A 56198-nucleotide genomic window follows, 5' to 3' on the forward strand; every position below is an offset into this window, starting at 1 on the left:
CTGGTTGCGGCCGCCGTTATAACCAGGAGCAACCAGGTTGAGCGAACGCACATTTTCAACACCCGCAGTCGTCAGTGTCTGGCTGGACACCGCGGTCACTGCGACAGGAACCTTTTGCAGGCTTTCTTCCCGGCGTGTCGCGGTAACAATAATCTCGCCGTCAGAAGGGTCAGCCTGCTGACCGGTTTCTTGTGCCGGGTTGGTTGTGGTTCCCTGCGCGTAGGCCGCAGCAGGAAGAAGCATTATCGGCATTAATGCCGCGCTAGCAAAAAACTTCATTTTCATTCTTATTGCCTCCCGTAGAGCGTCTAATTAATCGACATGTCTATAAAATTATAAATCACAGAATTATTGCAATAATTCTTGCGCCATTTCCTTGAGTCGTTTCTTGTCCGGTTTGCGTGCAGGAGTTTTCGGAATCTCATCGAGCACGACAACGGTTCGCGGAATTTTGTATTTTGCCAGGTTTTCGGCGCAGTGTTTCAGAAGAAACGTCTCGTCCACCCCGGATTGCTGGCTGGCGGCCACGAAAGCAAACGGAACCTCGCCCTTGCGAACGTCAGCGACGGAGACCACCGCCGCGTCGGAAATTGCCGGAACCAGGGATAGAACTTCCTCAATCTCGCTTGGGTAGACATTGAACCCGCCGACAATCAGCATGTCCTTCTTGCGGTCTACTACCGTTAGAAAGCCGTCTGGCGTGAGGAAACCGATGTCACCCGTCGGCAGCCAGCCATCCTCGGTCACCGGCGGAAGTCCCATGTACCGGTCAATCACCCTTTCGCCGCGGATAAGGATCTCGCCATTCTCGTTGGCGGGAAGCTGCTTGCCGCTACCGTCAAGATCCGCAATGGCAACTTCTATGCCCGGTAGGGGAAGGCCGGCCGTGCCGTATTGATGGGTGCCGTCGAGCGGCTGCGCCGTCAGCGGCCCACCTTCGGTCATGCCGAAGGCTTCAAGGATAGGCAGGCCGGTTTTGGCCTCCCATCGTGATAGGGCTTGCTGCGAGAAGACCGATCCACCACCGGGGCAAAGCCAAAGGGCCGACAGATCTGCATCAGGGGCAGCGAGCAGGCCTTGATAGATTGCGGCGGGGCCGCCGCTGAAGACGCTAGCGCGATACTTCTCCATCAAGCTTGCGACCAGGTCAGGCTGAAAGCGGGGAACGACTATGAGGCTCGAGCGGCCATAGACCGGATTGAAGCAGCCCATGTGTATCCCCCACACATGGCTTACCGGGGCGACATTGAGCCACACCTCTTCCAGCAGGCGCGTTGGCCACGCCGTATGCATCGCCTTGATGAGGCTCATTTCGGAACGATGGGTGCGCTGCACGCCCTTGGGCGTCCCGGTCGATCCGCCAGTAAACATGATAATGCAGGGACTGTCGCCCGTGATCTCCACGTCAGGCCTTGTCGGCGTGGTATCGAGCAGTTCGTCGATGGAAACGCCGCCCTCGCCGACGATAATCAGGGGCGCATCGGCATTCTTGGCGGAAGCCTCGACAACCTCGGAACTGCTCTGGTCAGCCAAGACCAGCCCGGGCGGGGCTATATCGAACAGGGTACCGATCTCGCGCGGGGTATAATCCGCGTTGATAATCGAAATTTCTGCACCGGCGCTCAACGCGGCAAAAATAGCAACATTGGCCTCGATAGAATTGGACATGCAGATCGCGACGCGCCCTGACGGCATGACTATCTTGCCAATCCGCCCGGCAAGGCCGGCCACCGCTGCGCCAAACTGGGCGTAGGAAAGCCTCTTGTCGTCATCGATAAGCGCAACCTGATCCGGACGCGCCTCCACGGTGTCCCAGAACATCGTTACGACGTCTGAATATTCCTTCCGGGAAAACACCGGATCTCCATCCGCGATGCGACGGAGTATCTCGGCCCTGGCTTTCGATTTTTGCATTTTTGCACCATCTTCGACGGGAACTGAGTAAAGAAAAGGTAGGACGCGTCTGCCGGTTTGGCAGACGTTCAGTTGTTCCGGAGAAAGCCCCGAACCTGGTCAAGGAACTGATCTTCGCGCTCCAGTTGCACCCAGTGGCCGCATTGACCAAACACGTGCATTTCCGACCTCTTGAGGTGTTCATGCATTCGGACGGCAACCGACAGCGGAATCATCTTGTCCTCCCGACCGTGTAGGATGAGGGCGGGCACGTCGATAGCGTCCAGTTGCTGGAGGGGGATGCCCTTGACGATCCGCGGCCCCTTGGCTTCGTGCTCGTCGCCGGGTTGCAGCTTCTTGATGGTTTCTTTCCCGCTGGCGATCTTGGCGACCCGCAGCCGCGCCTCGACAGCCTCGTCGGTGACGATCGAAGGGTCGTAGGGAAAGGCGCGCATCATCGCACGCATCGCATCCGTGCTGGGTTCAAAACTTCTGCTGTTTGCCAAGCCCTGGGTCTGCTCGAACTCGCCCGCTGGCGTTCCCATCAGGACGAGCGAGCGCACCTTGTGGGCGTGATAAGCCATCATTCCGAGAGCAAGCGCGCCGCCAAAACTGTTGCCGATCAAGGTCACGCGATCCAGCCCCATAGCGTCGATGAAGCCAGCCAGATGCTTGGTCCACAGCTTGATTCCCGGCTTTTCACCTTCGGGAAGCGGACTGAAGCCAAACCCCACGACATCCAGGGCCAAAACGCGATGCGTTTCGCCCAGGCGAGGCAGTATCCTGTGCCAGTTCTGCCAGGCCGTGACTCCCGGACCCGAACCGTGAAGAAGGATCACCGGATCGCCGGCACCGCTTTCATGATAATTCGTATGGATGCCATCGACATCCATCGAAACCCCGATATCGGGGATCACCGCACCATCGAGCATCTCTCTCTCCCAGACCCGGAATTTTCTCATATTCTTGTGCTTATGTGTTGCGAGGCACCTCCGTTAATGTCAATACGCCAGAGTATGGATTGCCGATTTGGCATCAGCTAAAAGTCAGAGGGTGAGAAATGACGGGGAATCTTGCAGGCCAAACCGCACTGATTACAGGTGCGGCGTCAGGCATTGGGGAGGCCGTGGCCCTGCGCTTCGTGGAAGAAGGGACAAATGTTGTTGCGCTGGATCGCAATGCGGATGCACTCGCCGATCTAGCAGATCGCCTGGGCGATCGGTGTGCAACCGTGGCGGGCGATTGCAGCGATACGGCCGTTTGCGATAGCGGTGTCGCACTGGCGCTTGAAAAATTCGGCAAACTCGATTGCGTGGTCGCAAATGCGGGCGTTTATGACTGGTACAAGCGCATCGACAGAATGTCCGCAGCCGATCTGCAGGCCGCGTTTGAAGAGCTGTTCCGCATTAACGTTCTATCGACCTTGCTGATCGCACGCTCTTCTGCCGCGGCACTGAAGGAATCGGGCGGCTCTTTGATCGTGAGCTGTTCCAATGCCAGCTTCAGGGCCGGCGGCGGCGGCACATTGTACACCGCAAGCAAGTTTGCGCTGCGTGGCGTGGTCTACCAGCTGGCTTATGAATGGGCGCCCCATGTTCGGGTGAATGGTGTCGCTCCCGGAGGCACGGTGACCGGTCTTTCGGGGCTTAATGCGCTGGACAGTTCGGCGCGACGGCTGGATGCAGAGGGCAGGACCGTCGAGATGGTCGCGAAGGCATCTCCCCTCGGACGAGCCGCAGCTGCCGAAGATCAAGCTGGATGCTATGTGCTGCTTGCATCGAGACGAGATGGCAAGAACCTCAACGGAACGATCCTGGTAAGTGACGCAGGACTCAGCACGAGAATGGGATAAGGAGGTCGGTGCAACTGCAGATCTGCTTGGTAGAAAGGTCGGCTCTAGGGAACCCGGAGTAAAGCGGAAATTTCCTCTGTCGCTGCATTGATGCGTGGCAGGAGCTTGAGCAATTCCTCTTCCACCTCGTCCAGTTTGTCATGTTTACAAGTGTCGGTGACGGATATTGCCGCAATGATCCGACCGGTCCGGTCATGTATCGGTGCAGCGAGGCAGCGCAGTTCGGGAAACATTTCGCCCCGGTCGATCGCCCAACCCTGATTGCGAACCGCCTCTAACTCCGTTCTCAGGGAATCTGGCTGCGAGATGGTAGTCTTCGTGAGGGAAACGAAATCCCCGGGGGCCAGGTATTCGTCAAGCTGCTCGGGAGAAAGCTGAGCGAGCAGGACCTTCCCGATGGCAGTGCAATAGGCCTCAAGCTCGGTCATCTCTCGCGATGGCGGGCGCGAATACCCGGCTTCGATCCTGACCAGATACCGGACAAGATTATTTCGGAAAACACCCAGATGTACAGTGCGTCTGCAATTCCTGGCCAGAATCGCGATGATCGGTCTGGTTGCGCTGGCGATGATGGCATCGAGATCCGCGCGCGACGAGAGTGCCACACTGGCCAGGCCAAGGCCATAACGACCACGGCCCTGCCGCAGCAAATATTTCCGCGACAAAAGTGGCCGAATGAGGCGGTGAACCGTCGATATTGGAATTCCCGACTTTTCGGATATTTCCCTCACTGTCAAAGGTGCAGACGAAAGACATTCCAGCAAATCGAGCAATCGCTCGGCAACCGATGTACCGGCCTCTTCGTTCATTTCGGCTCAACCTCTCAATAGGTGAGATTCTATGCCGAAAAGCTTGCCTGTCAAGGGTGGCAAAAAAGGCAGAGCTGGGCAATGTCGGAAAGGCAGATAAATGCCATCGTCAGCCGGCAGCGAAAAGCTCGTCAACCCAATCAAATATTGATTGATGGTTCGCTTGATGTGGATTCCGTCGATCGTGACGGAAAAGAATGAATGCATAGAAAAAATGTTCTGGAATACAGAATTGTTTGAGGAAGGGATTGGAAATGGCAATCGAAATTTCGGAGATCACGTCGCTTGGCGATGAGCTCTATGAGGCTCTTGTTGCGGGTGCGACGATCCCGAATCTTCGGGACCGAAATCCGCTGATGGATGTCGTCGACGCCTATCGGATTCAGGAGCGCATGATTGCTCGGCGTATAAATGCGGGCGAAAGGATCATCGGCAAGAAAATCGGGGTCACTTCGAAGGCGGTGCAGGAAATGATCGGGGTCTACGAGCCCGATTTTGGTCAATTAACCGATGCGATGCTGGTCCCCGATGGCTCAACTATCGACATAGCGACTCTCATTCAGCCCAAGGCTGAAGGCGAGATCGCCTTCAGCCTGAAGCGAGATCTGGTCGGGCCTGGGGTGACGGCAGCCGATGTTCTGGAAGCGACCGACTATGTCGCTGCATGCTTCGAGATCGTCGACAGCCGCATCCGTGACTGGGACATCAGGATCGAGGATACGGTTGCCGACAATGCGTCCTGCGGCATCTTCGCAATGGGCACAGAGCGGGTCGATCCGAGGGACATCGATCTTGCTGGCGTGAGCATGAGGATCGAGCGCAACGGGATTGAAGTCGCCAACGGCGTAGGGGCAGCCGTCCAGGGTTCGCCACTCAACTCGGTTGCATGGCTTGCCAATACCCTGGGTCGTCTCGGCATGCCTTTCAAGGCAGGCGAGATAATCCTTTCCGGGGCGCTCGGTCCGATGATCGAAATAGCCGCCGGCGACGCCTTATTGCTCAGTCTGAGCGACGGGCTGGGAACGTGCCGTCTTACCTTCGAGTAATCCTTGGTCCGCTGAAGGGCGGATGCCCAAACCCCCGAAATGGGCGCGACCATTAGACCATGATGCGATCACAGCCACGATCCAGTTACAAGAAAGAAATTCAGATGGAAAAAATCAAATGCGCAATAATCGGGCCGGGAAATATCGGCACCGATCTGCTCTACAAATTGCTGCGCTCTGAGGTTCTCGAACCGGTCTGGATGGTCGGTATTGAGCCCGGTTCCGAAGGCCTCGCCCGTGCGGACAAGCTCGGCCTAAAGACAACCTCTGAAGGTGTCGACGGGCTGGTTCCCCACGTGATCGCGGATGGTGTGCAGATCGCCTTCGATGCAACTTCGGCCTATGTTCATCCCGAGAACAGTCGCAAGCTCAATGAGCTGGGCGTTCTGGTCATCGATCTTACGCCCGCTGCCATCGGCCCGCTGTGCGTCCCCCCGGTCAACCTGAAGGACCTTGCCGGTCGTCAGGCCATGAACGTCAACATGGTCACTTGCGCCGGACAGGCGACAATCCCCATGGTTGCCGCCGTCAGCAGGGTGCAGGAAGTAGCCTATGCCGAAATCATTGCCACTGTCGCGTCGATGTCGATCGGCGTAGGTACGCGCAAGAATATCGACGAGTTCACCCGCACGACCTCGGCCGCAGTGGCGAAAGTCGGCGGAGCTGCGCAAGGCAAGGCGATCGTGATCGTGAACCCGGCGGAACCGCCGCTGATGATGCGCGATACCGTCTATTGCGAAACTGTCGATGAACCCGACCAGGCAGCCATTACTGCTTCGGTGCAAGAGATGATCGCCGCAGTTCAGGAATATGTTCCCGGCTATAAATTGAAGAACGGCCCCATTTTCGAAGGCCGAATAGTATCGATTTTCCTGGAGGTCGAGGGATTGGGCGATTTTCTTCCGAAATATGCCGGAAATCTCGACATCATGACTGCGGCCGGCGCGCGCACCGCCGAGATGTTCGCGCGGGACATATTGGCGGGACGGCTCAAGTTGGAACCAGTGAAGGAGAACGCATGATGAGCCTTGAGGATAAGGTCAGAGGCCGCAAGGTCAAGTTACACGATATGTGCCTGCGCGATGGCATGCATTCGATGCGCCATCAGATAACTCTGGAACAGATGATTGATATCGCTTCAGGACTTGACGATGCCGGAGTGCCGTTGATCCAGGTCACCCACGGCGACGGGCTGGGAGGATCGTCTCTCAGCTATGGCCGCGGCCTGCATTCCGATCGCGAGTACATCACGGCGGTGGCCAAAAATGTTAAGAATGCGGCAATCTCGGTCCTTCACGTTCCCGGCATCGGCACGCTTGATGAATTGCGCATGGCTGCCGACTGCGGGGCGAGTTGCGTTCACGTTGCCTCCCATTGCACCGAAGCGGATGTGACCGAACAGCATATCGGTTTGGGACGGGAACTGGGCTTGGATACTGTCGGCTTCCTGATGATGGCGCACATGACGCCGCCCGACCACATGATCGGACAGGCGCTGCTGATGGAAAGCTATGGGGCACAGACGATCTATTGCGTGGATTCGGCCGGCTACATGCTACCCGATGAAGTCACCACGCGCATCGCTGGCCTGCGCACGGCCTTGCAGGATGAGACCGAGATCGGCTTTCATGCCCACCATAACCTTGGTATGGGAGTTGCGAATTCGCTGGCAGCTGTCGCTGCCGGCGCAAACCGAATTGACGGCTCGGCTGCCGGGCTTGGTGCAGGGGCTGGCAATACGCCGCTGGAACTGATGGCTGCCGTAAGCGAACGACTGGGCATCGAGACTGGTATCGACTTGTTCAAACTGATGGATGTTGCGGAAGACCGAGTCTTGCCGATCATGCCGCAGCCGCCGAGGGCGGATCGGGATTCCATCACGCTGGGCTTTGCCGGCGTTTATTCGACGTTCCTGTATAAAGCCAAGGAAGCGGAACGCAAATACGGCCTCTCTGCTCGAGACATCCTGATAGAACTGGGGCGCAAAAAGATGATCGGCGGTCAGGAAGACATGATCGAGGACACGGCTCTTTCGATGGCCAAGGCCCGCGCACTAATCTAGCCTAAAACCTGACACCCGGCAGACCGGGCGGCGCTGCAGTTCGCCGCCCGGTCCACCCTCACCCCTGTAGATGCCGTGCCTGCGGAACTGCCGACCCATGCGGCGTATCGCATTGAGGCGGGCGAAGCCGTTCACGCACGCTAGCGTGGCGCAAGACGTTCGAGCTCGCGCAGGTCCAGCCGCGAAATCTTCATGTTCTCATTGCGCGGTATTTCGTCGACGATGGACAGGATCGTGGGAATTTCCATTGGCGAAAGGCGACCAGAGAGAAACTCCCTGAGCTCATCGAGATCAAGCTGCTCGCCCCCACGAAGGCTCACAATCGCCTTTGCGGTTTCGCCCCGGTATTCGTCAGGTACACCGATGACCGCCGCTTCGCGAACAGCGGGATGGCCAAGTATCGCGCTTTCCACGTCGGCAGGGTAAATATTGTACCCACCGGCAATTATCATGTCCTTGAGCCTGTCGCTGACGGTGACCAGTCCATCTTTGCTCATCGAACCCAGATCGCCGCTGCGGAAGAAGCCATCGATAAAACCTTCGCTGGTAGCGTCCTGATTGCGCCAGTATCCCTTCATCACTTGCGGGCCGCGAAGGCAGATTTCCCCTACCTCACCGACTGCTGCACGTTGATGCGGGTCATCGACCTTGCGGATCTCGACCTCCGTGAACGGCAGCGGAACACCCGTATATTCTGCCAGCGCTCGGTCAGACGGTGAATAGACGACGGCCGGCGCGGTTTCGCTCATCCCGTAAAGGGTGGTGATCCAGTGCCCGGTGGCCTGCAGGAACCGGGCCTTCAGCTCCGCCGGGACGGGCCCGGCGCCGCATTGGACGCACTTCACGCCGGACCAGTCGATCGGTCGCTCCCGAGCCGCTTCAAGCAAAGCGGTGGCCATCGTTGGTGCCATCAGCAGAATGGTGATCTTCCGCTCCTCGATCAGGTCGAGCGTCTTCATCGGATCAAAGCGCGGCAGCGATACGAGCTCGCCCGCCAGCTGTACGGTGAAATTCTGGACCGGGCCGATGCCGCCCGCATGAGTCACCGGTGCAGCAGAAAGCATGACTTCCCTGCCGGGCTCGAGCTGGGGATACCAGCTGACCATCTGGGCAGCATTGGTCAGCAGGTTAAAATGAGTGAGCACCGCTGCTTTGGGTGTGCCGGTGGTGCCGCCTGTGAACTGCAGCACTGCCGGCTGGGTCACGGGATCGAAGGTCGCCCGCTCTACCGACGCATCAGCAGCCAGCAAGTCGGAAATGGCCCATACATTACTTGGCCCGAACGGTTGGTTCGGGTCGATCACCTCACGCGGGTCCTTCTTGAAGGAACCTACCAGGAAAGTGACTGGCTGCCCGGTCAGTTCGCGGATCTGATGTGCCTTTGCCAGCAATCTGGGCTCATCAAGCGTGATGATCGCCTTGAGACCGCTGTCGATACATTGTCCAGCCAGCCGGTCGACACTGTATAATGGATTGAGCCCGACATATACTGCCCCGATATGCCACATCGCGAAACAGCCAAGCGTGAACGCGGGGTGAGGCGGCCCCATATACCCGATCCGATCCCCAGACATGACCCCCATCTGCGCCAGGCCCGCGCCAAGGCGAGACGCAAGCAGAGCAACCTCACCGTAACTCAGCGTCCAATCCTCCAGCGTGAGGCAGGGCCTGTTGGGAAAGGAATAGGCGGCATCGTCAAGCAGCGCGGTCAGCGCACGCGGTTCGGGCGGCGCGAGATCGCGCGCGGTGGCGGGATAATGCCCTTCCCAGGCAGGTCTATTCTTGTCGGCTGTCATCAAGTCATCCTTTGCACGATGCCACTTGTCAGGACCCCCCTTTGTCCATACTCGGGCGAATGGAAACTTTGCAAGGGAACGGTTGAAGCGATGACAATGCGGGCATGGGTACTCAAGAAATTCGGCAAGCCGGAGGATCTCGTTCTCGACCGGATCCCGGTTCCATCCTTGTGTGAAGGGGGTCCGGAGCCGCTTGACACGCTGGTAAAAGTCGAGGCTGCCGGGCTGAATTTTGCAGACGAGATAGCGATTGCAGGCCGCTATCAGGACCGGATCGAGCCCCCGTTCGTGCCTGGCAATGAATTTGCCGGAACCGTGGTTCAAACGAGTGGAAACTCCCGGTTTCAAATCGGCGACAGGGTCGCATGCCAGGTTCGCAGCGGAGCATTCGCGGAATATTGCGCGGTTCCCTCGCGCCGATTGATGGCCATCGGCGATTTGCCCGCCGCGGCTGCGGCCGCGCTCCCTGTTTCCTACACGACAGCCCATGTCGCATTGTTCCAGAAAGCGAATTTGACTGCCGGAAAGACGGTTCTGATTCATGCCGCCGCTGGTGGGCTTGGCGTCGCTGCAACGCAACTGGCCCATTCCGTCGGGGCCCGTATCATTGCAACGGCAGGGTCGGAGGAAAAGCGCCGCATCGCACGCGAAAATGGCGCTGAACACGTGATCGATTACCGCCAGCCGAATTGGCAAGACGAAGTTAAGGCTTTGGCCCCGCAAGGCGTCGATATCGTGCTCGATCCGGTAGGTGGAGAAACCTCGGAACGAAGCTTGCGTCTCTTGGGATGGCAGGGGCAGTTACTCGTGTGTGGCTTTGCCAGTGGCGAGATACCTGCCCTGAAGGCAAATTACATGCTGGTGAAATCGGCCAGTGTGCATGGCGTTTACTGGAGCTTTGATCGCAACCCCGAGGAAATCGCTGCGATACAGCAGGACCTAGTTGGCCTGTGTGGCCAAGGCAGGATCAGCCCGCTGATCCAACATGTCCGCCCAATCGGCGAATTGATAGAGGCAATCACGGCCTTGGGAACGCGAAACACAGTCGGCAAGGTTGTGTTGTCATGGCAGAGCGATGATTAGAGCACTTTCCGGCCATTCTGGATCACCCTGACGGAGCCGCTTGGTCCGCCAGCGAAGCGAGGCGATCGGCAGTTGCCAGCATTGGCAAATGGTCTGCCGGGATCGAAAAGTGATCGGACAACGCCAAGGGCGTCGAGGTGCCACCCCGCCGCTGGGTCGTCGAACGAACATTCGCGTGGCTCGGACGATGCGGTCGGCGCGCCAAGTGCCTCGTCCTTGGCGTTGGCGCTCATCGCCGCAATCCGCATGCCCAGCCGCCGGACCAAAAGATATTGCTTGGATTAATAAAATTGCAAACTGGCTGTTGGGTGGCCCGGCGTTCGGAGCGGCCTCCGCAGGGTTTCCAGGCCAGATACCATACGCGGGCGTATTGACATTTGAAGATTCGCTTTTTATACGGCTGCCATCAGTCTTCGTTGAGACAGAAGACATACGGAGAGCGAGCGGGATGAGCTACGGATCTGTCGAGCAAATACTCTATGACGTGAGTACGTCGCGTAGCCATCGGGAGGCGTTTCGCCAGAATCCTGAAGAAGCGTCAGGCAAATACGCGCTCACTGACGCGGAACGGGAGATGGTCGTTGCCGTGCAGGTGGAAGACCTGTTCAAATACGGAATCAATCCGATGCTCTTGATGGGTTTCTGGACCAGTGTGCGCGGGCCACAGTCGATACCCGAATATCTCGATCGAGTTCCCAAGCTAGAATCCCGACTGGAAGCCTTGCCGGGCTAAACGGGCATTCCAACGGCTTTTCCAAGCTTGGACGAATCAACCCACGAAAGAGAGTTGTCAGATGGCGAAAATCGTTAGTGGCTATATCATGCCGCATGATCCCTCGTTGTTCGTAAATCCGCAGAATATAGAGCGCGACCACCTGCTCGGGGCCTACACCCTCATACGGGAAAAGGTGGAAGCGCTGGGGGCGACCAAAGCGATAATCTTCGGTGCGGACCATTACATTCTTTTCAGCCCTCGCTGCCTTCCGCAATTCCTCATCGCCACAGGCGAACTGCATGGCCCGATTGATCGGTTGCCAGGAGTTGCGAACTCACCGATCGCCAGCGATCCCGCTTTCGCGCGCAGCCTTGTGGATTACGCCCATGGTAACGGGTTCGATGTTGCGGTTGCGCGCGATCTTGGTGTGGATCATGCCATCGGCGTACCCGCCCAACTCGCCTTGCCGACAGACGGATCGGTCAAGACCATTCCCGTCTACATGGCAAGCGGCGTGGAGCCATATGTCCGCCTTCAGCGCGCATATGAATTCGGACAGATGGTTCGCGAAGCGGTCGCCGCCATGCCAACCGACGACCGGATCGTGTTGATGGGCAGCGGAGGCATAAGCCATTGGGTCGGTACTGGCGAGATGGGGCGGATCAATCCCGAATTCGACGAAAAGGTTCTCGATGCGATTGTGTCCGGTGATCCAGCCCCGCTTTTGGCGATGACCGACCAGGAGATCATGCGCGACGGGGGCAACGGCGGGATGGAAATCCGCCATTTTCTCGCCGTGATGGGCGCGCTTCCCGGAGGATCAGGCGAGGTGCTCGCCTATGAAGCCTGGCCGGGCGGTGTAACTGGCCTGGGCTTTGCGGAAATCCTGCCATCGGCCTGAGATTGGCAGGCGCCATCAAATTGAATGGGAGAATGGGGTGTCAAACCTAGTAGTGGAAACGACCAGCCGGGAAGTACCAATTGTCAGGACAGGCGAATGGGTCGATGTGGAAAACGGTTGGTTAGATCGCCGGATTTTCTGGCAGGACGATATCTATGCACTGGAATTGGAACGAATTTTCGCCAGATGCTGGATCTTCGTTGCCCATGATTCCCAATTGCCCGAAGTCGGGGATTTTCTGACCAGCACGATAGGTCAGGACGCGGTCATTGTGTCCCGCGGCGAAGACGGCAAAATTCATACCTTCCTCAATTCCTGTTCTCACCGGGGCAATCGTGTCTGCTTTGCCGAGGTCGGCAAGGCCCGCCGGTTCACCTGCAATTTCCATGGGTGGTCCTACGGCCTCGATGGCGGTCTGAAGAGCGTAAGCCGTCCGCAATCCTATGATGGCAAGTCCAATTTTGACAAGGCAAAGCTCGGCCTCCACCCGGCCCGGGTGGAAAGCTACAAGGGCATGCATTTCGCCTGCTTCGATCCCGCAGCGCCGTCCCTTGAAGAATACCTCGGCGACTTCCGCTGGTATCTTGACGTCATTCTCGACAACGATGAAGGTGGCATCGAATTCATCGACGGCAACATCAAATCCCATCTCAAATGCAACTGGAAGTTCCCCGCGGAAAACTTTGTGGGTGATTCCTACCACGCGCCCTGGACCCACGGTTCAGCTCTTATCGCCATGTTCGGCAAGGCGCCGACCATGCGGGCAGAACGGTCCTATCACGCCAACGTGAATGGTCACGGCTGGGAGTTTGGACTGGATTTCATCGGCAACGCTGCCACCCTCAATTCGCCGCAGATCATCGAGTATCTTCGTGGGCAGGAAACCAAGTTTGCCGAACGGCTGGGGAAGGTCCGCAGCAGGATGGTTGGATCGCTCAGCTCGGCCAACGTTTTCCCCAACCTGTCTTTTCTGGCTGGGCACAACACCTTCCGCACCTGGAACCCGAAAGGGCCCAGCGAAACGGAGCTTAACACATGGGTGTTTCTGAACGCCAATGCCCCGCAGGAGTTGAAGGATGAGTACCGGCGCGGAGTGATGCTGACCTTTTCGCCCGCAGGCGTCTTCGAGATGGACGACGGGGAGAACTTTGAGAATTGCACGTCGGTCAACGCTGGCGTTGTGACCCGACGCCAAATGCTCCACGTGGGAATGGGTCTCGATTCACAGATCGACCATGATGAGCTCAAAGGGAATGTTTACCAGAGCCAGATCAACGAGGCAAACCAGCGGGCGTTCTACCAGCGTTGGGCAGACCTGATGGGCGCAGAAACCTGGGCCGATGTCCCTGTCCGCTGAATATCAATTAGAGGTGACCGTGAACCAATCCGGCCAAGTCGCATCTTGCGATAATCCCGCAGTCCCCATCGTTTTGCTGCTCGAGATTCAGCAGTTTCTGTATCGCGAAGCCCGTCTTCTCGATGGTGAACAGTATGATGAGTGGCTGGAGTTGCTGGCAGACGATATCCATTACTGGGTTCCCGGCGTGCAGGCTCGCTACAGGAAGGACGTCGAGAAATTCAGCGCTGGCCGCATGGCATATTTCGACGACAATCTCGAGTATCTCAAGATTCGTGTTGCCCGTGCCAAGCAGCCCAATGCCTGGGCCGAAGACCCGCCGACGAGGCATTTTCACCTGGTTGGAAACATCGAAGTTGAAATAACCGAAAATCCCGCCGAGTGGACTGTACATTCTCTCATTCTGAACAATCGGCACCGGACTGAGAATGATGAGATGGAGATCAAGGCTCGCCGACTAGATCTTGTCAGGCGGGATCAGGATGGTTCCTTGAAACTGGCTCGCCGGAAGGTGATTTTGCAACAAACAGTATTGCAGTCAAAAAATATCAATACGTTCCTGTGATTGGACGCCGCGGGCCAGCCGTGTGCACGGCGGTGACAAAACCAGCCACTGGAACGCCGGTTGAACTGATGGGGTCGTCTTGTCTTATGACTTTTCCGCTGGTTTTAGGCATTAAGGGATGCCCGATCCGGGGTGGCCACCCCGGATCGGGCGGAAGGGGATGGATCGAATCCGTCTCGGTCGTGGAGGACCGTCGATTAGTGTGATCACCCCTTTCTTTTCCACCAGACCTGAACGGAAACCAGGGCTTCGGGCCCGGATGACAAGAGTAGGACAGCGGAAAAGATGGACAATCCCATACCCCAAACCATCGGCATCGACATCTCAAAAGCGACGCTTGATGTATATGCTCATCCTGCAGGCTGCGAGCGGCAGTTCACCAATACCGCCAAGGGCCACAAGGAGCTGATAGCGTGGCTCGGGCAATGGTTGATCGATCGGATCGCCTATGAGGCTACTGGCGCATACCACCGACAGCTCGAGCAGGCTTTGTCGGATCTGCCATGCGTCAAGCTCAACCCGGCTCGCGCGCGGCGGTTCGCACAAGCGATTGGCACTCTCGCCAAAACGGATAAAATTGATGCGGTAATCCTGGCCCGCATGGCGACGACACTCCAGCCTCCCGTGCGCCCAGCCAATACGCCCCAGCAGGCCAAGCTCGCCGAATTAATCAGCGCTCGTGATGGCTTGGTCCGCGATAAAATTGCGCTTCAAAATCAAGCGAAGAACCTGACGCTGCCTCTCCTCAAGCGTCAGCACAAAAAGCGTTTGGATCAGATCGAACGGCATATCGAACAGGTTGATGCCGAGCTTGCGACGATCATTGCGGCTGACTCAGAGTTGGCGCGACGGCACGAAATCATCTCCAGTATTGCCGGGATAGGCACACGCACCGCCGACCAGCTGGTCGCGACCATGCCAGAGTTAGGAGCACTCGATCCCAAACAAGCCGCTTCCCTTGCAGGCCTGGCTCCCGTCACCCGACAATCAGGGCAATGGAAAGGGCGCAGCTTCATTCAAGGGGGACGGGCCAACGTAAGACGAGCGCTTTACATGCCGGCCCTCGTTGCCGCCCGCTACAATCCAGACCTCAAGGCAAAATATCAAAGCCTCGTCGCGGCCGGAAAACCGGCAAAGGTCGCTCTAGTCGCCCTTATGCGAAAGCTCATCATAATCGCCAACGCGCTCATCAAAGAAAACCGCCTTTGGGTCGAAAAGCGGGCTTGATCACAACGGAAACTAATCGCCGGACTTTTTGCTTTTGGCATCCTCATCTTGGGCGCGATACTCGTGCTGATTTACGCTAGGGACGATGAGGATTGAGCGCCGTCAACTGTGACGCAGCAAAAAGTCGCGCCAGTGGAACGCGGCTTTTACGGCATATCCAATGCACCCCCGCGAAGGTTCTGAGTCGTTTTTCTCCCTGCGCCAGATGCCTGCGCTACGGAACCGCGGCGGCCGGATCAGCGTTGCGTTCCGATAAGGTAGGAGCCAGTGCCATGATTGCCGATCCCAAGAACACCGACGCGCCCGAAGCCGTGAACCGCGAGCAGGATGACGAGGAAACGCAGGCGCAGTCGGTCGCCAATGCTGCCCGCACCGAGCGCCCATTGGCCGACAGCGACAAGCCAAAGACGGGTGACGAGACCGACGACGTGCAAGACGTTGTTGATCACATGCATCACATGGAACGCTCGGGCCGGATCGACATGGACGCGTACCGCGGCGAACGCAGCGACGACGACGAGCCCGGTCAGCTGGGACGGGGCGGCGACGAAGACGACGGGCCACGCGGCGCCGAATAATTTTTCCGAACCGTTCATCGCATTGGCCCATGAAGTGCGCGGCCCCGATCCCGACGGCGATTGGTTCGCCGTGCTGGTCGATGGGAAGAATGAAACTCCTATAGATCAAGTTTTCGCAACAGCGGGGGCAACGCAGGCTGAAGCCGACCGACGCCCCTGATTGCGCAGTTGTTGCCCTGAGCGTTACCTAGCGCGCTCACCGCGTCACCATATTCTCGCTAACTACTTGATTATGGTGAGCCCTGCTGGGTTCGAACCAGCGACCTACTGATTAAAAGTCAGTTGCTCTACCGACTGAGCTAAGGGCCCATCGCGCCGCCGCAAAGGCGGCGTGCGAAGTGAGCCGTCGCCCTAGTGCGCCGCTGCGCCCCGGTCAACCGGCTTTGGACGTGCAAGCCTTGCGGCGAGCTGGCGGACGCTGCGGCGGTGGAGTGGGTGCTGCCATTCGGGGACGATCGCGCGGAGCGGTCCGAGGACGAAGGCGCGCTGTGCGATCGCAGGGTGGGGGATGGTGAGCACACTGTCGGACCAGATGCCGCCCGACCAGAGGAGAATGTCGAGGTCAAGCGTTCGCGCGCTCCAGCGCTGTCCGGTGCGGCGGCCAAAGCTGGCTTCGATCGCGTGCAGCCTCGCAAGCATTTCGGGCGGGCTCAGCGTCGACGCAACAAGTGCGACCGCATTGGCATAGCGGCGGCGCGAGTGGCCGAGCGGGGCGCTGGCGATGATCGGGCTGGCGTCGACGGCCTCGATGTCGTCGCTTTCGAGCGCGGCGAGTGCGGCGAGCAGCACGGCGCGCGGATCGCCGAAACGGGCGTGGCGCCGGTTCGACCCGAGCCCGATGGCATAAAGTGGAAGCGGCATTGCGTTGCTCATGGCGCCGCGCCTATCGCAGATGGGTGGAGATTGACAGCCCGTTGCCCGGAACCGAACCGCCGCGCGATTGCCCGCGCTGCCCGCGGCTTGTCGCCTTTCGGCGAGAATGTCAGGCCGAACATCCCGATTGGTGGAACGCGCCGGTATATACCTTCGGCGATCCCGACGCCTGGCTCGCCTTTGCGGGGCTGGCCCCGGGCAAGCATGGCGCCAACCGGACGGGGCGGCCGTTCACCGGCGACTATGCGGGCGACCTACTGTTCGCGACGCTCGCCGCGTTCGGACTGAGCAAAGGCCGATATGATGCGCGGGTCGACGACGGGCTGACACTGGACGGCGCCATTATCGTCAACAGCGTCAAATGCCTGCCGCCGCAGAATAAGCCGGCGCCGGCGGAGATCGCGAATTGCCGACCATTTTTCGAGAAGCAACTGGCCGCGTTGCCCGGCGTCCGCGTGATTATCGCGCTGGGACGGATCGCGCATGACGCGGTGCTGCGAGCGGCTGGCGTTCGGCTAGCGGCGCATCCTTTCGGTCATGGCGCCGTTCATGGGCTGGCTGATGGGCGCCACCTGGTCGATAGCTATCATTGCTCGCGTTACAATACCAACACCGGCCGTCTGACCCCCGAGATGTTCGCCGACGTCTTTCGTACTGCGCTGGCGCTGCGCGATCAGACGAGCCGGCCGAATTCCTCGATCAATCCGCGGTAAAGCACGCGCTTGAACGGCACGATCAGCTTCTCGATCTCGTTCAGATCGGCCCATTTCCAGGCGCGGAATTCCTGATGCTTGGTTGCGATATTGACGTCGGCGTCCTCGCCCATGAAGCGCATCAGAAACCAGTACTGGCGCTGGCCGCGATATTTGCCGCCCCACATCTTGCCGATCAGATTGTCGGGCAGGTCATAGAAATATTCCTCGCGGCTGCGCGCGATGATTTCGACCAGTCCGCCGTGGACCCCGGTTTCTTCGCCGAGCTCGCGAATCGCGGCTTCCTCGGCATCTTCGCCGGGGTCGATCCCGCCTTGCGGCATCTGCCACGCCTCGCTCGACGTATCGAGCCGCTGGCCGACGAAGACCAGGCCGTCGCGGTTGGCGAGCATGACGCCGGCGCAGGGCCGGTAGGGAAGTGTGCTGGGATCGATCATGCGGTCCCGCTAGCGTCGGCGACGATCGCTTTCAAGACCGTCAGCGCACCGCGGATGTCGTCCTTGGCGCTCGGGATCCCTTGCGCCAGATTGATGTAACCGTGAATGCTTCCCGCCGCTTCGCGATAGGTCGTCGGCACACCCGCTTCGATCAGCTTGGCGGCGTACGCGCGGCCCTGATCACGCAGCGGGTCGAGCCCAGCGGTGGTGAGCAATGTTGGCGGCAGGCCCGCAGCGGGGAAATCGAGCGGCGACGCGCGGTAGTCGGCGGGATCGGCGGCATATTGATTGCCGAACCACGTCATGCTGCCGGTGGTCAGCAGATGGCCTTCGCCGAAATCGCGATAGCTTTGCCAGTCGTCGTGCGTAGTGACCGCCGGATAGATGGGGTGCATTGCGATCACCGGCTTCGACGCGGGTTTGTCGCGAAGGGTGAGCGCGGTCGCGATGGTCAGGTTCCCGCCGGCGCTTTCGCCCGACAGGACGAGCCCGGTGCAGGGGATATTATCGGCAACCCAGCGCGTCGCCGCTTCGCAATCGTCGGGCGCGGCGGGGAAAGGGTGTTCGGGCGCGAGGCGATAGTCGATCGCGATGACGGGCATGTCGAGCAGGCGTGCGGCTTCGGCGCAATAGGCATCATGGGTGTCGAGGTCGCCGATGACCCAGCCCCCGCCATGATAAAAGACCATCACCGGGCCAGGTTCGCGGTCAGGACGATTGTCATAGCTGCGGATCGAAATCTCGCCCGCGGGGCCGGGAATTGTCCGATCCTCGACCTTCGCAATCTCGCCGCGTGGGGCATCGGCCATCTTGGCCATCATGCGAAACATCTCGCGCGCCTCGGCGGGCGGCAACTCTTCCATCTTAGGGCCTTCCTGCGCATTGAGGAAAGCCAGGAACATGGCCACGTCGGGGCGGGTATAATGGGTGGTGCCGTCGGTCATCCTGCTGGTCCCTCTTCGCCGTTGCGTCTTTGTTATCGGCGCAGCTATTCGGCATCGCGCGGGATAATTCAATGGCAATTGGCAACCCATTCGGACGTTTGAAGTTTGCAGCGCACAATTTTTTCTGAATTGCGGCATCGCGCCCACAGGCCTAGGCCAGCGTCACAGGTTCGCAAGATTCAAGGCAGAAAATAAAATGGCGACAGCGGTAGCGGGCGAAACCGACAAACGGACGTCCCCCCTTTCGGATGCAGTCGTGGTCAGGTTTGCAGGTGACAGCGGCGACGGGATGCAGTTGACCGGCGGTCAATTCACCCTGTCTTCGGCGCTCGCGGGCAATGACTTTGCGACCTTCCCCGACTTCCCCGCCGAAATCCGCGCGCCGCAAGGCACGTTGTTCGGCGTGTCGGCGTTCCAGATCAATTTCGGGTCGTCGGCGATCGACACGGCGGGCGATGCGCCCGACGTGCTCGTCGCGATGAACCCGGCGGCGCTCAAGACGAACGTGCCTTCGCTCAAGCAAGGCGGGCTGATCATCGCCGACGAAGGCGAGTTCAACGACCGCAACCTCGCGAAGGCAAAATATGACGCCAACCCGCTTGACGACGGCAGTCTGGCGAAGTGGCAATTGCTCAAGCTCAACATCAGCCAGTTGACGATGGACGCCGTGAAGCCGTTCGGCCTTGGCAACAAGGAAGCGCTGCGCTGCAAGAATATGTGGACGCTGGGGTTGGCGCTCTGGATGTTTGACCGCGACCGCGCACCGCTGGTCGATTGGCTCAATGCGAAATTCGCCAAGGCGCCCGATCTGGCTGCCGCCAATATCGCGGCGCTGAACGCCGGCCATGCTTATGGTGAGACCGCCGAACTGGCGGGGCCGCTCAAGCAGCATCATGTCGATCCCGCGCCCGTCGCGCCGGGGCTTTATCGCACGCTGACCGGCGCGGAGGGTATTGCCCTCGGCCTCGTTGCGGGCGCGCAGCTCGCCAAGCTGCCGATGTTCTTTGGCGGCTATCCGATCACCCCCGCGTCGGCGATCCTGCATCATCTGTCGCGGCTGAAAGAATATGACGTCACGACCTTCCAGGCCGAGGACGAGATCGCGGCGATCTGTTCGGCGATCGGCGCCAGCTATGGCGGGTCGCTCGGTGTCACCAGCTCGTCGGGTCCGGGCATCGCGCTGAAGGGCGAGGCGATGGGCCTCGCGATCATGACCGAGCTGCCGCTGGTGATCGTCAATTCGCAGCGCGGTGGTCCCTCGACCGGCCTGCCGACCAAGACCGAGCAGTCGGATCTGTATCAGGCGGTCTATGGCCGCAACGGCGATGCGCCGATGCCGGTGATTTCGGCGCGCTCGCCCGGCGATGCGTTTGAATGCGCGATCGAGGCGGTGCGGATCGCGGTGCAATATATGACCCCGGTGATCCTGCTGACCGACGGCTATATCGCTAATGCGGCTGAGCCGTGGGCGGTGCCTGATCTCACGACATATGAAGCCTTCCCGGTCGAATTCCTGACCGAAGTGCCCGAAGGCGGTTTCAAGCCCTATAGCCGCGACGAAAAGCTCAAGCGTCCGTGGGTCAAGCCCGGGACGCCCGGCCTGCTCCATCGCATCGGCGGGATCGAGAAGGAAATCGACACCGGCCACATCAATTATGAAGCGTCGAACCACCAGGCGATGACCGATATTCGCAAGAATAAGATCGACGGCATCACGGTCCCCGATCAGATCGTCGAACTTGGCGCCGAGAGCGGCAAGCTCGCGGTCGTCGGATGGGGTTCCACCTTTGGCCCGATCCATCAGGCAGTGCGCCGCAAGCGCGCCGAGGGCGCCGACGTCAGCCATATCCATATCCGCCACATCTGGCCGCTGCCCGCCAATCTGGGCGAACTGCTCAAAAGCTATGACAAGGTGATCATTCCCGAAATGAACACCGGCCAGCTCAAGACTGTGCTGCGCGACCAGTATCTGGTCGACGCCAAGCCGGTCAACAAGGTGTCGGGGCAGCCCTTCACGATTGCCGAGATCGAAGCCGCCATCGAGGAGGCACTAGCATGAACGAGATGACGACCATCGCGCGCACGACGACGCTCAAGGATTGGGAAACCGATCAGGAAGTGCGCTGGTGCCCCGGCTGCGGCGACTATGCGATTTTGAAGGCGGTGCAGCGCACAATGCCTGAAATCGGCACCGCGCCCGAGAACACCGTGTTCATCAGCGGCATCGGCTGCTCGTCGCGCTTTCCCTATTATATGGAAACCTATGGCTTCCACACGATCCACGGCCGTGCGCCGGCGTTTGCGACGGGGCTGAAGCTCGCCAATCCCAACCTTGATGTTTGGATCGTCACCGGTGACGGCGACGGGCTGTCGATCGGCGGCAACCACACGATGCACCTGATCCGCCGCAATCTCGATTGCCAGATCATGCTGTTCAACAACGAGATCTACGGGCTGACCAAGGGCCAATATTCGCCGACCAGCCGCGTCGGCACGACCAGCCCCTCGACCCCCTATGGATCGGTCGATCGCCCGGCGCAGCCCGCGGCCTTTGCGCTCGGCGCCGGATCGCGCTTCGTCGCGCGCGGCTTCGACGTGTCGAAGAAGTTGCCCGAAGTGCTGAAAGCAGCGCATGCCCACAAGGGCGCCGCCTTTATCGAGATTTTCCAGAACTGTATCGTCTATAACAAAGACGTGTTCGAGGATTTCGCGGCGCCCAAAGGTGCCGAGGATCGCCAGCTGTGGCTCGAGAATGGCGAGCCGATGCTCTATGCCAAGGGCACCAAGGGCATCGCGCTCGATGCCGAGGCGCTGCATCTCAAGACCGTCGATGTCGTCGATGGCGACTGGCAGGCCGCGGGGGTGATTGTCCATGACGTCACCAACCGCAGCGTGGCGCATATGCTGGTCGAAATGCGGTTCGGGGAATTCCCGATGGCGCTGGGCGTCCTCTACGACGATCCGCGCCCGACCTTTGAAGCCGATGTCTGGCGCCAGAACGCGGCCGCTCGCGAAGGCAAGACCGCCGATCTGCAAGGCCTGCTGAAAAAGGGCCAGACGTGGACGGTGACCGAGGGTGGACCCGAGCTCTAGTTGCCGCGCGCTTCGTGGTCGCAAGCCGATCGTGACCCGCTCCGTATAGCGCATTGCAAAGCGGACCGATCCACGCCACCAAGCGGCGATGGATAATCTCACGCACAGCCTCGTCGGCGCGGTTCTCGGCCAGATGGGGCTCAAGAAAAAGACCGGGCTGGCGATCCCGACGCTGATTCTGGCGGCGAACCTTCCCGACATCGATGCCGCTTGTCTGGCGTGGCTCGACGGGATCCAGCATCTGGGTTTTCGGCGCGGGATCACCCATGGTCCGATCGCGATGCTGGTCTTGCCGATATTGCTGTGGGCGGCGATGCTGGCATTCGATCACTGGCAGGCAAGGCGCGGCAAGCGCCCCGCCGGGCGGCTGCCGATCGACAAGCGCTGGCTGCTGGCGCTCGCCTATATCGGTTGCCTCAGCCACCCGGCGCTCGATTGGCTCAACAATTACGGCATCCGCCTGCTCGAGCCCTTTTCGTCGCAATGGTTTTACGGCGATACGATCTTCATCATCGATCTGTGGATATGGATCGCGCTGGGCCTGTCGGTGTGGCTGTCGCTGCGCCGCGAGCGGGGCGGGGCAACAAACTGGCAGCGGCCCGCGTGGGTCGGCTTCACCGCGATTTGCGTCTATATCTTTGCCAATGGCCTGATCACCGGCGCTGCCGAACGGACCACGGCGACCGCGCTGGCAGCGAGCGGACATCGGGACGCGCTGGTGGTTGCCAGTCCGCCGCCGCTGGCATTCTGGCAACGCGATATCTTCTGGCGCACCGCCGAGCGGTACGGGAGCGGTAGTTTTACCCCCGGCGTTGGCGGCAATCTTGACATCAGCGGCCTGCGGGCCGGGATGGATGACCCGCGGATCGAGGGGTGGCTGATGGGCGATCCCGATGCGCGCGCATTCCTGTTCTGGGCGCGGATGCCGGTCGCGCAGCCTGACGGCGATGCGATCCTGCTGCGCGACCAGCGCTTCATGCATCCCTTGGCGCAGGACCGTTTCCAGGTCCGGCTTACCGCACCCGACACTGCTACCCGCAACCAATGACGGCGCCGAGCATCCTGTGGCTCCGCCGCGACCTGCGCCTGTCGGATCAGGCGGCGCTCGTCGCAGCGGCCGCGGCTGGGCCGGTGATCCCGGTGTTCATTCTGGACGATGATACGCCGAAGCATCGCCGGATGGGCGCAGCGTCGCGCTGGTGGCTGCACCACAGTCTCGCCAGCCTCGACGCCAGCCTGCACGAAAAGCGGTCGCGATTGATCCTGCGGCGCGGGAAGTGTGAAGAGCAACTCGCTCTGATCGCAGCAGAAACTGGTGCGAGGTCGGTGCACTGCCTCCGCCACTATGAACCATGGTGGCGCAACGCCGAAAAGGCGGTGGCGAAGCAGCTCGACTTGCAATGCCATGATGGCAATTACCTGCTCCCGCCGGGATCGCTGACGACCGGGGGCGGCACGCCGTACAAAATCTACACGCCCTTCTGGCGGGCATTGAAGGAGCATATGCCGCCGCCGAGCCCGTCGAACCGGCCGCGCGAGATTGCGGCGCCCGACAAATGGCCTGCTTCAGACATGCTTGCCGACTGGAATTTGCTACCGACCAAGCCCGATTGGGCCACCGGCTTTACCGCGCAATGGGAGCCGGGCGAGGCAGGCGCGCGTAAGCGGATCGCGGCGTTTGCTGACGAGGCGGCGGATTATGATCGCTGCCGCAATCTGCCGTCGCAGGAGGGCAGTTCGCGCCTGTCGCCGCATCTCCATTTCGGCGAGGTCTCGCCCGCCACCATCTGGCAGCGCACCGCCGACGCCGGGGGATCGGTCGATGTGTTCCTCGGCGAGATAGGGTGGCGCGATTATGCGCAAAACATCATCCTGCAGTTTCCCGACTATGGCGGGCGCAGCGCGCGTGCGGCCTTTGACGTCGATCTGCCATGGCGCAGCGGCAGCGCGGCCGATGCCGATCTCGCCGCCTGGCAACAGGGCCGCACCGGCTATCCGATCGTCGACGCCGGGATGCGCCAGCTATGGGCGACGGGCTGGATGCATAACCGGGTGCGGATGATCGCCGCGAGCTTCCTGATCAAGCATCTGCTGCTCGACTGGCGGCTGGGCGAGCAATGGTTCTGGGACACGCTCGTCGATGCGGATTACGCCTCCAATGCGGTCAACTGGCAGTGGGTGGCGGGCAGCGGCGTCGACAGCAATATGTTCCCGCGGATCATGGCGCCGCTGACGCAGTCGGAGAAGTTCGATGCCGCAGCTTATATTCACCAGTGGGTGCCGGAGCTTGCTGAACTGACCGAACCGGCGATCCACGATCCCGAAAGCTTCGGACAGCGGCCGCGATCCTATCCCGCCAAGATCATCGGCCACCGCGAAGCGCGCGAACGCGCGCTGGCCGCCTATGACGTCATGAAGGCGCACGGCAACTGATTGTCAGGCGCCGGACTTTGGGGCAGGAAGGCGCTATGAACACGCATGTCAGCCCGCGCCGCGGCAAGCAATTGCTCCGCGCCGACCGCGCCTACCGCAGCGGCGGGGCGCTCGCGCGGCTGCTGGCGCTGGCGCCCGCGGGACTGTTTCATCGGCTGCTCGACCGGATTGACGCGGGTCTCGCGCTGGGCACGATCGAGACGCACACGCCCGACGGCAGCGTCCGCCTGCTGGGCGGGCGCGGGCACGGGCCAGCGGCGGTCGTTCACCTGCACAGCTGGGCGGCGCTGGCGCGGCTGGCGATGTCGGGGTCGGTGGGCTGGTACCGCGCGTGGGACGCGGGCGAGTGGACCTCGCCCGACCCGGTACCGCTGTTCGACCTGTTCATGCGCAATGGCGAATCACTCGGTGATGTGGCGCGGGCGCGCGGGCCATTGCGCTGGCTCAACAAGATCGCGCACCTGCTGAACCACAACAACCGTCGCGGGGCGAAGCGCAACATCCATGCCCACTATGATTTAGGCAATGATTTCTATCGTTTGTGGCTCGATCATGCGATGAATTATTCCAGCGCATTGTTCGCCGAGCCGGGCCAATCCCTGGAGGAGGCGCAGACGGGCAAGGTCGATGCCATCCTCGACCGGCTCGACCTGCGATCGGGCAGCCGCCTGCTCGAGATCGGCTGTGGCTGGGGCGCGCTCGCCGAGCGCGCGGTCGAACGGCACGATGTCATCTACACCGGCATCACGCTGTCGCCGTCACAGGCCGAGATCGCCGATGCGCGGCTTGCCGCGGTCGACTTGTCAGCGCGGTCGCGTATCGAGCTGTGCGACTATCGCGACGCCCGGGGACCCTATGACGCGATTGCCAGCGTCGAGATGGTCGAAGCGGTCGGGCAGGCCTATTGGCCAGCCTATCTCGACGCCGTCGCGCGGCTGCTGCGCCCCGGCGGCAGGGCGGCGATCCAATATATCCTGATCAACGATGTCTTGTTCGAACGCTATGCGGCGAGCAGCGACTTCATCCAGGCCTATATCTTTCCCGGCGGCTGCCTGATCTCCGAAAGCCGGTTCCGGGCGCTCGCGGAGGCGCGCGGGCTCGCATGGCGCGACGTATACCGGTTCGGCGAGGATTATGCCGAAACGCTGCGGCAGTGGCGCGAGCGTTTTGACGCAGCGGTCGCGGCCGACCAGCTGCCGTCAGGGTTTGATGACCGTTTCGTTCGGCTCTGGCGTTATTATCTGCAATATTGCGAGGGCGGTTTTCGCGGCGGCGGCATCGATGTCGCGCAAGTGACGCTTGAAAAAACAGCCTGAAAACAGGGGAGAGGGATATTATGCGACAATATCTGGCAGCGGCGCTTTTGTGCGCCGCGGCGGCGGGGTGCAATGCGCCCGCATCCACCCAAACCACCGACACGCTGCCAAAGGATATGAATGTGCTGTTCTGGACCCAGGATCAACGCGACGCCGCTTTTCGGACGATGGAAACGGTCCCCAAGGTTGTCGTCAACACCGTCGAGGCGGGTGGACCGGTCTATCCGCTGCCAGAGGGCGAGCCGCTCGACCTGGGCGCCGACGTCGACGCCTATATGGCAAAACAGCGCAACGCGGGGCTGATCATCGTGCAGGACGGCAAGGTCCGGCTGGAGAAATATGCGCTTGGTTATGGCGCCGCAGGTCGCTGGACCAGCTTTTCGGTCGCGAAAAGCTTCACCTCGACCCTCGTCGGCGCCGCGGTGAAGGACGGCTATATCAAGAGCCTCGACGACAAGGTTACCGTCTATATCCCGGGGCTTAAGGGTTCGGCCTATGACGACGTGTCGGTGCGGCAGTTGCTGACGATGACGTCGGGCGTCAAATGGAACGAGGATTATACCGATCCCAAGTCCGATGTTGCGCAGTTCAATATGCAAAGACCCATTGCGGGCGAGGACATAACGGTCAGCTATATGAAGACCTTGCCGCGCGAAGCGCCGGCGGGGTCGAAGTGGGTGTACAAGACCGGCGAAACCAATCTGATCGGCGTGCTGGTGTCGAGCGCGACGGGCAAGACGCTGTCGCAATATCTGTCCGAGAAGGTCTGGAAGCCATTCGGAATGGAACAGGATGCGGTGTGGATGCTCGGCGCCACGGGGCATGAGATCAGCGGTTGCTGCATGTCGGCGAGCCTCAAGGACTATGCACGGTTCGGCCAGTTCATGCTGAACGGCGGCGTCGCCGGCGGGCAGACGGTCGTCCCCGACGACTGGATGGCCGCGGCGACCACCAAACAGGCGGGGATCGATATTCCGGGCCGCGGCTATGGCTATCAATGGTGGACCAACGATGACGGCAGCTTTGCGGCGCAGGGCATTTTTGGCCAGGGCATCTTCATCGATCCCAAGCGCAAGCTGGTGATCGCATCGAACGGCAACTGGCCGACCGCGACCGATCCCGAGGGTGTCGGCGCGGCGCGCGAGGTCTTTTACAAGAGCGTGCAGGCCGCGGTGGATAAGGAAGCGGCGAAATAGGGCCTGTCGCCCCGCGAAAGCGTGGGCCGGGCGGCCTGATCGGCCATTGCTGTCTAAACCACGAGCCGCCCCGCCTTCGCGGGGGCAACGGTCTATTGGTCGGCGACGATGGCTGTTGCGCGTTGGGCCAACCACACGGCGGCGAGCGGAACCGCGACGCCCAGCGCCATGATCCACCATGTGTCGGCGAGGGTGACGGCGCGATAGAGCGCGGCGCCGATCACCGACCCGGCCACGATCCAGCCAGCACCGGTTCCTGCCGATATCCGCATCGCGAGCCACCCGCCGGCGAAGCTGCCGATGAACCAGCCGACGATCAGCGCGATCGTCGAGCCGATCGGGATCAATATCTCGCCGGTCTCAAGGTCATATTCGGACGGCGAAATTTCGCTGCCGGCATATTGCGCCAGCCAGATCAGCCCGAAGGCTACGACGATGCCGATCACCGTCGCGATCGCTGATCGCAGAATATCCTTGGTCATAGCTGCGCCCTTGCAAACCCGTCTTGTCGGGCTGCCTTAGTGCCGGAAAACAAAGATGGCGTTAAGCCTTTTCCATGACCTTGGGCAAAGCGTGGAACGCGGTGCTGTCGAAGCCGCCGACCATCAGCCCCGCTACAAATTCGCCGACCGCGGCAGGGTCCTTGATGCTCTTGGCGTCTTCGCCGGGATAGGCGCGGGCGCGCATCTGGGTCCGGGTGCCGCCCGGGTCGAGGATCGCGGTGCGGACCGTCGAGATGTTGCGCATCTCGGCGCCGTAGCTGGTCACCAGCGTTTCGAGCGCCGCTTTCGATGCGGCATAGGCGCCCCAATAGGCGCGCGGTTCGCGCGCGACGCCGCTCGACAGGGCGAGCAGGCGGCCGTTCGCGGCGCGGCGCAGCAACGGGTCGAAATTGGCGATCAGCGCCTGCTGGGCGATCAGGTTCAGCGTCAGCAGCTTGTTGAATTCCTTGCCGTCGATCGCGGCCACCGGGGTCAGCGTGCCGAGCATCGCGGCGTTGAGGACCAGCATGTCGAGATGTTGCCAACGTTCGGCCATCGCGCTCGCCAGCCGCGCGATGCTGTCGCCGTCGGTCAGGTCGAGCGGCGCGATCGTCGCGGCGCCGCCCGCCTCGTGGATCCGGTCCTCGAGCGCTTCGAGCCCGCCTGCGGTGCGCGCGGTGATCACGACATGCGCGCCGCGCGCCGCGAGCGCTTCGGCAATCGCTTCGCCGATGCCACGGCTCGCCCCGGTGACGAGCGCAACCTGGCCCGCCAATTCTTCAGTCTTGATAGTCATGGTGTCAGACAACCCGTTCGGCAAGCAGCGAAAATTGATCTTCCAGCCCATGCTCATCGAAATCGGTGAGCGTGGTCGGATAGTCGCCAGTAAAACAGGCATCGCAATATTGCGGCGCGTCGTCGGTCCGCTTGACCTCGCCCAGCGCCCGATAGAGGCCATCGATGGTGACGAAGGACAGGCTGTCGGCGTTGATGAAGTTCGCCATCTGGCCAACGGTCATCTGGGCGGCGAGCAGCTTGGCGCGTTCGGGCGTGTCGACGCCGTAAAAGCAGCTGTGCTGGGTCGGCGGGCTGGCGATCCGCATATGGACTTCGGCGGCGCCGGCATCGCGCATCATCTGGACGATTTTCAGGCTGGTCGTGCCGCGCACGATCGAATCGTCGATTAGCACGATGCGCTTGCCCGCGATCAGCGCCCGGTTGGCGTTGTGCTTCAGCTTGACGCCCAAATGGCGAACCTTGTCGCCCGGCTGGATGAAGGTGCGGCCGACATAGTGCGAGCGGATGATCCCGAGTTCGAACGGGATACCCGATTCCTGCGCATAACCGATCGCGGCAGGGGTGCCCGAATCGGGCACCGGGATGATCAGGTCGGCGTCGACCGGGTTTTCGCGCGCCAGTTCGGCACCGATCGCTTTGCGCACCGAATAAACGCTGGTGCCATCGACGATCGAGTCGGGGCGCGAGAAATAGACATATTCGAAAATGCACGGCCGCGCCGACTGCGAGGCGAAGGGCCGGTGCGAGGTCAACTGGCCATCGCGGACGATCACCAGTTCGCCGGGTTCGACCGAGCGAACAAAGTCGGCGCCGACGACGTCGAGCGCGACGGTTTCCGATGCCAGAATATGCGCGTCGCCGAGTTTTCCGATGACGAGCGGGCGGATGCCGAGCGGATCGCGGCACCCGATCATGCCCTCGGCGGTCAGGCAGATCAGCGAATAGGCGCCCTCGACCTGTTTCAGCGCGTCGATGAACCGGTCGATCAGCGAGCGATAGCTCGACGTCGCAACGAGATGGATGATCACCTCGGTGTCGCTGGTCGACTGAAAGATCGAGCCGCGGCGCACGAGCACCTTCTTCAGCGCGGTCGCGTTGGAAATATTGCCGTTATGCGCCACGGCGAAACCGCCCGTCGACAGATCGGCGAACAGTGGCTGGACGTTGCGCAGCGCGGTTTCGCCGGTCGTCGAATAGCGGACATGGCCGATCGATGACCCGCCCTGCAACTGGCGCATGATCTCGTCGCGGTCGAAATTGCCGGCGACATGGCCCATGGCGCGGTGGGTGTGGAATTCCTTGCCGTCGAAGGCGGTGATGCCTGCGGCTTCCTGGCCGCGGTGCTGCAGCGCGTGCAGGCCCAGCGCAACGACCGCAGCGGCGCTGTCGGCGCCATGAATACCAAAGACGCCGCACTCCTCGCGGAGCTTGTCGTCGTCGAAAGGGTGTGTGGTGAGCATGATGGTCCAGCAACGAGGGCAGTGACTGGCGCGCATATAGGGAGGGCAATCGCAAATGTCGCCCCCCATATTCACGATATTGTCATCGGCCGCGCCAACGACGGGGTGACAGGGGCGGGGCGCCTGCTCTAAAGCGCGGATCATGGACCAGCAGCGCGATACCGCCGACCGATTTCTTCCGCGTTTTGACGCCGCCGGTTTGGTGACCGCGATCGTCACCGACGCCGAGACCGGCGTGCTGCTGATGGTCGCGCATATGAATGCCGAGGCGATCGAGCGGACGCAGGCGACGGGACAGGCGCATTTCTGGTCGCGATCGCGCTCGGCGTTGTGGCGCAAGGGCGAGACGTCGGGCAACGGTCTGACGCTCGTGGAAATGCGCGTCGATTGCGATCAGGATGCGCTGCTGCTGCGTGTGACGCCCGCCGGCCCCGCTTGCCACACCGGGCGCCGTTCCTGCTTCTATCGCCGGGTCGAGGCCGACGGGGCGCTGACGTTTCTGGACGATGATGCGCAAAGTTAAGTTCGCGTTGGTGTTGGGCATCTTGCTCATCGGCGGCTGTGACCGGCATGCGCCGGATCGGCGCGGACAGGGGACCGACGCCGACAACCCGCTGGAAATCTCCGCGCGCGAACGCGGTGTTGTGAGCTCCGAGGCCGCGACTCCGGTCGGCGTGTTCGAACGCTCGCACGATCTCGGCCGCGACGCGATGTGTGTTGTTCCCGCTGGCGCGGGGCAGTGGCGCTTTGCCGTGACTGCTGCGTTCGGCACGACCTTGTCCTGTTCCGCCAGCGGAACGATGGTGCGTGAAGGTGACGGCTGGCGGATGCGCTTCGCCAGGGCGGAAGGCTGCGAGGCGCTGGTGCGCGAAGTGGAGGACGAGTTGCGCCTGCCCGGGAGCTTGCCGCCACAATGCGCCAAAATCTGCCCCGCCCGCGCCTCGCTGTCGGGCTTGCGGCTGCCGCGCGCCAGCTGGTCGGCCGACGATGCGCGGGGCTTGCAGATCCGCGATCCACAGGGCAATATGCAGCAACCTTGCGGGGTTTGACCGGCGCCAAAACAGGCCGATTTGCCGGTCTTGACGTTCACGTCAACGGAAACTAGTTTCATCGGCATGACCGAACCATATGGCCACGCCCATATCGACACGCCCGATCACTTGGGCCGCGAACAATTCAGCATCACCGACTTGTCGACCGAGTTCGGAGTCACCGCGCGTGCGCTGCGTTTCTATGAAGATGAGGGGCTGATCAGCCCGTCGCGCAAGGGATTGTCGCGCATCTATTCGAAACGCGACCGGGCGCGCTTGGCGTGGATCCTGCGCGCCAAGCGCACAGGGTTCAGCCTGGCCGACATTCGCGAGATGATCGACCTTTACGACGTCGGCGACGGCCGCAAGCTGCAACGTCAGGTGACGATCGAAAAATGCGAACAGCGCATCGGCTTGTTGCAGCGGCAGCGCGACGATATCGACAGCGCTGTCGAAGAATTGTCGCGGTTCATCGATATGGTGAAAAAAGTCGACGCCGGCCAGAAGGTCGGTTGAGCCTCTCCCCAGGCAAGTTTGACATCGCGAACCTGCTTTTCAGAAGGATTTCTCATGCCCGTCTATCGCGCCCCCGTGCAAGACAGCCTCTTTCTCCTCAACGACGTGCTCGGGGTCGAGCGCTACGCCAACCTGCCCGGTTTCGCCAATGCGACCCCCGACATGATCGAGGCGGTGCTGACTGAAGCCGGAAAATTTTGTGAGGAAGTGCTGTTCCCGATCAACCAGTCGGGCGATCTGGAGGGCTGCACCCGCCACGACGATGGATCGGTGACGACGCCGAAGGGCTTCAAGGAAGCCTACGACGCCTATTGTGAGGCTGGATGGACATTGCTGACCCAGCCGGAAGAATTTGGCGGGCAAGGGCTGCCGCATGTCGTCGGTTTCCCGGTCGAGGAATATCGCATGGCCGCGAACCAGGCCTTTGCCATGTACCCTGGGCTGACGCAGGCCGCGGTCGCGGCGATCCTGGTCAAGGGGTCGGAGGAACAGAAGGCGCTGTACGCACCCAAAATGATCTCCGGCGAGTGGGGCGGGACGATGAACCTGACCGAGCCGCATTGCGGCACCGACCTCGGCCTGATCCGCACCCGCGCGGTCCCGAACGGCGATGGCAGCTATGACGTCAGCGGCACCAAGATTTTCATTTCGTCGGGCGAGCATGACCTGACCGCCAACATCATTCATCTGGTGCTCGCCAAAACTCCCGACGCCCCCGACAGCGTCAAGGGCATCTCGCTGTTCATCGTGCCGAAGTTCCTTGTGGGTGAAGACGGCTCGCTGGGTGAGCATAATGCGCTGCAATGCGGGTCGATCGAGCACAAGATGGGCATCCACGCCAATTCGACCTGCGTCATGAACTATGACGGCGCCAAGGGCTGGATGGTCGGCGAGGAAAACAAGGGCCTCGCCGCGATGTTCGTGATGATGAATGCCGCGCGGCTTGGCGTCGGCATCCAGGGGCTGGGTCAGGCCGACATCGCGTTCCAGAATGCCGTCCGCTATGCGCAGGACCGCCGCCAGGGGCGCGCGCTCACCGGGCCGCAAGACCCGCAGGAAAAGGCCGACCCACTGTTCGTCCATCCCGACGTGCGCCGCATGTTGATGGACGCCAAGGCCACCGTTGAAGGACTGCGCGCCTTGTGCCTGTGGGGCGCCTTGCAGGTCGATCTGGCGCATGTTGCCGAGACCGAGGAAGAGCGACAGCAAGCGGACGACCTTGTCAGCCTGCTCACCCCGGTGATCAAGGGCTATGGCACCGATAAGGGCTATGACGTCGCGACCAACGCGCAGCAAGTGTTCGGCGGCCACGGCTACATCGAGGAATGGGGCATGAGCCAATATGTCCGCGATGCCCGCATCACGATGATCTATGAAGGCGCCAACGGCGTCCAGGCGATGGATTTGGTCGGACGCAAGCTGGCGCAGAATGGCGGCCGCGCGATCCAGGCCTTTTTTGCAATCATCGACACCGAATGCGCGCGCGCCAAGGACAATGAAGCACTCGCCGATTTCTCCGGGCGGCTGGAAAAAGCCAATGGCGAACTGAAGGCTGCGACGATGTGGTTCATGCAGAATGGCATGGCGAACCCCAACAACATCGGCGCCGGCGCGCATCACTATATGCACATCATGGGGATCGTCGCGCTGGGATCGATGTGGCTGATGATGGCCGAAGCGGCGCAGAAGGCGCTCGCCGAAGGGCGCGGCAACAAGGCGTTCCTCGAAGCCAAGCTGGTCACCGCGCGCCACTTTGGCGAACGGTTCCTGCCCGACGCCGGGTCGCTGCGCCGGAAGATCGAAGCGGGCAGCGAAGCGATGATGGCGCTGACCCCGGAACAATTTTACGCCGCCTGATCGCGCCCCATGGAACGATTGCCGACGCCATGCGTGGCGTCGGCGATGAGCGACCCCGAACGCCCGCAGACCTTGGCCCCCATCGTCGTCGAAGGGCGCAATTGCTGGCGCATCGAACGCGCCAACAAGGCGCGCATGATCGTCGATGCCGCCGATTACTACGCGCTGCTCAAACGTCTGATGGCGGGTGCCAAGGAACGAATCCTGCTGATCGGGTGGGACTTCGATCCGCGTATTCCGCTGATCCCCGATGAGCAGGGGAATGGCGAGTCGCTCGGCTATTATCTGCTCCGCCTCGCCAAGGATCAGCCGAAGCGCGACATCGATATTTTGCGCTGGAACTTCGGCGGGCTGAAACATCTGTTTGTGCCGTCGATCGTCGCGATGATCCTGCGCTGGAAAATGACCAGATCGATCAGTTTCCGGCTCGATAGCGCGCATCCGGTCGGGTGCAGTCACCATCAGAAGGTCGCGGTGTTCGACGATCATCTGGCGGTCTGCGGCGGCATCGATGTCAGCTCGACGCGGTGGGATACCCGCGACCACATCGACGATGATCCCCGGCGCACCGGTCCCGACGGCAACCGCTATATGCCCTGGCACGATTCGACGATGATCCTGTCGGGGCCGATCGGAACCGCGCTCGCGGAACTCGGCAATGAACGCTGGCAGCGCGCGACTAACAAGCCGCTGCGCGACCTGAGCGGCACCGGAGAAAACTGGCCCGACGATCTTCAAGCCGATTTCAACGACGTCGACGTGGCGATCTCGCGGACCAGCGCCGAATATGACGGCCGCGAAGAGGTGCGCGAGAATGAGCAACTCTATCTCGACATGATCGCCGCCGCGCGGCGCTTCATCTATTTCGAGAATCAGTATTTCACCAGCGGCGCGATTGCCGCGGCGATTGCCGCACGGCTCGATGAAGACGATCCGCCCGAATTTGTGATGGTAATGCCCAAGACCGCCGACGGGTGGCTCGAACAGATGGCGATGGACGCCGCGCGGGTGCAACTCGTCCGCTCGATTGCGAAGGCGCGCCACGGCGACCGGCTGAAAATCTATGTTCCGCATACCAAGGGCGGCGATCCGATCTATGTTCACGCCAAGACCGCGATCGTCGACGACCGGCTGCTCCGGATCGGGTCGTCGAACCTGAACAACCGTTCGATGGGGCTCGACAGCGAATGCGATGTCACGATCGATACCGCGCTGGCCGCGAACAAGGGCGTCGAGCCGGTGATAGCGCGGCTGCGCGAGTCGCTGATGGCCGAGCATCTGGGCGTGGCGGAGAAAGACATCGCAGCGACGTTCGAGCATAGTGGATCCTTGATCGAAACGATCGAATCCATGCGCGGTGACGGGCGGTCGCTCGAACTGCTCGACCTGGTCGCGCCCGGACCGCTCGACGAATTCATTGCCGACAATGAAGTGCTCGACCCGACCAGCCCTGATGCGATGTTCGAAAGCTTTACCGAGCGCGGGCTCAAGAAGAGCTGGCACCGCGGACGCCACTGGATGAAGCGGCATCGGCCTTTTCGGCGCAACAAAGGCTGACGTATGCCTAGTCTGCGAGCGACAGAATATGCTTCGCCTGTTTGAGGTGCGGGGCGTCGACCATTTTGCCATCGACCTGCAGCACTCCGACGCCCGGATTGGCGGCAAAGGCATCGACGATCGCCTGCGCGCGCGACACCTCCTCGGCGCTCGGGGTGAAGGCGGCGTTGATCGCCTCCACCTGCGCCGGATGGATCGCCATCATGCCGGTGAAGCCATCGCGGCGGGCGCGGGCGGCGTAAGCGGCGAGTCCCGCCTCGTCCTTGATCGCCGGGAACACCGTATCGATCGCGGCGACGCCCGCGGCGTGGGCAGCAAACAGCGTCAGTGCGCGCGCGACGTCATAGGGGGCGGTGTAGCTGCCATCAGCTTCGCGACTGGTTGTCGCGCCGATCGCGGCGGGCAGGTCCTCGGCGCCCCACGTCAGTCCGAGCAGGCGTTCCTTCGCTTCGCGATAACTTCCGAGGGTGAAAATGGCCGCGGCGGTCTCGGTCGCGATCGGGAGGATCGGCGGCAGCGAAGCATCGCGCGGCGATTCGCTGCGCATGATCGTATCGATCTGCGCGATGCTCGGCGCTCCTTCGGCCTTGGGCAACATGATCGCATCGGGCCGGGCGGCGATGATCGCGGCGACATCGGCGGCGGTCAGATGGCCGTCGAGCGGATTGACCCGCACCAGCGTGAAGACTTCGCGCGGCCCCGCCAGATAGTCGGCGATCGCATGCCGCGCGGCGTCCTTGTTCGCGAGCGACACCGAATCCTCGAGATCGAGGATGATCGCGTCGGCGCCCGATGCCGCCGCCTTGGCAAAGCGTTCGGGACGGTCGCCGGGGACGAAAAGGAGGGAACGCAGTCTCATGGGCTTACCTATGCGTTACGTGTCGAGCGAAGTCGAGACATGTGCGGAGCAAAGGGTTCTCGACTTCGCTCGAACCGCACGGCGATCTATGGTTTTCGTTGAACCAGCGTAGAACGCTCGCACTGGCAGACAAGTTCATCGCGCTGGTTGATGCAGCGGTGGAGGAAGGTCACGATCCCGGCGTTGGGCCGCGATTTCGATTGCTTCAGCCCGATCACTTCGCTCTCCGCGCGCAGCGTGTCGCCGATAAACACCGGCTTGGGCATCACCAGCTTGTCGTAGCCGAGATTGGCGACGAGCGTGCCGAGCGTCGTGTCGCCGACCGACAGCCCCACCATCAGGCTGAAGGTGAAGGTGCCGTTGACGAGGATCTGGCCGAACTCGGACGCTTTCGCCGCCTCGACGTCGAGGTGCAGCGGCTGCGGATTGTGCGTCATCACCGTAAACAGCAGATTGTCGGTCTCGGTCACGGTGCGGCGAATGTCGTGGGTCAGCGTGTCGCCGATCGCCCATTCGTCGAAATATTTGCCGGCCATTATGCTTCGTCCTTTTCGATCCGCACGAGCAACGCCTCGACCTGAACTTGCGCGCCCGGCGTCGTATTAAGCTCGGCCACCACTCCGTCGAACGGCGCGGTCAGGCTATGCTCCATCTTCATCGCTTCAAGGGTGATCAGTTTCTGGCCTTTGCTCACCGTGTCACCCGCAGCGACCTCTACCGCAATGACTTTGCCCGGCATGGGGGAAAGGATGGCGCCGTCGCCAGCTGCCCCGCCCGGGCCGCCCTCGGCGCGCCAAGGGGTAAGTTGCCAGACGGAACCGCCCTCGGCGACGAGCATCGCAGGCGCCGGCTCCTCGGTGCCGGGCCCGTGTAGTTCGACCTCGACACGCTTTCCATCGAGCAGAAACGCCGCCGAGCGCACATCGGGTGCGTTGAGACGGAAACCCGCCTGCAGCGAGCGCGGGACGATCGCCATCGCGGCGTTGGTGAGGGCTCCAATCGTCGGAGCGGGTTCGTCGGTCATCGCATCGCCATCGCGACCGATCAGTCCGGTATCGACGCTGCCTGCGACGAAATCGGGATGCGCGAGCGCGTTGATCAGGAAGGCCGAATTGGTCTTGACCGGCCAGATCGCGCTGTCCTCGAGCATCTCCGAGAGTATGGCGCGCGCTTCCTCGCGATCCTCACCATAAGCGATGACCTTGGCGATCATCGGATCATAGAAGGGTGAGACTTCGGTGCCCTCATAGACGCCGGTATCGACGCGCCCGAGGTGATCGGGAAGCTGGAACAGTTCGAGCGTGCCGATCGAAGGCAGGAAGCCCTTGGTGGGGTCTTCCGCATAAAGCCGCGCTTCCATCGCCCAGCCGTTGATCGACAGCTCTTCCTGCTGCAGCGGGATCGGCTCACCGCTCGCTACCCGCAACTGCCATTCGACCAGATCAACCCCGGTGATCTCCTCGGTCACCGGATGCTCGACCTGCAGCCGCGTGTTCATTTCCATGAACCAGATGCGGTCGGCGCGCAGGTCTTCGCTGGCGTCGGCGATGAATTCGATCGTCCCCGCGCCGACATAGTCGACCGCCTGCGCAGCGCGCACCGCGGCGGCGCAGAGCGCCTCGCGGGTGACCTCGTCCATGCCGGGGGCGGGGGCTTCCTCGATCACCTTCTGGTGGCGTCGTTGCAGTGAGCAGTCGCGTTCGAACAGGTGGACGACATTGCCGTGGGTGTCGCCGAACACCTGCACCTCGATATGGCGCGGGGTCAGGATATATTTCTCGATCAGCACATGATCGTTGCCGAACGACGCCGCCGCCTCGCGTTGGCACGAGGCGAGCGCGTCAATGAAGTCGGCGGGGCTATCTACCTTGCGCATTCCCTTGCCGCCGCCGCCGGCTACGGCCTTGATCAGCACCGGATAACCGATTTCGGCGGCGCGTTCGGCAAGGAAGGCGGGGGCTTGGGTCTCACCCATATAGCCGGGGGTCACCGGCACTCCGGCTTCGGCCATCAGCTTTTTGGCGCCATCTTTCAGCCCCATCGCGGTGATCGACGAGGGGTTGGGACCGACCCAGATCAATCCGGCATCGATCACGGCCTGTGCGAACGCGGCGTTCTCGGACAGGAAACCATAACCCGGATGGATCGCATCGGCGCCGGTGGCTTTGGCAGCGGCGATGATCTTTTCGCCGACCAGATAGGATTCGCGCGCCGGTGACGGCCCGATATGCACCGCCTCGTCGGCTTGTCGCACATGCAGCGCCTTGGCATCGGCGTCCGAATAGACAGCAATGGTGCGAATGCCCATCTCGCGCGCGGTGCGGATGATGCGGCAGGCGATTTCGCCGCGATTGGCGATGAGGAGGGATTGGATCATCGTTATCACATCCTGAACACGCCGAACCCGCGGTCCTCGACCGGGGCGTTCAGCGTCGCGGCAAAGGCCAGCCCCAGCACATCCCGCGTCTGCGCCGGGTCGATGATGCCATCGTCCCACAATCGCGCGGTCGCGTGATAGGGATTGCCCTCATCCTCATATTTCTGGCGGATCGGTGCCTTGAAGGCCTCGGCTTCCTCCGGCGTCCATTTGTCGGCGTCGCGGTGGACGGTCGCGAGCACGCTCGCCGCCTGTTCGCCGCCCATCACGCTGATCCGCGCATTGGGCCAGGTGAACAGGAAACGTGGGCTATAGGCGCGGCCGCACATGCCGTAATTGCCCGCGCCGAAACTGCCACCGATCAGCACGGTGACCTTGGGCACCGTCGCGGTGGCGACTGCGGTCACCAACTTCGCGCCATGTTTGGCGATGCCCTCGGCCTCATATTTGCCGCCGACCATGAAGCCGCTGATGTTCTGCAAGAAGAGCAGGGGGATGCGGCGTTGCTGCGCCAGCTCGATGAAATGCGCGCCCTTTACCGCGCTCTCGCTGAACAGAACGCCATTGTTGGCGAGGATCGCGACGGGGATGCCCCAGATGTGCGCGAAGCCGCACACCAACGTGCTGCCATAATTGGCCTTGAACTCATGAAACTCGCTGGCGTCGACGATGCGCGCGATGGCTTCGTGGACGTCATAGGGCGCACGGACGTCGTCGGGGACAACGCCGTAGAGCTGCTCGGGATCATATTTGGGCGGGCGCGGGTCTTTCAGCGCGACGTCGAACCCGGTGTCAGCACCTAGGTGGCTGATGATGTCGCGCACGATCGTCAGCGCATGCTCGTCATTCTCGGCCAGATGATCGACGACCCCCGACTTGCGCGCGTGCAGGTCGCCACCGCCCAGATCCTCGGCGCTGATTTCTTCGCCCGTCGCCGCTTTGACCAGCGGCGGGCCGGCGAGAAAGATCGTGCCCTGATTGCGGACGATGATCGTCTCATCGCTCATCGCGGGGACATAGGCGCCGCCTGCGGTGCAGCTACCCATCACGCAAGCAATCTGCGGAATGCGCCGCGCCGACATATTGGCCTGGTTGAAAAAGATACGCCCGAAATGGTCGCGGTCGGGAAACACCTGGTCCTGATGCGGCAGGTTGGCGCCGCCGCTGTCGACCAAGTAAATGCAGGGCAGGCGGTTCTCGAGCGCAATCTCCTGCGCGCGCAGATGCTTTTTCACCGTCAGCGGATAGTAGGTGCCGCCTTTGACCGTCGCGTCGTTGCACACGATCATGCACTGGCGCCCCGACACGCGGCCGATGCCGCAGATCAGCCCCGCGCCCGGGACTTCGCCATCGTAGAGGTCGTTCGCGGCGAGCTGGCCAATCTCAAGGAACGGCGAGCCCGGATCCAGCAGCCGTTCGACCCGCTCGCGCGGCAACAGTTTGCCGCGGCTGGTGTGCCGCTCGCGCGACTTCTCATTGCCGCCGAGCGCCGCCTCGGCGACGCGCGCCCACAGCTCGTCTTTCAGCGCGCGGTTGTGCGCGGCGCGGGTGCGAAACTCGTCGCTGTCGGGATCGACAGTGGTGCCAAGGACCGGTGCGCTCACTGTTCAGTCTCTCCCTGCGTTTTGTCCGGATTGCCCGGGTTATCTTTCAGGATCAGGTAACGATAGACGCCAATGGCATTGATGATCAGCAGCGCGACATTCTGCCAACCGATGCCTTCGCTGTCGGGTTGCAAAAAGCCCCATGCGATCAGCGCGATGCTGCTGGTGACAAAGATGACAAAGGCCCAGCCGGTGCGGCGGCGGCCGAGGTTGAGCGAGACGATCAACGCCGCGAGCGTAGCGGCGCCCGCGCCATAATATTGCAGGGCGGTGAGGAGCGTGTCGTTCACGCCGCCGCGCCCAAGATCGCGAAGACGCCCGACGCGGTCAGGATCGGCCAGCCGATGTGACGTCCGCGCGTATAAAGTCCATCGGCCAGACCGACCGCAGTCCATGCCGCACCGATCAGCAGGATCAACGCGCGCGGGGTGCCGGGCCAGACGACCGAGGCCGCCGACACCAGCATCAGCACCGACATCGCGTGCCAGGCAAAGCGAAACACCTTGCGCGCTAGTTCGACCGCCATGATCCCTTGATCGAGCGCGAGGAGCGGCTGGATCAATCGCTTTTCACCCAAGGCGCCATGCACCAGGGCCGTCGTCACCATAAAGGCCGTCGACAGCCAGAGCCAGGTCACGCGCCAGCACCGATCAGTTCGCGGCCGATCAGCATCCGGCGAATCTCGTTGGTCCCCGCGCCGATGTCGAGCAGCTTGGCATCGCGCCAGTAGCGCTCCACCGGCCAGTCCTTGGTGTAACCCGCGCCGCCGAGCGCCTGGATCGCTTCGCCCGCAACCTTCACCGCGCTTTCGCTCGCGAGCAAAATGCAGCCTGCGGCGTCGAAGCGCGTCGTCTGTCCCGCGTCGCACGCCTTGGCGACATTATAGACATAGGAGCGCGCTGACTGGAGCGCGACATACATGTCGGCGACTTTCGCCTGCATCAGCTGGAACGACCCGATCGGCTTGCCGAACTGCTTGCGGTCGCGGACATAGGGAATGACGGTATCGAGGCAAGCCTGCATGATCCCGAGCTGGAGCCCGGCGAGCACGACGCGCTCATAATCGAGCCCCGACATCAGCACCCCGACGCCGCCATTTTCCGGCCCCATGACCTGCTCTTCGGAGACCTCGCAATCATTGAAGACGAGCTCCGCGGTAGGCGAGCCGCGCATCCCGACCTTGTCGATTTTCTGTCCGATGCTGAACCCCGGCATATCCTTTTCGATCAGGAAAGCGGTAATGCCGCGCGATCCGGCCTCGGGGCTGGTCTTGGCATAGACGACCAGCGTGTCCGCGCAGGTCGCATTGGTGATCCAGAATTTGGTGCCGTTGAGGACATAGCCGCCCTGAACGCGGTCGGCCTTCAGCTTCATCGACACGATGTCGCTGCCCGCGCCCGCTTCGGACATGGCGAGGCTGCCGACATGCTCGCCGCTGATCAGCTTGGGGAGATATTTGGCTTTCTGGTCGGCATTGCCCCAGCGGCGGATCTGGTTGACGCACAGGTTCGAATGGGCGCCGTAGGACAGGCCGATCGCGCCGCTGGCGCGGCTCACTTCTTCGACCGCGATGACGTGCTCGAGATAGCCAAGGCCAAGCCCGCCTAATTCCTCTTCGACGGTGATGCCGTGCAGGCCCAGATCGCCCATCTGCGTCCATAGTTCGTCGCGCGGGAACCAGTCTTCGGCGTCGGCCTTGGCGGCCAGCGGCGAAATCTGTTCGTCGGCGAAACGGGCAGTGGTGTCGCGGATCATGTCGGCGGTTTCGCCGAGCGCGAAATCGAAGTCGGGGGTTGCGCGCATGGATGAGCCTATCGATCGAGGGCAGGACAGGGCGCGATACTGCCTCAAAAGTTGATCATATGGAAATTGAAACGATAGGAGATTTGGCATAAGCAAAATCTATGATAAAGCGCGCCCATGTCCGTCAGTTTCTCGCCGTCGTCGATGCGGGCAGTTTTACCCAAGCGGCGGCGCGGATCCGGGTGACCCAGCCGGCGTTGTCGAGCGGGATTGCCGAGCTGGAAAAACTGGTCGGCACACCGCTGTTCATCCGCAACCGCCGCCAGATACGGCTCACCGAAGCGGGCGGGCGTTTCCTGCCAATCGCGCGCGATCTGGAACGCGGTTTTCGCGCTGCCGACGATTTCGGCCGCGAGGACGACCGGCAAGCGACCGAACTCAAGCTCGGCCTGATCCGCTCGGTTTCAGGGGAGTTTTTGCAGGCCATCGTTATGGCGCTGCGGCCCAGCTTCGCCATCGAACTGATCGAGAACAGCGAATCCGAACTCCGCGCGGCGCTGGGTAGCGGGCGCATCAACCTGGCGCTGGTCCCGCTGCGCTCGGGCGAGCGCGGCGATCAGGTTATACCGCTGTACGAAGAGCCGTTGGCGATGTTCGTCGCCACTGGCCATCCGCTCGCGGGGCGGATCGAGGTTGACCCCGAGGAGCTCGCCGCGGAGACGATGATCGCGCGTCGCTCGTGCGAATTTCTGGATGCCACCAGTCGCTTCTTCACGCGGCACGGCGTGCGCCCGCGCTTTGCTCTGCGAAGCGAGAGCGATGAACGGTGCCTGCGCATGGTCGCTGCCGGAATCGGTATCACCACCGCGCCAGTGTCGCTGGCGATCGAGGGGATCGTTCCGCTCAAGGTCGCGGGCTACGATTTCCGGCGCGAGCTGGGCTTAATCGTCGATCCGGCGTGGGCGGCATTGCCCGATGTCGATCCGCGGCTGGCCCATGCCCGCGACACGGTGACCGCCATCGCCGCCGAATGGCGCCGGACACGGGTCGATGCCGCGGCATGACCCCGCGCCTTACAAGTCTGGCTTGCATGGCCAAAAGGCCATACAGCTTGATCGCCGCACACCGCGGCGGCAAGGGCGGGGCATGACCGATACGCTGACCCATCTCGACCGGCTCGAGGCCGAGAGCATCCATATCATGCGCGAAGTGATGGCCGACGCGGTCAAGCCGGTGATGCTGTATAGCGTCGGCAAGGACAGCGCGGTGATGCTGCATCTGGCGCGCAAGGCCTTCTATCCCTCGCCGCCGCCGTTCCCGTTGCTCCACGTCGACACCATGTGGAAGTTTCGGGCGATGTACGAGCTGCGCGACCGGATGGCCGCCGAGAGCGGCATGGAACTGATTGTCTATCAGAACCCTGAGGCGAAGGAACGCGGGATCAACCCGTTTGACCATGGCCCTTTGCACACCGACATGTGGAAGACCGAAGGGCTGAAGCAGGCGCTCGACCTCCATGGGTTCGACGTCGCATTTGGCGGCGCGCGGCGTGACGAGGAAAAGAGCCGGGCGAAGGAACGTATCTTTTCGTTCCGTAGCGGCACCCACGGCTGGGATCCGAAGAAGCAGCGCCCCGAACTGTGGAACCTCTACAACGCCCGCAAAGCGAAGGGCGAGAGCATCCGCGTGTTCCCGATCTCGAACTGGACCGAGCTCGACATCTGGCAATATATCGCGCGCGAAATTATCCCGATCGTGCCGCTCTATTTCGCCGCGCCGCGGCCGACGGTGGAGCGTGACGGTTTGCTGCTGATGGTCGATGACGATCGTTTCCCGCTGCTGCCCGGCGAGACGCCGGCCCTGCGCTCGGTACGTTTCCGCACCCTTGGCTGCTACCCGCTGACCGGCGCGGTCGAGAGCGAGGCCAAGACGCTGTCTGAAGTTATTCAGGAAATGCTGCTGACGACGACCAGCGAACGGCAAGGGCGGATCATCGACAAGGATGGCGGCGACGCTTCGATGGAGAAGAAGAAGCAGGAGGGGTATTTCTGATGCCAAATACCCCAGACACTCCTGTTTACGTCACCGACGCGCTCATCGCCGAGGATATCGACGCCTACCTCGCGCAGCACCAGCAGAAATCGCTGCTGCGTTTCATCACCTGCGGATCGGTCGACGACGGCAAGTCGACGCTGATCGGACGGCTGCTCTATGACAGCAAGATGATCTTCGAGGATCAGCTCGCGGCGCTTGAGGCCGACAGCAAGCGCGTCGGCACGCAGGGGCAGGAGATCGACTTTGCGTTGCTTGTCGACGGCCTTGCCGCCGAGCGCGAGCAGGGGATCACGATCGATGTCGCTTATCGCTTTTTCACGACCGAGAAGCGCAAGTTCATCGTCGCCGATACGCCGGGGCATGAGCAATATACCCGCAACATGGTCACCGGCGCCTCGACCGCCGACCTCGCGGTCATCCTGATCGACGCGCGCAAGGGCGTGCTGACGCAGACGCGCCGACACAGCTTTCTCGCGCACCTCATTGGCATCAAACATATCGTGCTCGCGGTGAACAAGATGGACCTTGTCGGTTATGACAAGACCGTGTTCGAGCGCATTTTGCTGAGCTATCGCGCCTTTGCGAGCGAGATCGGCATTACCAACTTCACCGCGATCCCGATCTCGGGGTTCAAGGGCGACAATATTACCGCGCTGTCGGACAATATGCCCTGGTTCAAGGGGCCGGCGTTGATCGAGCATCTGGAGGGTGTCGAGATCGCGGCCGCCGCCGATGAGGCGAAACCGTTCCGCCTGCCGGTACAGTGGGTCAATCGCCCCAATCTCGATTTCCGCGGCTTCTCGGGTCAGATCGCGAGCGGGACCGTTAAGCCGGGGGACGCGATTCGTGTCCTGCCCAGCGGCAAAACCACCTCGATAGCCCGCATTGTCACGCTCGATGGCGACCTCGATGCGGCCGTTGCGGGGCAGTCAGTGACACTGACACTTGCCGACGAAGTCGATTGCTCGCGCGGCGATGTCATCGCCGCAGCCGACGCGCCTCCCGAGGCCGCCGACCAGTTCGAGGCGACACTGGTGTGGATGGCCGATGAGGCGATGATCGCGGGGCGTGCCTATTGGCTCAAGCTCGCGACGCAGACGGTGTCGGCGACGATCCAGCAGCCGAAGTATGAGATCAACGTCAATACGCTCGACCATCTGGCGGCGAAGACGCTCGAACTGAACGGTATCGGGGTCGTCGAGCTATCGACCGACAAGCCGATCGTGTTTGAGGCCTATGCCGACAATCGCACGCTTGGCGGCTTTATCCTGATCGACAAGCTGACCAATGCGACCGTCGCGGCGGGGATGCTGCACTTCAGCTTGCGCCGCGCGCAGAATGTCCATTGGCAGGCGAGCGACGTTGATCGCGACATGCGCGCGAACCTCAAGAACCAGCGCCCCGCACTGCTGTGGTTCACCGGTCTGTCGGGGTCGGGCAAGTCGACGATCGCCAATCTGGTCGAAAAGCAGCTGCACCGGATGAACCGGCACAGCTTTCTGCTCGACGGCGACAATGTCCGCCACGGACTGAACCGCGACCTGGGCTTCACCGAGGCTGACCGGATTGAGAATATCCGCCGCGTCGGCGAGGTGGCCAAGCTGATGACCGACGCCGGGCTGATCGTGATCACCGCCTTCATCTCGCCGTTCCGGGTCGAGCGCGACATGGTGCGGTCAATGTTGCCCGACAGCGAGTTTATCGAGATATTTATCGACACCCCGCTGGCCGAAGCCGAGCGCCGCGACGTGAAAGGCCTGTATAAAAAGGCGCGTGCCGGACAGCTCAAGAATTTCACTGGCATCGATAGCCCGTATGAGGCGCCCGAAACCCCTGAGATCCGGATTGATACGACCGTGATGACGCCCGAGGAAGCGGCTGACCTAATCATCGATCGGCTGCTTGGCTGACATGACCGAAAACGACGAACAACTGGCCGAACGGCTCGCCACCGCGGCAGGCGCGATCCTGTTGGCGCTGCGGGCGGAGGGGCTGGAGGGCAAGGCGCTGGGGCAGGCCGGCGACGAAGCCGCCAACGCGATGCTGTGCCGCGAATTGCGCGCGGCGCGTCCCGATGATGCGATCCTGTCCGAAGAGGAAAAGGATAGCGCGGCGCGGCTGGCATACAACCGGGTATGGATCGTCGATCCGCTCGACGGCACGCGCGAATATGGCGAGGGGCGCAATGACTGGGCAGTGCATGTTGCGCTGGCGGTCGACGGCGTTGCGACTGTCGGCGCGGTCGCGCTGCCGGGGCTCGGGATCACGCTGACGTCGGGGGCGCCGGTGCCGCTGTGTCCCGCGAACCAGCCGCTGAAAATGCTGGTTAGCCGCACCCGTCCGGCCGCCGAAGCGGTGTCTGTGGCCGAGCGGATCGGTGCCGAGCTGCTCGCGATGGGATCGGCGGGTGCAAAGGCGATGGCGGTGGTGCGCGGCGAGGCCGACATCTATCTGCACACCGGCGGCCAATATGAATGGGACAATTGCGCGCCAGTCGCGGTGGCGCAGGCGGCGGGTCTGCATGTGAGCCGCGTCGACGGATCGGCGATCCGATATAATGCGGCGGATTCCTATATGCCGGACTTGCTGATCTGCCGGATGGAATTGGCGCAGGAAGTGCTGCGGCTGGCGGCCGAGTATTCGCCCAAATAGCCAGCGACCCCCGTCTTCGCGGGGCGACGATTGTCCTTTTCGTTGATCGCTGACCCATCCGCGGTTGCCAGTCGCTTCGTCACCCCCTAATCCGTTGCATCAAGAAACCGAAAAGCGACGGGAGACGCGCAATGACCGACATGCCTGACACCAACCTGACGATGCTGACCCTGGTTAAGCCCGAGGGCGAGTTGGAGGTGTCGCTCGAGCGGCGTCCGATGCCAACGCCCAAGTCGCATGAGGTGTTGGTCAAAATTCTCGCCACCCCGATCAATCCGTCGGACCTGGGCCTGCTGTTCGGCGGCGCCGACATGTCGACCGCACGCGCCTCGACCCGCGATGACCTGCCGGTGATCACCGCCGATATTCCGCCCGCGGGGATGCGCGCGATGGGCGGGCGGATCGGTGAAGCACTGGCAATCGGCAACGAAGGCTGCGGCACAGTCGTCGCGGCGGGGGATTCACCCGAAGCGCAGGCGCTGCTCGGCAAGACCGTCGCGCTGATCGGCGGCGAAATTTATGCCGAATATCGCTGTCTGCCCGCGCAGATGTGCATGCTACTGCCCGACGGCACCGACCCGAAGGACGGCGCTTCCTGCTTCGTCAATCCACTGACCAGCCTGGCCTTCACCGAAACGATGAAGAATGAAGGGCATAGCGCGATCGTCCATACCGCCGCAGCGTCGAACCTGGGCCAGATGCTCGTCAAGATTTGCGCCAAAGATGGCATCCCGCTGGTCAACATCGTGCGCAGCGACGCGCAGGTCGAAATCCTGAAAGGCATCGGCGCAACCCATATCGTCAACAGCAGCGCCGACGATTTCATCGACCAGCTGGTTGCCGCGATCGTCGCGACGGGCGCGACGATCGGTTTCGACGCGATCGGTGGCGGCAAGCTGTCGGGTCAGATCCTGTCGGCGATGGAAGTCGCCGCGGTGAAGCGAATGACGACGTACAGCCGCTATGGGTCGGACACGTTCAAGCAGGTCTATATCTATGGCGCACTCGACCTGGGTCCGACGATCCTAAACCGCGCGTTCGGCCTGACTTGGTCGCTGTCGGGCTTCCTGCTGACGCCCTTCCTGCAGAAGGCTGGCATGGAAACCAATATGCGGCTGCGTAAGCGCGTGGTCGACGAGCTGACGACGACGTTCAAGAGCCATTACAGCCATGAGATCTCGTTGACCGAGGCGCTCTCGCTCGATGTCGCGCACGCCTACAACGCCAAGCGCACAGGCGAGAAATATCTGATCCGACCGTAGGATCGGGCATAGCGGTAGCTTTCGACTTGATCCTCCTTGTGGTGCAGCCATGGGGATGTGGCAGCGCAAAGCGCTGATGGCGGGGCAACAGCGCGACGCCGCTGCCCCTCCCACACCTCGCTAAGCGAGTGGTCCCCTTCTCCATCGCTACGCGACAGGGAGCATTTTTTGGTATCGCTATCCTGGCCGAACCCAGTCGTCGCCCCCGTGAGGGCTGGGGCCGCTGTCGGTTTACACGCTGCCGTAGGAATGGGTCGTTTGCGGCCCCCGCCTTCGCGGGGGCGCCGTTGGCGAAAGGTCAACGCCACTTCAAACCGGTCGTTGGCACCTAACGCTTCATGCACTGCCGTACATCGTCGCGTTTATACTCGCTGCAGTTCCACAGCGCCTTTTCGAACCCCGCCTTGTCGTCGCGCAGGTACGAAAAGGTCATCGCGGCGCGCTGGGTGTCGCTCATTGCGTCGCTGTCGGGTTTCAATACCGGGTTCGTCCAGCCCATGAACTTGCAATAGGACTTGTCGCCGCACAGCCGCAGCGCGGTCGTCACGAAGCTTTCGGGTGCGGCGCGGCGGTCAAGCTGGGTGTAGATGGTGTCGCGGCCTGTCGCTTCCCCCGCGCCGACAACGACGCGCGCTTCGCCGACTGTGGCATCGGCGTCGACGCCGGTCGCCAGTTCACTCGGCAGGCCCAGCGCCATGGCGTGGAGGGGCGAGATGGCGGCGAGTTTCGCGACCGGCCCGTCGCCGCCCGACACAGCGCCGCGGAACGCGCCGGGAGTGCCCCAATAGCCGGGCCAGCGGAAGAACAGATGGGTGTCGACGATCGCGATCTTTTCGAGGCTGTCGCTCCAATAAGGGCGGACCCAATCGGTGTGGTAATGCGTCGCGAGCCCGACAGGCGGATAGGTGCTGCCCGACAGCATCAAATCGGCGTTGTTGCGGGCGCGCTGCCATGCCGCGTCCAAATAGCGGCGGTTCAAGGCACCGTCGCAGGTGAAGGTGAACTGGCAGCCAGTGACGCGTTCGGACCCCTGAAATACCACGCCGCAGATTGATTTGGGGAAGGCCGGGTGGCGGGCGCGGTTGATGATGACCTGGCCGACAGCCTGCTGGCCCTTGGCGTCGTCGCCCGCTTCGTAAAGCATTGCGGCAGCAAGGCAATCGCGCGCGCGCGCCTTGGCGTCGCCGCTGCCGACATAGATGAAGGGCCGCGCGGCGGTGAAGCCCTTGGTGATCAGCGCGATGCGCGCGTTGGCGGCGCGGGCGTCGTCCTGTGCGACCGGGGCAAATTCCATCGGCAGCACTTCGGGGACGACGTCGGCAGGCGGCGCAATCGGGTGCGGGCGTGCGGCCAGCGCGCGTTCAGCGCTGCTATCGCTGGCGTAGAGCACGAGCCCGATGCTGGCCGCAGCCAGCAGCACGAACAGCCAGCCGGTCCAGTCGCGCCCCGGAGGCAACGCCGCTTGATCGCCGTCAGGGCGCATGCGCTGGCCTCAGATCTCCGGGAGAAAATCGGGGACCGACAGATAGCGTTCGCCGGTGTCATAGTTGAACCCGAGCACGCGGCTGCCTGGGGGCAGCTCGGCAAGCTTTTGCGCGATCGCGGCAAGGGTGGCGCCCGACGAGATGCCGACCAGCATGCCTTCCTCGGTTGCAGCGCGGCGCGCGTAAGTCTTGGCATCGGCGGCATCGACCTTGATCACCCCGTCGAGCAGGTCGGTGTGGAGATTGCGCGGGATGAAGCCGGCGCCGATTCCCTGGATCGGGTGCGGCGCGGGCTGGCCGCCCGAGATCACCGGCGACGCCAGCGGCTCGACCGCGAACACCTTGAGGTTCGGCCAATGCTGTTTGAGGAACTGCGCCGTTCCGGTGATGTGACCGCCGGTGCCGACCCCGGTGATCAGGGCGTCGATCGGGGTGTCCTTGAAATCGGCGAGAATTTCGGGGCCGGTGGTGCGGACATGGACGTCGATGTTGGCTTCATTTTCGAACTGCTGCGGCATCCACGCGCCGGGGGTGGTTTCAACCAGCTCGATCGCGCGCTCGATCGCGCCCTTCATGCCTTTTTCGCGCGGGGTGAGGTCGAAGGTCGCGCCGTAAGCGAGCATCAGGCGGCGGCGCTCGACCGACATGCTTTCGGGCATGACGAGCACGAGCTTGTACCCCTTGACCGCGGCGGCCATCGCCAAGCCGATGCCGGTGTTCCCCGACGTCGGCTCGACGATGGTACCGCCGGGCTGGAGGCTGCCGTCGCGCTCGGCCGCCTCGATCATCGCGAGGCCGATACGATCCTTGATCGATCCGCCGGGATTGCAGCGTTCCGACTTCACCCAGACTTCGGCGTCCGGGAACAGTTTGCCCATGCGGATGTGCGGGGTGTTGCCGATGGTATCGAGGATGGAATTGGCTTTCATGTCGATCCTGCCTTAAATTGCGGTGCAAAGGTGCGCGCGCGGCGCAGTTCGGGGAACAGCCAAGCCCATAGCGCCGTCACGACGATGGCGCCAGCACCTCCGATCACGACCGCCCCCACCGGCCCCATAAACGCGGCCATCGTGCCGGCGCGCATTTCGCCAAGCTCGTTCGACGCCGAAATCGCCAGCCCCGACACCGCGCTGACGCGCCCGCGCATATGATCGGGGGTGTTGAGCTGGATCAGCGTGCCACGCACGAACACCGAGAACATATCGGCGGCGCCCATCAGGACGAGCAGACCGAGCGAGAGGAAGAAATTCGTCGAGAAGCCGAACGCCACGGTACCGGCGCCGAAGACCGCGACCGCCCACAGCATCTTGACCCCGACATTGCGTTCGATCGGGCGGAAGGCGAGGCCGAGGGCGACGACTGCGGCGCCGAGGGCTGGGGCGGCGCGCAGGAAGCCGAGTCCTTCCGAACCGGTCTGCAAAATATCGCGCGCGAACACGGGCAGCAGCGCCGTCGCGCCCGACAGGATCACCGCAAACAGGTCGAGGGTGATCGTTCCAAGCAGAAAGCGTTCGCGCCAGGTGAATTGCAGGCCATCGGCCATTTCGCGGAGGGGGTGGCGGCGTACCTCGGTCGGCGGTGGCAGCACTGGACGGACGCGGCTGATCGTGAAGGCTGAGACCGCGAGCAGAATGGCCGCGAAGACATAGACCGACGCGGGATGCGCTGCATAGATCAGGCCCCCCGCGGCGGGACCGACCACCGACGCCGACTGCCACGCGATGCTGCTCATTGCGATCGCGCGGGGCAGAACGGCGGGCGGAACGATATTGGGTGCGATCGCGCTCATTGCCGGACCGACAAAAACGCGCGCGACGCCGTGCAGCGCGGCGAGGGCGAACAGCAGGGGCAAGGTCAGGCCGTCGATCCAGGTGAACCAGCCGAGCAGCACCGCGATGACAAGGTCGATCATATTGGCAAAGATGGCGACCTTGCGGCGTTCGAAGCGATCGGCGACCCAGCCCGCCACCGGGGTCAGGATCGCGAGAGGGACGAACTGGACCAGGCCGAGCAGGCCGAGCTGGAACGACGCCTCGCGGATCGACATGCCATAGTCGGTGCGTGCGGTGTCGTAGAGCTGATATCCGATGACCACGACCATCGCCATCGTCGCCATCACCGCGGTGAAGCGTGCGAACCAGAAATAGCGGTAATCGGGAAAGCTGAGCGGTGAGGGGGCTTTTGGCGTCGCGTCCGGCATGACCGGTTCTACGCCTTCGGGGGGAGGGATCGTCGCCATCGCGCTACGCCCTAAACCGCTTTTTGCCGCTGTCCAGTGGCGTTGCTGGCGTCGTTCGTCGATTAAAGGATGCCATCGGTCGGCACGGGTGCCAGAAGCGGGACAGGGAAGTCCAGGGAGATAGCCGAATGACACGCAAATTTGCCCGCTTCGGCGCCGCCGCCATGGCCGCTACGCTGCTGGTGCTGACCGCCTGCAACGCGTCGGACAATAAGTCCGCCACCACCGCGCCCAGCGCGGCAAGCTGGACCGAATTTCGCGACCAGTTTCTTGCCGGCTATTTCCCGCTCAACCCGACCTTTGCGGTCTATCAGGGCAAGCATGAATTCGACGGGCAGTTGCCCGACTGGTCGCCCGACGGGATCGAGAAGCAGGCGGCGTACCTCGAAAAGGCGATCGCCGATGCGAAAGTCTTTGACGGCGAGATGACCGCGGCTGAAAAGTTTGAGCGCGACTATCTGGTGCATGTGGCGCAGGGGCAGCTGTTCTTCCTGCGCGACACCGATTTCGCGGCGAAGAACCCGTCCTATTATACCGGCGCGCTCGACCCCAATGTCTATATCGCCCGGCCCTACGCCGATGCGACGACGCGGATGAAGGCGTTTATCGCCTATGCCGAGAAAGTCCCCGCCGCCGCCGCGCAGATCAAGGCCAATCTAAAGCTGCCGCTGCCCGCGACCTTCGTCAAATATGGCGCCGCCGGGTTTGGCGGCTTTGCCGATTATTACTCCGGCGACGCCAAGGCAGCGTTCGCCGAGGTGAAGGACGAGGCGCTGCAAAAGCAGTTCGACGAAGCGGCGGCAAAAGCCGGGGCCGCGATGACCGATCTGGCGAAATATGTTGGATCGCAGCCTGGCACTACCGACGGCTATGCGCTGGGTGCCGACAAATTTGCCAAGATGATCCTGACCAACGAGGGGGTCGACACCCCGCTCGACGAGTTGGAGCGCATCGGCCAAGCCGATCTCAAGCGCAATCAGGATGCGCTGAAGGCCGCATGCGCGACCTATGCCGCGGGGATGACGATCGGCGACTGCATGAAAAAAATGGGCGCCGACAAGCCCGCCGACGGCCCGGTCGCCGAGGCGCGGCGCCAGTTGCCGACGCTGCGCGCCTTCCTGATCGAAAAGGATCTGGTGACAATCCCCGGCACCGAGCAGGCGCAGGTCGAGGAATCCCCGCCGTACAACCGGCAGAACAGCGCCTATATCGACATTCCCGGCCCGTATGAAAAAGGCCTCCCCTCGGTCTATTATATCTCGCCGCCCGACCCGGCCTGGGACAAGCAGACGCAGGCCGATTTCGTGCCGGGGCGCAAGGACCTGATGTTCACCTCGGTCCACGAAGTGTGGCCTGGGCATTTCCTGAACTTCCTCCATTCGAACCGGGCGGAGAGCATCTTTGGCAAGCTGTTCGTTGGCTATGCCTTTGCCGAGGGTTGGGCGCATTACACCGAAGAGATGATGTGGGACGCGGGGCTGGGTGAGGGCGATCCCGAGACGCATGTCGGGCAGCTGTCGAATGCGCTACTGCGCAACTGCCGCTATCTGTCGGCGATCGGGCTGCACACCAAGGGGATGACCGTCGCCGATTCGGAAAGGCTGTTCAAGGAACAGTGCTTTCAGGACGAAGGCAATGCGCGGCAACAGGCGGCGCGCGGAACCTACGATCCGCTCTACCTCAACTACACGATGGGCAAGCTGATGATCCGCAAGTTGCGCGAGGACTGGACGAAAGGCGATCGCACGAAGTGGAAGGCGTTCCACGACGAGTTCCTGTCCTATGGCGGGCCACCGATCCCGATGGTGCGCGCGGCGATGATGAAGGAAGAGGCGCCGAAGGCGGTGTTCTGACGGGTGCGGGTTGCGCGCATGGGCGGGTATTCGAAACGCTTGGATCACCCTCTCCTCTAGGGGGGAGGTGGATTCAGCTAGCTGGCGCGCGTAGCCGCGCCACGAAAAAGCCGTCGAGGCCTCCAGCTTCGCTCAAGACACCGGGCAAGGTGCGGACAAAACCATTCTTATCGGGCGCGATGGCTTCGGGCAGCTCCTCCGCGCGCACCGGATCGACGCGCCACAATGGGTGATGTTTCAGGAACGTCGCGACCTGATCCTCACCCTCGGTCCGCTCCAGCGAGCAGGTGGCATAAATCAACGTACCGCCGGATTTGACCCAGCGCGCGGCGCGGGCGAAAAGTTCGGTTTGCAGCACCGCCATTTCCTCGATCTGGCGTTGCTCGATCCGGTGCAAGACGTCGGGATGGCGGCGGAAGATACCGGTGGCCGAACAGGGGGCGTCGAGCAGTACCGCATCGGCAGGTGCGGCGGGCGCCCATGACCGGATGTCGGCCTGCACGATGTCGGCGGCCAGCCCCGTGCGCGCCATATTGGCGCTGAGCCGTTCGAGGCGCTTGGCGCTGGAATCGACCGCCACCACATGCCAACCGGCGGCTGCCAGCTGCATCGTCTTGCCACCAGGCGCGGCGCACAGATCGAGCACGGTGTGCCCTCCGCCCGAACCCAGCAGCCGAGCGGGAAGGCTCGCCGCCAGATCCTGAATCCACCAACCGCCTTCGCTATAACCCGGCATCGCCTCGACCGCCTGTCCACGCGGCAGGCGGCGATGGCGCGGCGCGAGTGAGATGGCGTCAGGCCACTCGTCCGCACCTGGTTCGGCGGCGAAGCTGAGGTCGATCGGCGGCGGCGTGCTCCAGCCCGCCTCAGCGACTTCGACCATCGCCAGACTCCATTGCTCGGCCCATCGCTCGGCGGTGGGCAGAGGTAGGGTGGCGCGTTCGGGGAGTTGCCATTGGTCCTGCTGCGCGCGCGAGAGGATCGCGTGAACCAGCCGCCTCGGTCCGCCCGCTACCAGCGGCAGCGCGGTCGCCACGACGGCATGGGCAGGGCTTTTAAGGACGAGCAGCTGTGCGAGCGCAATCCGCAGCACGGTGCGTGATTTGACGTCGTCGGGCAGGATCTGCGCCGTCGCGCTGTCGATCAGCGCGTCGATGTCGACCATCCAGCGCAAGGTTTCGGACGCGATCGCTACGGCAAAGGCGCGGTCGGCGCCGGTCAGTCCCTGCGCCGCGGCGTGCATCGCGATGTCAAGCGGGTCGCCCCGGCGCAGGACCGCGTCGACCAGACGCAATGCAGCGCGGCGCGGTGCGGTGCCTGCAGGGTCAGGTTCATGCTGCCCGCGCTGTTTGGGGCGGCGCGGGCGATCAACCATGTCGATGGTCGGCGAGGCTGGCGTGAGGCATGAAAAATCCTATATGATGCGCGTTATGACTGAACGCAGCGAAACAGAAACCATCGGCGGCACGCCGCGCGCGGCGAAACGTCCGGCGCATGTGAAGGCGCCTGCCGACTGGACCAACAGCCCGGTACCACCGGCGGCGCCGATCCGCGAGGAAAAGGCCGAGGATCAACCCGGCGGCCGCAATCCGGTGCGCTATGGTGACTGGGAACTCAAGGGCATTGCCATCGATTTTTGACGTCGCGACAAGCGCGCGTCAAAAAGGATTCATTCGCCCGATTAGCCCGGTCCGGTCGACAAACTGATGCTTCACCGCGGCGAGAATATGAATTGCGGCGAGTGCCAGCATGGTCAAACCCAACACCTCGTGACGGTCGTGCATTACGTCGGCCAGACCTTCGTTCGGCGCGACAATCACCGGGATAGCGAAAAGGCCAAAGAAATCAATTGGTCGCCCCGCCGCCGACATCCACACCCAACCCGACAGCGGCAGCAGGATCAGCAGCGCATAAAAGAGGAAATGGGTGACCTTGCCCAGAAACCGCTGCCACGTCCGAATCGTGGCGGGCAGGGGTGGGGGGCGGTGGCCAAGCCGCCACGCGATGCGAATGACGGTCAACGCGAGCACGGTGATGCCCAACGCCTTGTGCACATCCATGGCGGTGCGCTGCGTTTCGCGCGGCAAACCCTCGGTCAACATGGCCAGGCCGATATTGGCGATGACCGCCAGGCTGATCAGCCAGTGAAGCCAGATGGCCACCTTGGTGTAACGCGGTCCGGCGGTGCCGGTGGTTTCTGCCAAGGTGGCCATCGCGGTCATGCCTCTCAGACTGTCGGGACTTCCTGATACTCGGGCACCTTGCCGGCTTTTACCTGCTCGGCGAAAACCTCGCGCATCAGCTGAAGCGAGAAAAGATGGGCGAAGATCAGCGCCAGGATGCCGTTTTGCATCATCTTGCGCAGGACATCGCCGCGCAGCTCACGCAGCTTGTTTTCGTCCACCATCTGGAAGCCGCGATACACGTACGGCTTGTCATTGCCTTCCTGCTGAATGCTGACTTCGCCTTCCATCAGCAGGTCCGCCTTTTTCAACTCATCCATGAAGGCACCCGTGCGCTGCCCGGCTTCTTCGAACATTTTGCAGAATTCGAGGATCGCCTGAACGGGTGCGGTCGGCTGGCCATTTTCGAACATCGCGTCGCCTTCGTCGAACTTTCCGACGGCGCCCGAGGTCGGGTCGAAGCACAGCGAGAGCTCGTCCGAATCCGGCTGCAGGCGCGCGAGCAGGAACGGATAGCGACGGATATAGGCCGGGACATAAACGGGATTGACCAGCTTCCCCTGATCATCGACGAACGTGTTGACGCCTTCGTTCAGGCCCATCAGCGCCAGCGGCACCGGATTATCACCCGCCGAAAAGACGATCGGATAATGGCGGCAGGCCGAGACAAATTCGTCCGAGGTTAGCGGAACCGCATGCTGGTTGACCAGGAAATCGGCGTTGTCCAGCGAACGTGCGTGGAAATCGGCGTGATCCACGCTCGAAAGCGGCAACAGATCCTTGTAGAAAAGCGGCAGATTGGCAGGGGCGGGCGCAGTGGCCATGATAAAACTCCGGTAGGGTGTCCCGACCAGCCGGGACGCACAAGATAACAGCGCGCCTTATTGACCTGCGCCGCGCGGCGCAAGGGGGGCGGTAGCAAGAGGTGGGAGCGGGGTCAGGCGATCAGCTTGCCCGGATTGAAGAGGCCTGCCGGGTCGAGACCGGCCTTGATCCCGCGCAGCGCTGCCAGCCGCGCCGGGCTGTCGAGTTCGGCGAGGAGATCGCGCTTCATCTGCCCGATGCCATGTTCTGCCGAGATCGAGCCGCCAAGTTCGATGACGTGCGCATAGACCAGCCGACTGACCGCAGTGCCATGCTTTGCGAGCCATGCCGGACCGTCTGCGCCGACGGGCGGCTGGACGTGGTGATGGACATTTCCGTCGCCCAGATGCCCGAACGATAGCGCGCGGGCGCCAGGGAAAGCCGCAGTCAGCCGAGCCGGATTGTCGGCGATGAACGTCGGCATCAGGTTGAC

Annotated in this window: 56 protein-coding genes, 1 tRNA gene and 1 pseudogene (2 of these 58 running past the window's edge); 32 read left to right on the forward strand and 26 right to left on the reverse strand. The window is 62.2% G+C overall.

The genetic code is table 11. From position 1 onward, the window contains the following. From CDQ92_RS00265 to CDQ92_RS00275, 3 genes are all read right to left on the reverse strand, one after another. Window positions 1-285, reverse strand: the beginning of a protein-coding gene (locus CDQ92_RS00265) for a TonB-dependent receptor (RefSeq protein WP_088439041.1). It extends 1896 nt beyond the left edge of the window; only the first 285 of its 2181 coding nucleotides appear in the window; its start codon is at window positions 283-285; its stop codon lies off the left edge, out of view. A 63-nt stretch (window positions 286-348) separates the two neighbouring features. Beyond that, entirely contained in the window at window positions 349-1914 is a 1566-nt protein-coding gene (locus CDQ92_RS00270; protein WP_088439043.1) for a class I adenylate-forming enzyme family protein, read from the reverse strand. A 68-nt stretch (window positions 1915-1982) separates the two neighbouring features. Further along, window positions 1983-2825, reverse strand: a complete 843-nt coding sequence (locus tag CDQ92_RS00275) for an alpha/beta fold hydrolase (protein ID WP_158213745.1) — start codon at window positions 2823-2825, stop codon at window positions 1983-1985. 128 nt (window positions 2826-2953) lie between these two features. On the opposite strand from CDQ92_RS00275, the gene CDQ92_RS00280 reads away from it, so the two are divergent. Beyond that, the gene (locus tag CDQ92_RS00280) at window positions 2954-3745 is read left to right on the forward strand and encodes an SDR family NAD(P)-dependent oxidoreductase (RefSeq protein WP_088439047.1); all 792 of its coding nucleotides are present in this window, start codon (window positions 2954-2956) and stop codon (window positions 3743-3745) included. A 44-nt stretch (window positions 3746-3789) separates the two neighbouring features. On the opposite strand, the gene CDQ92_RS00285 is transcribed toward CDQ92_RS00280, so the two are convergent. Then, window positions 3790-4554, reverse strand: a complete 765-nt coding sequence (locus CDQ92_RS00285) for an IclR family transcriptional regulator (RefSeq protein WP_088439049.1) — start codon at window positions 4552-4554, stop codon at window positions 3790-3792. A gap of 21 nt (window positions 4555-4575) precedes the next feature. Here CDQ92_RS00285 and CDQ92_RS20690 point away from each other — a divergent pair, with 21 nt between their 5' ends. The 4 genes from CDQ92_RS20690 (at window position 4576) to dmpG (ending at window position 7662) form a co-directional block, all read left to right on the forward strand. Then, window positions 4576-4755 carry a hypothetical protein gene (locus tag CDQ92_RS20690; RefSeq protein WP_144035663.1) on the forward strand — a complete coding sequence of 60 codons (180 nt, stop codon included), beginning with the start codon at window positions 4576-4578 and terminating at the stop codon, window positions 4753-4755. A gap of 53 nt (window positions 4756-4808) precedes the next feature. After that, entirely contained in the window at window positions 4809-5600 is a 792-nt protein-coding gene (locus tag CDQ92_RS00290) for a fumarylacetoacetate hydrolase family protein (protein ID WP_088439051.1), read from the forward strand. A 104-nt stretch (window positions 5601-5704) separates the two neighbouring features. Continuing rightward, complete coding sequence (locus CDQ92_RS00295; RefSeq protein ID WP_088439053.1) at window positions 5705-6622, forward strand: acetaldehyde dehydrogenase (acetylating); 918 nt, start codon at window positions 5705-5707, stop codon at window positions 6620-6622. Beyond that, on the forward strand, window positions 6619-7662 hold the full coding sequence (gene dmpG, locus CDQ92_RS00300; protein WP_444544650.1) for a 4-hydroxy-2-oxovalerate aldolase: 1044 nt from the start codon (window positions 6619-6621) through the stop codon (window positions 7660-7662). Before CDQ92_RS00295 ends, dmpG begins: the two co-directional genes overlap by 4 nt. Before the next feature lie 140 nt (window positions 7663-7802). On the opposite strand, the gene CDQ92_RS00305 is transcribed toward dmpG, so the two are convergent. Further along, a complete protein-coding gene (locus tag CDQ92_RS00305; protein ID WP_088439057.1) occupies window positions 7803-9458 on the reverse strand; it encodes a class I adenylate-forming enzyme family protein in 1656 nt (551 codons plus the stop codon). A 90-nt stretch (window positions 9459-9548) separates the two neighbouring features. Here CDQ92_RS00305 and CDQ92_RS00310 point away from each other — a divergent pair, with 90 nt between their 5' ends. The 8 genes and pseudogenes from CDQ92_RS00310 (at window position 9549) to CDQ92_RS00340 (ending at window position 15884) form a co-directional block, all read left to right on the forward strand. After that, the gene (locus CDQ92_RS00310) at window positions 9549-10541 is read left to right on the forward strand and encodes an NADPH:quinone oxidoreductase family protein (RefSeq protein WP_158213746.1); all 993 of its coding nucleotides are present in this window, start codon (window positions 9549-9551) and stop codon (window positions 10539-10541) included. A gap of 101 nt (window positions 10542-10642) precedes the next feature. Beyond that, window positions 10643-10826: pseudogene (locus tag CDQ92_RS21490) on the forward strand (transposase); the annotation flags it as partial. A gap of 163 nt (window positions 10827-10989) precedes the next feature. Then, window positions 10990-11274 (forward strand): hypothetical protein, encoded by a 285-nt coding sequence (locus CDQ92_RS21015; protein ID WP_158213747.1) that lies wholly within the window; start codon window positions 10990-10992, stop codon window positions 11272-11274. 61 nt (window positions 11275-11335) lie between these two features. After that, window positions 11336-12157: a DODA-type extradiol aromatic ring-opening family dioxygenase gene (locus tag CDQ92_RS00320; protein WP_088439063.1), complete on the forward strand. Its 822-nt coding sequence runs from the start codon at window positions 11336-11338 to the stop codon at window positions 12155-12157. A gap of 106 nt (window positions 12158-12263) precedes the next feature. Continuing rightward, a complete protein-coding gene (locus tag CDQ92_RS00325; protein ID WP_237246103.1) occupies window positions 12264-13514 on the forward strand; it encodes an aromatic ring-hydroxylating oxygenase subunit alpha in 1251 nt (416 codons plus the stop codon). Further along, window positions 13498-14079 (forward strand): 3-phenylpropionate/cinnamic acid dioxygenase subunit beta, encoded by a 582-nt coding sequence (locus CDQ92_RS00330; protein WP_088439065.1) that lies wholly within the window; start codon window positions 13498-13500, stop codon window positions 14077-14079. The genes CDQ92_RS00325 and CDQ92_RS00330 overlap by 17 nt, the downstream gene beginning before the upstream one ends. A gap of 285 nt (window positions 14080-14364) precedes the next feature. Then, a complete protein-coding gene (locus CDQ92_RS00335) occupies window positions 14365-15306 on the forward strand; it encodes an IS110 family RNA-guided transposase (RefSeq protein ID WP_088439067.1) in 942 nt (313 codons plus the stop codon). Between the two features lie 272 nt (window positions 15307-15578). Further along, window positions 15579-15884, forward strand: a complete 306-nt coding sequence (locus CDQ92_RS00340) for a hypothetical protein (protein WP_088439069.1) — start codon at window positions 15579-15581, stop codon at window positions 15882-15884. A 233-nt stretch (window positions 15885-16117) separates the two neighbouring features. Here the strand turns inward: CDQ92_RS00340 and CDQ92_RS00345 are convergent. Both CDQ92_RS00345 and folK read right to left on the reverse strand, forming a co-directional pair. Continuing rightward, window positions 16118-16193 (reverse strand) — tRNA-Lys (locus CDQ92_RS00345). A 42-nt stretch (window positions 16194-16235) separates the two neighbouring features. Then, entirely contained in the window at window positions 16236-16757 is a 522-nt protein-coding gene (gene folK, locus CDQ92_RS00350) for a 2-amino-4-hydroxy-6-hydroxymethyldihydropteridine diphosphokinase (protein ID WP_188682469.1), read from the reverse strand. 23 nt (window positions 16758-16780) lie between these two features. Between folK and CDQ92_RS00355 the strand changes: the two genes are divergently transcribed. Beyond that, a complete protein-coding gene (locus tag CDQ92_RS00355; RefSeq protein ID WP_088439071.1) occupies window positions 16781-17470 on the forward strand; it encodes a uracil-DNA glycosylase in 690 nt (229 codons plus the stop codon). On the opposite strand, the gene CDQ92_RS00360 is transcribed toward CDQ92_RS00355, so the two are convergent. Next, window positions 17431-17907: an RNA pyrophosphohydrolase gene (locus CDQ92_RS00360; RefSeq protein WP_088439073.1), complete on the reverse strand. Its 477-nt coding sequence runs from the start codon at window positions 17905-17907 to the stop codon at window positions 17431-17433. The genes CDQ92_RS00355 and CDQ92_RS00360 overlap by 40 nt on opposite strands. Continuing rightward, complete coding sequence (locus CDQ92_RS00365; RefSeq protein ID WP_088439075.1) at window positions 17904-18851, reverse strand: alpha/beta hydrolase; 948 nt, start codon at window positions 18849-18851, stop codon at window positions 17904-17906. The genes CDQ92_RS00360 and CDQ92_RS00365 overlap by 4 nt, the downstream gene beginning before the upstream one ends. A 196-nt stretch (window positions 18852-19047) precedes the next feature. Between CDQ92_RS00365 and CDQ92_RS00370 the strand changes: the two genes are divergently transcribed. The 6 genes from CDQ92_RS00370 to CDQ92_RS00395 all read left to right on the forward strand — a co-directional run bounded on the left by CDQ92_RS00370 (window position 19048) and on the right by CDQ92_RS00395 (window position 26889). Next, window positions 19048-20910, forward strand: coding sequence for a 2-oxoacid:acceptor oxidoreductase subunit alpha (locus CDQ92_RS00370; RefSeq protein WP_088439077.1), 1863 nt, complete (start codon window positions 19048-19050; stop codon window positions 20908-20910). Then, entirely contained in the window at window positions 20907-21944 is a 1038-nt protein-coding gene (locus tag CDQ92_RS00375) for a 2-oxoacid:ferredoxin oxidoreductase subunit beta (protein ID WP_088439079.1), read from the forward strand. The genes CDQ92_RS00370 and CDQ92_RS00375 overlap by 4 nt, the downstream gene beginning before the upstream one ends. 88 nt (window positions 21945-22032) lie before the next feature. Further along, on the forward strand, window positions 22033-22992 hold the full coding sequence (locus tag CDQ92_RS00380) for a metal-dependent hydrolase (protein WP_088439081.1): 960 nt from the start codon (window positions 22033-22035) through the stop codon (window positions 22990-22992). Beyond that, the gene (locus CDQ92_RS00385; protein ID WP_088439083.1) at window positions 22989-24377 is read left to right on the forward strand and encodes a cryptochrome/photolyase family protein; all 1389 of its coding nucleotides are present in this window, start codon (window positions 22989-22991) and stop codon (window positions 24375-24377) included. The genes CDQ92_RS00380 and CDQ92_RS00385 overlap by 4 nt, the downstream gene beginning before the upstream one ends. A gap of 35 nt (window positions 24378-24412) precedes the next feature. After that, window positions 24413-25693 (forward strand): SAM-dependent methyltransferase, encoded by a 1281-nt coding sequence (locus tag CDQ92_RS00390; RefSeq protein ID WP_088439085.1) that lies wholly within the window; start codon window positions 24413-24415, stop codon window positions 25691-25693. 20 nt (window positions 25694-25713) lie between these two features. Next, window positions 25714-26889: a serine hydrolase domain-containing protein gene (locus CDQ92_RS00395; RefSeq protein WP_088439087.1), complete on the forward strand. Its 1176-nt coding sequence runs from the start codon at window positions 25714-25716 to the stop codon at window positions 26887-26889. 92 nt (window positions 26890-26981) lie between these two features. Here CDQ92_RS00395 and CDQ92_RS00400 read toward each other — a convergent pair whose 3' ends face one another. From CDQ92_RS00400 to purF, 3 genes are all read right to left on the reverse strand, one after another. Further along, window positions 26982-27371 (reverse strand): hypothetical protein, encoded by a 390-nt coding sequence (locus CDQ92_RS00400; protein ID WP_088439089.1) that lies wholly within the window; start codon window positions 27369-27371, stop codon window positions 26982-26984. 61 nt (window positions 27372-27432) lie between these two features. Then, entirely contained in the window at window positions 27433-28167 is a 735-nt protein-coding gene (locus CDQ92_RS00405) for an SDR family NAD(P)-dependent oxidoreductase (RefSeq protein WP_088439091.1), read from the reverse strand. Window positions 28168-28171: 4 nt separating this feature from the next. Next, entirely contained in the window at window positions 28172-29629 is a 1458-nt protein-coding gene (purF, locus tag CDQ92_RS00410) for an amidophosphoribosyltransferase (protein ID WP_088440481.1), read from the reverse strand. A gap of 142 nt (window positions 29630-29771) precedes the next feature. On the opposite strand from purF, the gene hisI reads away from it, so the two are divergent. From hisI to CDQ92_RS00435, 5 genes are all read left to right on the forward strand, one after another. Next, complete coding sequence (hisI, locus tag CDQ92_RS00415; protein WP_088439093.1) at window positions 29772-30152, forward strand: phosphoribosyl-AMP cyclohydrolase; 381 nt, start codon at window positions 29772-29774, stop codon at window positions 30150-30152. Window positions 30153-30162: 10 nt separating this feature from the next. Next, on the forward strand, window positions 30163-30678 hold the full coding sequence (locus CDQ92_RS00420; protein WP_229667636.1) for a hypothetical protein: 516 nt from the start codon (window positions 30163-30165) through the stop codon (window positions 30676-30678). 66 nt (window positions 30679-30744) lie between these two features. Then, window positions 30745-31176 (forward strand): MerR family transcriptional regulator, encoded by a 432-nt coding sequence (locus CDQ92_RS00425; RefSeq protein ID WP_088439096.1) that lies wholly within the window; start codon window positions 30745-30747, stop codon window positions 31174-31176. 54 nt (window positions 31177-31230) lie between these two features. After that, window positions 31231-33033, forward strand: coding sequence for an acyl-CoA dehydrogenase C-terminal domain-containing protein (locus CDQ92_RS00430; protein WP_088439098.1), 1803 nt, complete (start codon window positions 31231-31233; stop codon window positions 33031-33033). Between the two features lie 45 nt (window positions 33034-33078). Then, window positions 33079-34590 (forward strand): phospholipase D-like domain-containing protein, encoded by a 1512-nt coding sequence (locus tag CDQ92_RS00435; RefSeq protein WP_088440482.1) that lies wholly within the window; start codon window positions 33079-33081, stop codon window positions 34588-34590. A gap of 7 nt (window positions 34591-34597) precedes the next feature. Here CDQ92_RS00435 and CDQ92_RS00440 read toward each other — a convergent pair whose 3' ends face one another. From CDQ92_RS00440 to CDQ92_RS00470, 7 genes are all read right to left on the reverse strand, one after another. Continuing rightward, window positions 34598-35449 carry an HpcH/HpaI aldolase/citrate lyase family protein gene (locus CDQ92_RS00440; protein WP_088439100.1) on the reverse strand — a complete coding sequence of 284 codons (852 nt, stop codon included), beginning with the start codon at window positions 35447-35449 and terminating at the stop codon, window positions 34598-34600. Window positions 35450-35535: 86 nt separating this feature from the next. Further along, on the reverse strand, window positions 35536-35985 hold the full coding sequence (locus CDQ92_RS00445; RefSeq protein WP_088439102.1) for a MaoC family dehydratase: 450 nt from the start codon (window positions 35983-35985) through the stop codon (window positions 35536-35538). Then, window positions 35985-37826, reverse strand: a complete 1842-nt coding sequence (locus CDQ92_RS00450; protein WP_088439104.1) for an acetyl/propionyl/methylcrotonyl-CoA carboxylase subunit alpha — start codon at window positions 37824-37826, stop codon at window positions 35985-35987. Before CDQ92_RS00450 ends, CDQ92_RS00445 begins: the two co-directional genes overlap by 1 nt. 5 nt (window positions 37827-37831) lie before the next feature. Continuing rightward, the gene (locus CDQ92_RS00455) at window positions 37832-39430 is read right to left on the reverse strand and encodes a carboxyl transferase domain-containing protein (RefSeq protein WP_088439106.1); all 1599 of its coding nucleotides are present in this window, start codon (window positions 39428-39430) and stop codon (window positions 37832-37834) included. Continuing rightward, window positions 39427-39720, reverse strand: coding sequence for a hypothetical protein (locus tag CDQ92_RS00460; RefSeq protein ID WP_088439108.1), 294 nt, complete (start codon window positions 39718-39720; stop codon window positions 39427-39429). The genes CDQ92_RS00455 and CDQ92_RS00460 overlap by 4 nt, the downstream gene beginning before the upstream one ends. Further along, window positions 39717-40037 carry a hypothetical protein gene (locus tag CDQ92_RS00465; RefSeq protein WP_229667634.1) on the reverse strand — a complete coding sequence of 107 codons (321 nt, stop codon included), beginning with the start codon at window positions 40035-40037 and terminating at the stop codon, window positions 39717-39719. The genes CDQ92_RS00460 and CDQ92_RS00465 overlap by 4 nt, the downstream gene beginning before the upstream one ends. A gap of 26 nt (window positions 40038-40063) precedes the next feature. Next, on the reverse strand, window positions 40064-41233 hold the full coding sequence (locus CDQ92_RS00470; RefSeq protein ID WP_088439111.1) for an acyl-CoA dehydrogenase family protein: 1170 nt from the start codon (window positions 41231-41233) through the stop codon (window positions 40064-40066). A gap of 101 nt (window positions 41234-41334) precedes the next feature. On the opposite strand from CDQ92_RS00470, the gene CDQ92_RS00475 reads away from it, so the two are divergent. The 5 genes from CDQ92_RS00475 to CDQ92_RS00495 all read left to right on the forward strand — a co-directional run bounded on the left by CDQ92_RS00475 (window position 41335) and on the right by CDQ92_RS00495 (window position 47142). Beyond that, a complete protein-coding gene (locus tag CDQ92_RS00475; RefSeq protein WP_088439113.1) occupies window positions 41335-42237 on the forward strand; it encodes a LysR family transcriptional regulator in 903 nt (300 codons plus the stop codon). Beyond that, complete coding sequence (gene cysD / locus CDQ92_RS00480) at window positions 42224-43225, forward strand: sulfate adenylyltransferase subunit CysD (RefSeq protein ID WP_268239226.1); 1002 nt, start codon at window positions 42224-42226, stop codon at window positions 43223-43225. The genes CDQ92_RS00475 and cysD overlap by 14 nt, the downstream gene beginning before the upstream one ends. Beyond that, window positions 43225-45138, forward strand: a complete 1914-nt coding sequence (gene cysN, locus CDQ92_RS00485) for a sulfate adenylyltransferase subunit CysN (protein ID WP_088439117.1) — start codon at window positions 43225-43227, stop codon at window positions 45136-45138. The genes cysD and cysN overlap by 1 nt, the downstream gene beginning before the upstream one ends. A 1-nt stretch (window position 45139) precedes the next feature. Next, window positions 45140-45880, forward strand: coding sequence for a 3'(2'),5'-bisphosphate nucleotidase CysQ (locus tag CDQ92_RS00490; protein ID WP_088439119.1), 741 nt, complete (start codon window positions 45140-45142; stop codon window positions 45878-45880). A gap of 131 nt (window positions 45881-46011) precedes the next feature. Next, a complete protein-coding gene (locus CDQ92_RS00495) occupies window positions 46012-47142 on the forward strand; it encodes a zinc-binding dehydrogenase (RefSeq protein ID WP_088439121.1) in 1131 nt (376 codons plus the stop codon). A gap of 328 nt (window positions 47143-47470) precedes the next feature. Here CDQ92_RS00495 and CDQ92_RS00500 read toward each other — a convergent pair whose 3' ends face one another. The 3 genes from CDQ92_RS00500 to CDQ92_RS00510 are packed head-to-tail and all read right to left on the reverse strand — an operon-like array spanning window position 47471 to window position 50865. Then, window positions 47471-48625, reverse strand: a complete 1155-nt coding sequence (locus CDQ92_RS00500) for a cell wall hydrolase (RefSeq protein WP_088439123.1) — start codon at window positions 48623-48625, stop codon at window positions 47471-47473. Between the two features lie 9 nt (window positions 48626-48634). Next, entirely contained in the window at window positions 48635-49555 is a 921-nt protein-coding gene (cysK, locus tag CDQ92_RS00505) for a cysteine synthase A (RefSeq protein WP_088439125.1), read from the reverse strand. Then, entirely contained in the window at window positions 49552-50865 is a 1314-nt protein-coding gene (locus CDQ92_RS00510) for an MFS transporter (protein WP_088439127.1), read from the reverse strand. The genes cysK and CDQ92_RS00510 overlap by 4 nt, the downstream gene beginning before the upstream one ends. Before the next feature lie 128 nt (window positions 50866-50993). Here CDQ92_RS00510 and CDQ92_RS00515 point away from each other — a divergent pair, with 128 nt between their 5' ends. Next, window positions 50994-52718, forward strand: a complete 1725-nt coding sequence (locus CDQ92_RS00515; RefSeq protein WP_188682471.1) for a DUF885 domain-containing protein — start codon at window positions 50994-50996, stop codon at window positions 52716-52718. A gap of 73 nt (window positions 52719-52791) precedes the next feature. On the opposite strand, the gene CDQ92_RS00520 is transcribed toward CDQ92_RS00515, so the two are convergent. After that, window positions 52792-54093, reverse strand: a complete 1302-nt coding sequence (locus CDQ92_RS00520) for an RsmB/NOP family class I SAM-dependent RNA methyltransferase (protein WP_088439129.1) — start codon at window positions 54091-54093, stop codon at window positions 52792-52794. Between the two features lie 55 nt (window positions 54094-54148). Between CDQ92_RS00520 and CDQ92_RS00525 the strand changes: the two genes are divergently transcribed. Further along, window positions 54149-54358: a DUF1674 domain-containing protein gene (locus CDQ92_RS00525; RefSeq protein ID WP_088440484.1), complete on the forward strand. Its 210-nt coding sequence runs from the start codon at window positions 54149-54151 to the stop codon at window positions 54356-54358. 18 nt (window positions 54359-54376) lie between these two features. Here the strand turns inward: CDQ92_RS00525 and CDQ92_RS00530 are convergent, their stop codons facing one another. The 3 genes from CDQ92_RS00530 to CDQ92_RS00540 form a co-directional block, all read right to left on the reverse strand. Continuing rightward, the gene (locus CDQ92_RS00530) at window positions 54377-54940 is read right to left on the reverse strand and encodes a cytochrome b (RefSeq protein WP_088439131.1); all 564 of its coding nucleotides are present in this window, start codon (window positions 54938-54940) and stop codon (window positions 54377-54379) included. Between the two features lie 5 nt (window positions 54941-54945). Then, window positions 54946-55725 (reverse strand): SapC family protein, encoded by a 780-nt coding sequence (locus tag CDQ92_RS00535; protein WP_088439133.1) that lies wholly within the window; start codon window positions 55723-55725, stop codon window positions 54946-54948. A 113-nt stretch (window positions 55726-55838) separates the two neighbouring features. Continuing rightward, window positions 55839-56198: the 3' portion of an FAD-binding oxidoreductase gene (locus tag CDQ92_RS00540; RefSeq protein ID WP_088439135.1), read on the reverse strand. Its footprint extends 1065 nt past the window's final position; 360 of the gene's 1425 nt are visible here — the last part of the coding sequence; the start codon falls outside the window, past its right edge; its stop codon occupies window positions 55839-55841.

It is taken from the genome of Sphingopyxis bauzanensis (genome assembly GCF_002205675.1).
In the GTDB taxonomy this organism is placed as follows: domain Bacteria; phylum Pseudomonadota; class Alphaproteobacteria; order Sphingomonadales; family Sphingomonadaceae; genus Sphingopyxis; species Sphingopyxis bauzanensis.

Bases quoted from the DNA above. Each gene is read 5' to 3' on its own strand.
- CDQ92_RS00370 (WP_088439077.1), top strand. From the start codon at position 19,048: ATGGCGACAGCGGTAGCGGGCGAAACCGACAAACGGACGTCCCCCCTT.
- CDQ92_RS00445 (WP_088439102.1), bottom strand. From the start codon at position 35,985: ATGGCCGGCAAATATTTCGACGAATGGGCGATCGGCGACACGCTGACC.
- CDQ92_RS21015 (WP_158213747.1), top strand. From the start codon at position 10,990: ATGAGCTACGGATCTGTCGAGCAAATACTCTATGACGTGAGTACGTCG.
- CDQ92_RS00375 (WP_088439079.1), top strand. From the start codon at position 20,907: ATGAACGAGATGACGACCATCGCGCGCACGACGACGCTCAAGGATTGG.
- CDQ92_RS00330 (WP_088439065.1), top strand. From the start codon at position 13,498: ATGTCCCTGTCCGCTGAATATCAATTAGAGGTGACCGTGAACCAATCC.
- CDQ92_RS00290 (WP_088439051.1), top strand. From the start codon at position 4,809: ATGGCAATCGAAATTTCGGAGATCACGTCGCTTGGCGATGAGCTCTAT.
- CDQ92_RS00435 (WP_088440482.1), top strand. From the start codon at position 33,079: ATGAGCGACCCCGAACGCCCGCAGACCTTGGCCCCCATCGTCGTCGAA.
- cysD (WP_268239226.1), top strand. From the start codon at position 42,224: ATGCCGCGGCATGACCCCGCGCCTTACAAGTCTGGCTTGCATGGCCAA.
- CDQ92_RS00320 (WP_088439063.1), top strand. From the start codon at position 11,336: ATGGCGAAAATCGTTAGTGGCTATATCATGCCGCATGATCCCTCGTTG.
- CDQ92_RS00395 (WP_088439087.1), top strand. From the start codon at position 25,714: ATGCGACAATATCTGGCAGCGGCGCTTTTGTGCGCCGCGGCGGCGGGG.
- CDQ92_RS00400 (WP_088439089.1), bottom strand. From the start codon at position 27,371: ATGACCAAGGATATTCTGCGATCAGCGATCGCGACGGTGATCGGCATC.
- CDQ92_RS00405 (WP_088439091.1), bottom strand. From the start codon at position 28,167: ATGACTATCAAGACTGAAGAATTGGCGGGCCAGGTTGCGCTCGTCACC.
- cysK (WP_088439125.1), bottom strand. From the start codon at position 49,555: ATGAAAGCCAATTCCATCCTCGATACCATCGGCAACACCCCGCACATC.
- CDQ92_RS00425 (WP_088439096.1), top strand. From the start codon at position 30,745: ATGACCGAACCATATGGCCACGCCCATATCGACACGCCCGATCACTTG.
- CDQ92_RS00530 (WP_088439131.1), bottom strand. From the start codon at position 54,940: ATGACCGCGATGGCCACCTTGGCAGAAACCACCGGCACCGCCGGACCG.
- CDQ92_RS00510 (WP_088439127.1), bottom strand. From the start codon at position 50,865: ATGGCGACGATCCCTCCCCCCGAAGGCGTAGAACCGGTCATGCCGGAC.
- CDQ92_RS00365 (WP_088439075.1), bottom strand. From the start codon at position 18,851: ATGACCGACGGCACCACCCATTATACCCGCCCCGACGTGGCCATGTTC.
- CDQ92_RS00440 (WP_088439100.1), bottom strand. From the start codon at position 35,449: ATGAGACTGCGTTCCCTCCTTTTCGTCCCCGGCGACCGTCCCGAACGC.
- CDQ92_RS00520 (WP_088439129.1), bottom strand. From the start codon at position 54,093: ATGGTTGATCGCCCGCGCCGCCCCAAACAGCGCGGGCAGCATGAACCT.
- folK (WP_188682469.1), bottom strand. From the start codon at position 16,757: ATGAGCAACGCAATGCCGCTTCCACTTTATGCCATCGGGCTCGGGTCG.
- CDQ92_RS00465 (WP_229667634.1), bottom strand. From the start codon at position 40,037: ATGGTGACGACGGCCCTGGTGCATGGCGCCTTGGGTGAAAAGCGATTG.
- CDQ92_RS00500 (WP_088439123.1), bottom strand. From the start codon at position 48,625: ATGCGCCCTGACGGCGATCAAGCGGCGTTGCCTCCGGGGCGCGACTGG.
- dmpG (WP_444544650.1), top strand. From the start codon at position 6,619: ATGATGAGCCTTGAGGATAAGGTCAGAGGCCGCAAGGTCAAGTTACAC.
- CDQ92_RS00495 (WP_088439121.1), top strand. From the start codon at position 46,012: ATGACCGACATGCCTGACACCAACCTGACGATGCTGACCCTGGTTAAG.
- CDQ92_RS00310 (WP_158213746.1), top strand. From the start codon at position 9,549: ATGACAATGCGGGCATGGGTACTCAAGAAATTCGGCAAGCCGGAGGAT.
- CDQ92_RS00380 (WP_088439081.1), top strand. From the start codon at position 22,033: ATGGATAATCTCACGCACAGCCTCGTCGGCGCGGTTCTCGGCCAGATG.
- CDQ92_RS00515 (WP_188682471.1), top strand. From the start codon at position 50,994: ATGACACGCAAATTTGCCCGCTTCGGCGCCGCCGCCATGGCCGCTACG.
- CDQ92_RS00340 (WP_088439069.1), top strand. From the start codon at position 15,579: ATGATTGCCGATCCCAAGAACACCGACGCGCCCGAAGCCGTGAACCGC.
- CDQ92_RS00390 (WP_088439085.1), top strand. From the start codon at position 24,413: ATGAACACGCATGTCAGCCCGCGCCGCGGCAAGCAATTGCTCCGCGCC.
- CDQ92_RS00305 (WP_088439057.1), bottom strand. From the start codon at position 9,458: ATGACAGCCGACAAGAATAGACCTGCCTGGGAAGGGCATTATCCCGCC.
- cysN (WP_088439117.1), top strand. From the start codon at position 43,225: ATGCCAAATACCCCAGACACTCCTGTTTACGTCACCGACGCGCTCATC.
- CDQ92_RS00430 (WP_088439098.1), top strand. From the start codon at position 31,231: ATGCCCGTCTATCGCGCCCCCGTGCAAGACAGCCTCTTTCTCCTCAAC.
- CDQ92_RS00525 (WP_088440484.1), top strand. From the start codon at position 54,149: ATGACTGAACGCAGCGAAACAGAAACCATCGGCGGCACGCCGCGCGCG.
- CDQ92_RS00280 (WP_088439047.1), top strand. From the start codon at position 2,954: ATGACGGGGAATCTTGCAGGCCAAACCGCACTGATTACAGGTGCGGCG.
- CDQ92_RS00535 (WP_088439133.1), bottom strand. From the start codon at position 55,725: ATGGCCACTGCGCCCGCCCCTGCCAATCTGCCGCTTTTCTACAAGGAT.
- CDQ92_RS00470 (WP_088439111.1), bottom strand. From the start codon at position 41,233: ATGCGCGCAACCCCCGACTTCGATTTCGCGCTCGGCGAAACCGCCGAC.
- CDQ92_RS00275 (WP_158213745.1), bottom strand. From the start codon at position 2,825: ATGCTCGATGGTGCGGTGATCCCCGATATCGGGGTTTCGATGGATGTC.
- CDQ92_RS00475 (WP_088439113.1), top strand. From the start codon at position 41,335: ATGATAAAGCGCGCCCATGTCCGTCAGTTTCTCGCCGTCGTCGATGCG.
- CDQ92_RS00295 (WP_088439053.1), top strand. From the start codon at position 5,705: ATGGAAAAAATCAAATGCGCAATAATCGGGCCGGGAAATATCGGCACC.
- CDQ92_RS00270 (WP_088439043.1), bottom strand. From the start codon at position 1,914: ATGCAAAAATCGAAAGCCAGGGCCGAGATACTCCGTCGCATCGCGGAT.
- CDQ92_RS00285 (WP_088439049.1), bottom strand. From the start codon at position 4,554: ATGAACGAAGAGGCCGGTACATCGGTTGCCGAGCGATTGCTCGATTTG.
- CDQ92_RS00335 (WP_088439067.1), top strand. From the start codon at position 14,365: ATGGACAATCCCATACCCCAAACCATCGGCATCGACATCTCAAAAGCG.
- purF (WP_088440481.1), bottom strand. From the start codon at position 29,629: ATGCTCACCACACACCCTTTCGACGACGACAAGCTCCGCGAGGAGTGC.
- CDQ92_RS00360 (WP_088439073.1), bottom strand. From the start codon at position 17,907: ATGATCGATCCCAGCACACTTCCCTACCGGCCCTGCGCCGGCGTCATG.
- CDQ92_RS00385 (WP_088439083.1), top strand. From the start codon at position 22,989: ATGACGGCGCCGAGCATCCTGTGGCTCCGCCGCGACCTGCGCCTGTCG.
- hisI (WP_088439093.1), top strand. From the start codon at position 29,772: ATGGACCAGCAGCGCGATACCGCCGACCGATTTCTTCCGCGTTTTGAC.
- CDQ92_RS00450 (WP_088439104.1), bottom strand. From the start codon at position 37,826: ATGATCCAATCCCTCCTCATCGCCAATCGCGGCGAAATCGCCTGCCGC.
- CDQ92_RS00490 (WP_088439119.1), top strand. From the start codon at position 45,140: ATGACCGAAAACGACGAACAACTGGCCGAACGGCTCGCCACCGCGGCA.